This window comes from Halobacterium wangiae, from assembly GCF_021249345.1.
In the GTDB taxonomy this organism is placed as follows: Archaea; Halobacteriota; Halobacteria; order Halobacteriales; family Halobacteriaceae; genus Halobacterium; species Halobacterium wangiae.
In genome coordinates, this window is sequence record NZ_CP089588.1 from 331,141 (window position 1) to 382,965 (window position 51,825).

The following is a 51,825-nucleotide window of genomic DNA, read 5'->3' on the forward strand; positions in this document are numbered from 1 at the left end:
CGAAGTCATCGAGGTCGTCGGGAAGACCGGGATGCACGGCGAGGCGATGCAGGTGAAGTGCCGCATCCAGGAGGGCTCGAACCAGGGCCGCATCATCACGCGGAACGTCCTGGGTCCAGTCCGAGTGGGGGACGTCCTCCAGCTCAAGGAAACCGCCCGCGAGGCGGACTCCATCGGTGGTCAGTGATGGTTCAGACTCGAACGTGTGACTACTGTGGCGCGGATATCGAACCCGGCACGGGGACGATGTTCGTCCACAACGACGGGAGCACAGTGCACTTCTGTTCGTCGAAGTGCGAGAAGAACGCCGACCTCGGCCGCGAGCCACGCGACGTGGAGTGGACCGAGGAAGAACAGGAAGTCGAAGAATGAGCCACCACGACGAACGAACCTTCGTGATGGTCAAGCCCGACGGCGTCCAGCGCGGTCTCATCGGCGACGTCGTCTCCCGGCTCGAGGACAAGGGCCTGAAGATGGTGGGCGGGAAGTTCATGCAGATCGACGAGGACCTCGCTCACGAGCACTACGCCGAACACGAGGACAAGCCGTTCTTCGACGGACTCGTCGAGTTCATCACCTCCGGGCCCGTCTTCGCGATGGTCTGGGAGGGCGCGGACGCTACGCGGCAGGTCCGCCAGATGATGGGCGCGACGGACGCACAGGAGGCGGCGCCCGGCACCATCCGCGGCGACTACGGCAACGACCTCGGCCACAACCTCATCCACGGCAGCGACCACGAGGACGAGGGCGCCAACGAGCGCGAGATCGGGCTCTTCTTCGACGACGAGGAACTCGTCGACTGGGAACTCGGTACCGCCTCGTGGGTGTACGAGGACGCCGACGACCACTAGCGACGACGACCTTTTTCCACACGGTCCGAACGTCGGGTAGCCGTGCAGTTCCGCGTCGTCAAGCGTGACGTCGACGACGACTCGCCGGCCGAGGGTTTCTTCCGGCGGCGGAGCGAGCGCTCCGTATGGACTGTCTGGTCTGCAACAAGACGGGGCCGATATACCGGCTCGTCGACGGGGACGTGGTCGGCATCTGCGAGCAGTGCGTCGCCGAGCACGTCTCCCCCAACGTCGGAAGCGCGACGTGTCTCTACTGCGGGGAGGCTGGCGACTACGACCTCGTCGAGTTCGTCGGCGCGGTGACGGCGGCCGGTGAGGAGTCCCGGGAGGACTACGAGGTCGTCACGGAGAACGTCGTCTGTCGGGACCACCTCTCGGAGCTCCGCCGCGAGGACGCTTGAGGCGTCAGTCGTCGGCGGGCGCGGCGGCCGACGCGTCGATGTTCCCCGCGTCGAGGTCCGCTTCGACGTTCCGCGCGGCTTCGACGAGGTTCGCCATCTTCTCGTAGGCGACCTGCCGCGGGAGGAGTTTGACGCCGCAGTCGGGGCTGACGGTGAGCCGTTCCGGCGGCACGACCTCCAGGCCCTTCCGGATGTTCGCCTCGATCTGTTCGACGGACTCGACCTCCGCGACGTGGGCGTCGACGACGCCGAGCGCGAGGTCCTTCGTGAACGCGGGGTCCGTGAAGACGTCCAGCTGTTCGTAGTCGCCGTTCGCGAGTTCGAGGTCGAACTCGTCGACCGGGAACTCCAGGATCTCGGGGTAGATGCGGGAGTAGTCGCCGTAGCAGACGTGGAGTCCGATACGGACGTCCTCGGGGATGCCGGCGGCGATGCGTTCGAGGCACTCGCCGACGATGGCGTGGTCGTCGGGCGTGGTCGCGAGCGCGGGTTCGTCGATCTGGATGTAGCGGGCGCCCGCCTCGACGAGTTTCTCGATCTCCTCGTTGACGAGGTCCGCGAGGTCGTAGGCGAGGGCCTCGTCGTCGTCGTAGGCCTCGTTGAAACTCCAGTTGGCGAGCGTGTACGGACCTGTAATCGGGACCTTCACCGGGCGCTCGGCGACGCTGGCGGTGAACTCGTACTCGTCGACGAGCCACGACTCGTCGTACTCGACGTCGCTGACGACGCTGGGTTTGTCGAAGTAGTTGTGGCCCCACACCTTCACGGGGCCGTTGAACTCGTAGCCGTCGATGCGGTGGGCGAAGAACTCGACCATCTCGTTGCGCCGCATCTCGCCGTCCACGACGACGTCGAGGCCGGCGCGCTCGTGTTCCTCGGTGATGAGGCGGGCGGCGTCGTCAGTGGCTTCGGCCCACTCGTCGTCGCCGAAGTCGGCGTCCGGGTCCTCCCAGAGGTCCTTCACGCGGTCGAGCCACTTCGGCTTCGGGTAGGAGCCGACGACGGTCGTCAGCAGGAAGTGGTCGTTCTCGTGGTCCTCGGGGCGGAACTGGTCGCGGTTGCTCATGCTTCCACCTCCGGAGCGACGGCCGCGCCGAGTGCCGCGAGTTTCTCCTCGAAGCGGTTGACGGGCAGGTAGAACAGTTCGGTGTTCGAGGTGACGTAGACGTCCTCGAAGTCGCTCGGGACGGCGTCCTCGAACCAGTCGACGCGCTCCCGGACGGTCTCGGGAGACTCGACGAGCGTGTTCTGGCCGTCCACGACGCCGAGGGCGACCGAGTCCTTGGTGCCGTACTCGGCGACGTTGTAGACGTTGTCGTCGTGGTTCGAGACGAGGTCGTAGCCGACCGCGTCGACGTCGGCGTCGAGGAGGTGGGCGTGGACCTTCTCCTCGAGGGCGCCCCAGTAGGAGTGGGCGACGACGTCCGCGTCGGCGGCCCTGGCCACCTCGTCGATTGCCTCGCTCGCACGCTCGTCGGCGCCGTCGCCGGGCGGGTTCGTCACGAGCGACGGTTCGAGGACGAACACCGTCTCGACGGCGTCGGGGAACGCCGCCACTTCGCCGGCGAGGAACTCGGCGACGGCGGCGAGGAACTCCTCGTCGTCGCCGTAGTGCTCGTCGGTCGCGAGGTCGGCCAGCGAGTACGGACCGGGGACGACCGCCTGCAGGTCGTCGGTCAGGTCGGCCGCGGCCTCGAGGTCGGCAGCGACGTCCCCGGAGAAGTCGAGGTCGCCCTGCACGACTGGGTCGCGGTAGAAGTTGTTGTTGTCGTAGTAGCGGACGATGCCGCCGGTCTCCACGTTGTCGTGGACGGTGAGCGGGTGGGCGAGCATGTCGTCCCAGCGCGCCTGTCCCTCGACGACGCGGTCGAGGCCAGCGTCCTGCTGGACGTCGACGAGTTCTGCGCGGACGTCGTCGTACGTGGATTCGATCGCGGGGTCCTCGTCGCCGCTGACGAGGTCGTGTTTCTGGTGGCCCTTCAGGTCCGACAGCCGCTCCTTGGCGTCGTCGGGGAGGGGGTAGAGGCCGAGTGTCGTGGCGATTCGGGTCATCTACACGTCGCTACGCGATGCCCTCGTTTAATATTTTCCTTCGTAAAATATGCCCGGTAGTTATTTGTGCAGCTTGAGCACGGTCAGCGTCTCGAACGGGTAGGACTCCTCGCGTATCGCCGCCGCGGAGAACCCCACGTCGCCGGCGTACTCGACGACCTCCTCGACACCGGTCAGCGTGCTCACGAGCAGCAGGACCACACCCCCAGGAGCGAGCACGCGGCCCACCGCGTCGAGGAACGGCTCGACGACCGCCCGTCCGCTCTCACCGCCCGACAGCGCGACCTCCATCCAGTCGTCGCGCTCGGCGTCCTCGTCGCGGGGGAGGTACGGCGGGTTGAACAGCACCACGTCGAAGGCGTCGTCGCGGAACGCCGAGAGCAGGTCCGCGCGGACCACGGGGACGCCCCGGTCGAACGCCTGCCGGCAGGCGAACGGGTTCAGGTCCGACCCGACGACGCTGGCGCCCGCCTCGTCGGCGACCGTCGCCGCGACGTACCCCGAGCCCGTCCCGACCTCGAGCACGCGGGCCCGCGCGTCGACCTCGCCTACGGCCGCCTCCGCGAGCAGCAGCGAGTCCTCGGCGGGCTGGTACACCTCGGTCTCGGCGCCGCGGCGGTCGGCCAGGTCAGTCATCCTCGGGTTCCGGCGCGTCGACCGGCGACTGCGGGTTCGCGTCCGCCCGCGTGTCGCCCTCCGGTTGCTCCCGGACACGGAACCCGCCGGTCTCCTGACGGCCCGAGACCTCCCGCTGCGGGAACGGGATCTTCACGCCCTCCTCGTCGAAGGCGGACTTCACCGCGGTGATGACGGCGGTCTGGGCGCGCCAGCGGCGGCGCGCGCTCGGCTTGTCGATCCAGAACCGGAGGTCGAGCAGCACCGAGGAGGACTCGAACTCCGTGACGACGACCTGCGGGCGGGGGACGGTGAGGATGTCGTCGAGGTCGCTCATCGCCTCCTTGGCCACCTCCATCGCGTACTCGATGTCCGTGCTGTAGTCCACGCCGACCTCGACGTGGATGCGGAGGCGGCCCTTCCGCGAGCGGTTGACCACCTCGTTGGACCCGACGTAGTCGTTCGGGAGCATCACGTACTCGCCGTCGAACGTCTGCAGCCGGGTGTTGACGATGGTGATGTCGGTGACGATGCCGTCGTTGTCCCCGATCTTCACCCAGTCGCCGATCTCGAACGGCCGGGAGAACATCAACACGAAGCCCGCGATGACCGCGCCCAGCGTCTGCCGGGCGGCCATCCCGAGCACGATACCGGCGAACCCGGCCCCGATGAGCAGGCCACCGAGCTGGATGCCCCAGAACCCGAGGATCACCAGCAGCGCCAGCAGGTACACCGAGATCTGGAGGATGCGGTACGTGATCTCGGCCTGGTGGTCCGTGATGCCGTTGGTCCGCTTCATGAACCGCTCGACGGTGCGGTGGACGACGCCGGTGCCGACGTAGACGGCGACCAGGAAGGCGACGGTGACGATCGCGCGGACGAGCGTCTGGGCGTGTCCCTCGAGGACGGTCAACTGTTCGGTAGCGGCGGCTTCGAGTCCCCAGACGACCACCACGACGCCGGTGGCGGCCCCGAGGGCGGCCAGCGACGCGAAGAGGGCGAGGACGCGCGTCACCCGCGACTGTCGCCGGTCGACCTCGCGGTGGGCCAGCAGGACCACGACGAGCGGGACGGCGACCGCCACCGCCGACGCCACCAGCCGCTCGACGGCCGAGAGGTCGGTGAGGAACGCGTTCATCGCCGTCAGCCAGTTCACGTACTACCACCCCGTTCGACCCCGAGTGCGACGTTCGCGAGCGCCGCGAACGCCGACGGCGAGAGGTTCCCCGGTCGCTGGCGGAGGACGTCCTCGTCGACGGCTGCGACGACCGCATCCGGGTCCGAGAGCCCCGAGATGTGGCCCGTGTTCCGAATCGCGTTGCGCACCGTCTTCCGGCGCTGCGTGAACAGCGCCTTCACGAAGTCGAAGAAGAACGCCTCGTCTGTCACCTCGTACTCGGGGTCGCGGGGCGTCAGCCGCACCACCGCGCTCTGGACGCGGGGCTGGGGGTCGAACGCCTCCGGCGGCACCGTCTCGACGACCTCGACGTCCGCGTAGTGCTGGGCGGTCACCGAGAGACGGCCGTAGTCGCTCGTCCCGGACGCCGCGGCCATCCGGTCGGCGAACTCCCGCTGGTACATCAGGACCATCGGCTCCCCGAGGGGGAGCAGTCGGAACGTCGTCTCGCTGGAGACGCCGTACGGGAGATTCGAGATGCAGCAGGTGAACTCGGGGAGGTCGACGTCGAGGACGTCGCCCTCGACGACGGCGAGTCGGTCGGCGGCGATCTCGTCGGCGAACTCCTCGCGGATGAACGCGGCGTAGTTCTCGTCGCGCTCGACTGCGGTCACGCGGTCGGCGACGGCGAGCAGACGGTCGGTGAGCGCACCGGTGCCCGCACCGACCTCGAGGACGTGCGAGCGGTCGAAGGACTCCGCGTACGTCGGAATCCGGTCGAGGACCCGGTCGTCGACCAGGAAGTGCTGGTCGAACTCCGGGTCGGGACGACCGGCTCTGCGTATCAGCGCGTCCGGGTCCCGCGGGTCAGTCATTGCCGGGTGTAACCCCCGGTGGTTACTAAAGGCTCCCCTACGAGCGCGCGAAGTTGTGGTACTTCAGGTCGTCCTCGCGCATCTCGTCGAGGATCCGCTCGACGACGATCTCGCGGGGCTTGTGGAGGCCGTCGACGCGCTCCTCGAGGTCCGCGAAGCTCTCGAAGGGACCGTGGCGCTTGCGCTCGTCGAGGATGTTGTCACGGAGTTTGTCTCCGATACCGGGCAGCAGGTTGAGCTGGTGGAGGCGCAGGGAGATGGGCTGGGCCTCGTTGTAGAAGTCGACGAACCGCTGTTCGTCCTCGTCGACGACGTCCTCGACGACGTAGTCCAGCTCCGAGCGTGCACCGTCCGAGAGGTCCTCGTAGTCGACCTCTCGGCCGCGCTTGATGCCCGCCTCGAAGTCCGGGCGGATCTTCACGCGGTCGAGGATAGAGATGTCCGCGTCATCCGAGAGGTTCAACTCGTAGAGGGTGAACCGATCCACGGAGACCGCGTAGGCGAGGGCCCCGTCGCTGTAGTCGCGGCCGCCGTCGGACCGACCGTGCGCGAGGAAGTCGAGGACGACGGCGAGTTCCTCGTCGTCCGTCGAAGGCGTGTCACTCATACGAAGGGGTACGCCTAGCCGACACTTAAACGGTCGGCACCTCAGGCGTACTTCGCGACGACGTCGAGAATCTCGTCGAGTTCGTCGCCGTCGAGCGCGTAGCGCTCCTGGGCGAACACCGCGCGGAGTTCCGTGCGCGTCCGGGGGAGGAGGTCGACGATCTTGTACGCGACGGCCTCGTCGCCGATGCTCTCCAGTTCCAGCAGCTCGTCGACGAACTCCCGGGCCTCCTCGGGTTCGAGCACCGCGAACCGGTTGACGTGCTCGACGGCCCGCGCGAGTTCGAAGCGGAGCTCGCGATCCTCGTCGAGCGCGCGCTCGGCCTCGACCTCTGAGAGTAGCTCCTTCGCCTCGGAGATGGTGAGGAACTCCTCGTCGAGGGTCTCCTTGAAGATCGTCATGTCAGTCGTCCTGCGCGCGGAGGTGTGCCGCCTTGGCGATGACGGTCTTGTCCTTGCCGTTGTCGTTGATGTCGATCTCGAACGCGCGGCCCTGCTTGCCGACGACGGTGCCGGTGAGGCCGTCGAAGCGCGGGTGGAAGCGACCCTCGGAGACGCTGGGGTCGGTCTTCAGGTGGACCTTCTGGCCCTCGTCGAACTCGGCGATGGCGCGCTGGGGCGGGGAGGTCCCCCGGTCGCGGGGGCTGTTCGAGAGCTTCTCTCGGGTGCCGTTGAGGGGTCCGTTGGAACTCGGCATGGTCGTATGCACTGGTGTACTGGCGTCGCGGTTATAAAACGCACGTTACGAAGCGGGCGCGTGTCCCGCAACGAACAGACCTAACTCGCGGGCCCACCCACCTCAACCCATGAGCGACGACGAGTCCCACTTCGACACGCGAGCCATCCACGCCGGCCAGGAGCCAGACGAGGAGACGGGCGCGCTGATGACGCCCATCTTCGCGAACTCCACGTACGTCCAGGACGGGCCCGGCGACCACCGCGGCTACGAGTACAGTCGAACGGGCAACCCGACGCGCACCGACCTCGAGGAGAACCTGGCGAGCCTCGAGGGCGGCGAGTACGGGCGCTGTTTCTCCTCGGGGATGGGCGCCATCAACACCGTCCTGAACCTCCTCGAAGCGGGCGACCACGTGGTCGCGGGCGACGACGTCTACGGCGGCACCCACCGCATCTTCACGCAGGTGTACGAGGAGTACGACGTCTCCTTCGACTTCGTCGACACCACCGACCTCGACGCCGTCCGCGCGGCGATGGGCGACTCGACGGAGCTCGTCTGGGTGGAGACGCCGACGAACCCCCTGATGAACGTCAACGACATCAGCGCGCTGGCGGACATCGCCCACGAACACGACGCACTCTGCGCGGTCGACAACACGTTCGCGACGCCGTACCTCCAGCGCCCCCTCGAGTTCGGCGCCGACGTCGTCTGCCACAGCCTCACGAAGTACCTCGGCGGCCACTCGGACCTCGTCGCGGGCGCGCTCGTCACCGACGACGCCGACCTCGACGAGCGTCTCGGCTTCTACCAGAACTCCGTCGGCGCCACGCCGTCCCCGTTCGACTGCTTCCTCGTGCTCCGCGGGACGAAGAGCCTCGGCGTCCGGATGGACCGCCACTGCGAGAACGCAAGCGTTCTCGCCCACTGGCTCGACGCCCACGACCGCGTCGACGAGGTGTACTACCCGGGCCTGGAGAGCCACCCGCACCACGACCTCGCGGCCGAACAGATGGACGACTTCGGTGGGATGGTCTCGTTCGAACTCGACGCCACCCTCGAGGAGGCCAGCGAGTTCGTCGCCGCGACGGACGTGTTCACGCTCGCCGAGAGCCTCGGTGGTGTCGAGTCCCTCATCGAACAGCCCGCGGCGATGACCCACGCGGCCATCCCGAGGGAGGAACGTGAGGCCGCCGGCCTGACCGACCCGCTCATCCGCGCGAGCGTCGGCATCGAGCACGTCGACGACCTCAAGGCGGACCTGCAGCAGGCGATGGACGCGACGCTGTAAGGCAGTCAAACCGCCGTTTCACCCCGGAGAAAGAGTTTATCTCGCCGGCCCGTTCCCACGTCCATGAAACGCCGCGCCCTCCTCGGCACGCTCGCCGCGACGGCGTTCGCCGGCTGCACCGGCTACGCCACTGCGCCGGTCGGCGACGACAGCACGACGACAGAAGACCGAACCACGACCGGAGACCGAACTACGACAGAAGACCGAACGACCACCGACGGTGGCGAGACGTTCGCCTACCAGATAGACGGCGTGGAGACCGACGACCCGCCAGTCGAGGACGTCACCATCGACGTCACCGTCGAACGCAACTTCACGACTGCCCACCCGGCGGTTCTCCGCGTCGCGTTCACGAACGACGCCGGCGAGGAACGCGAGTTCGCGTTCGGGTCGCTCGTGCCGTGGGACGGCCTCTGGGGCCAGCACGAGGACGGGACGAGTTCGCTCCTCCTCGCGCCGGGGGACAGCGTGGTCCCGGACGAACCCGAAGAGAACTGCTGGCAGGCGACCGACGGCATCGCCCTCCCGGCGGTGATGCGCACGGAGACCCTCGAGCCCGGCGAGACAGTCGCCGCCGAGTTCAACGTGCTCGCCGCTCACGACAGCGACGCCTGCATCCAGATAGGGAACTACCGCTTCGAGGACGCGAGCTACCTGAACGAGGGGTGGGGGTTCGACGTACAAATCGGCGCCATCGTCGAGAAGGACGAGGGGTAACGCCACAACCGGGAGCCGCTAGCATCCGCGAGCGAGCGGTCCAACGGACCCGAGCGAAGCGGTTCACCGAGCGTGAACGGAGTGAACGCTCGGGCCGACGACTGAGGGACGCGAAGCAGACCGAAGGAGGAGTGCTTTTAGTGCAGGTTTTGCCGAGGGCGCGCTACGCGCGCCCGCAGAGCAAAACGTGCCTTAGATGCGACCGACTTCCTCGACCGCGACGGACTCGACGGTGTCAACGTTCGAGAACGCCTCTTCGACGGCTTCCGTCCCGCCCGCGTCGTCGGGGACGATGACGGTGGTGAGGAGTGCGGTGAGGCCGAAGGCGACCTCTTCCTCCTCGGTGCCGTTGATCTTCGCGCCCTCCGGGAGGGACTCCGAGAGGCTCTCCTGAAGCTCGTCGAGGTCGATCTCGGGGCTCTCCGGCATGACCTTGAGGATGGCGGCGACCTTCCCCATGGTTACGGCCCCCGGAACCCGCAGTCGGGGCACTCGTAGAGGTTGCTCTGCTTGCGGCACTTCGAGCAGCGGTAGATCTGGAACCCACAGTCCGGGCACTTGAACGCGGCGGCGGTGGTGCCGGAGATGTTGATGCCACAGGAGACGCACTTTCGCGCCCGCTTGGCTTCGCTTTCGCTCATACTCCGACTATGCGCCCGGACGCATTTTAACCATTGTCTTTCGGCGTCGTCGGAACGGACCGTGCGCGTCCGCCGTCGAAGGCCCGAGTGAGGGCTCAGCTCCCCGGAAGGATGTCGCCGAGGGCGGCACCGATGGCCATCGGGACGAACGCGACGGCCACCGTGCAGACCGCGACCCAGGGGTCGGCCCAGTCGACGCGACCCCACGCCGTGAGGAGGAGGGTCGCGGTGATCGAGGAGACGCCGAGGACGCCCACGAGGCGACGCGGGATGACGCCGAAGAACGGGTGAGAGATGCGGACGTCCTGGAAGCGAGCGACGTACAGCACGCCGTAGACGATGAAGACGGTGGCGGCGAGGCTCCCGACGAGGTTGAGGACGTGTTCGGCGACGAACTCGCCGGCCTCGTTGGTGCCGCCCTCGACGGCCATCGGGATGCCGAACAGCAGGCTGCCGAGGGCGGCCTCGGCGGTGTCGTGGCGGTCGAAGCCGTAGATGACCTGGCCGAACGTGCCGCCATCCCCCTGCATCTCGCCGGCGAGTTGCTTGACGGCGTCCAGGCGGGCCTGCGCGTCCGGTTCGTCGACGACGTCGTCGAGGTCCTCGAGTTCGTCGAAGAGGTCCGAGAGGTCGGGTGGTTCGTCGTCGGTGCGCGAGCGACTCATGGGCGGGCCGACGCCCCGGAGTGTCTTAAACGGTCAGCCCACACCGCGAGCGCTCCAGCGAGGTAGGTTTAAACGCGCGCGGCCGGAATCCCCGGGCATGACCGCACAGGGATGGTTCGCCGGCGTCGACCCCGACGACGCGGCGGCCGCCGGCGACGCCGTCCGGACGGGCCGCGCAAACGCCCCGGAGGACTGGCCGGCGCTGGCCGTCGAGGCCGGCGCGGCCGACGACGAGGACGAGTACTACGCGTTGCTCCACGAGGCGACGCTCGCGGGGACGCGGGCGGCCGTCCGGGAGCGCGAGAGCGCCGACGACCAGCAGTTGATTCACGCCGTGCGCGCGATGGGCGACCTCGCGGAGGCGGCCAACGAGCTCGCCGAACGCGGCACCGAGTGGGCCGGCAGCGTCCTCGACGACGTCGGCAGCGGCGTCGACGGCGCCCGCGAGGTGGCCAGCCGCGACCCCGCGACGCCGAGCGAGCGGCAGGCGATATCGCTCTGTCGGCGTGCCGCCGACCTCGGAGACGAGCGGGACGCCGTGCGCTCGTACGTCGAACAGCAGGCGCCCGCGGTGGCGCCGAACCTCTCGATGCTGGCGGGCCCCGTTCTGGCCGCGCGCCTGATCGCGCTCGCTGGCGGCCTCGGTGAACTCGCGAAGCAACCGAGTGGGACCCTCCAGGTGCTCGGGGCCGAGGACGCGCTGTTCGCGCACCTCCGCGGGCACGCGCCCTCCCCGAAGCACGGCGCCATCTACACCCACGAGTACGTCCGTGGCACCCACCCGAGCGAACGCGGGTCCGCCGCGCGCGCACTCGCGGGGAAGCTCACCATCGCGGCCCGGATCGACCACTACGCGGGGGACCGACGGCCCGACCTGCAGGCGGACCTCGACGAGCGGATCGAGCGCATCCGGGCGCGTGATTCCTCGTGACGCTGCCCGGGGGCGTGGAACGGCGGGAGTTCGAGGGGGAGGCAGAGGCTGCGCTGGCCACGCGAGGTGACCCGGTGTACGGCGAACCAGTCTCCGGGGGGTGGCGGCGCTGGGACCCGCACCGCTCGAAGCTCGGTGCGACCCTCGAGAAGGGCGTCGACACCGGCCTCTCGGCTGGCGACGCCATGCTCTACCTCGGCGCGGCGAACGGGACGACGGTGAGCCACGTCGCCGACTTCGCGGGGCCGACGTACGCCGTGGAGTTCGCGCCGCGACCGACCCGGGACCTCCTCGGCGTCGCCGAGGACCGGTCGAACCTCTTCGCGCTGCTGAAGGACGCGCGGAAGCCCGAGACGTACGCCCACGTCGTCGAGTCCGGCCTCGACGCCATCGTGCAGGACGTGGCGACCCGCGGCCAGGCCGACGTGGCGCTGTCGAACCGCCAGTTCCTCCGCGACGGCGGGCGGTTCGTCGGCGCGGTAAAGGCTCGCAGCGAGGACGTGACCCGGGAACCCGAGGCCGTCTTCGAGGACGTCCTCGACCGGCTCCGGGACGGCTACGAGGTGCTGGCGACCGAGCGGCTCGAACCGTACCACGACGACCACCTCGCAGTGGTGGCGACGCCGAAGTAGGGAGACAGAACTACCCTGAGCGCCCGCCGGTTCCAGAACTATTTACGCGCTCCGGGGAAAAGGACCGGCAGGATGGACGTGGGTTCGGCCGAGGAGTTCACCGAGATGGGGACGCTCGGCGTCGAGGAGGAGTTCTTCGTCGTCGACAGCGACGGCGTTCCGACGTCGGGAACCGACACGCTGGTGTACGAGTCCGACCCACCGGAACTGCTGGAGGGGCGCCTGGACCACGAACTGTTCAAGTTCGTCGTCGAGACGCAGACACCGAAGCTCGACGGAGTGGGTGGAGCGGCGGACGCGATCCGGGACGTGCGGGCGGCGCTGGTCGCCCACGCGGAGGACAACGACCTCCGCATCGCGGCCGCGGGCCTCCACCCGGCCGCACGGTGGCGGGAACAGGAACACGCCGAGAAACCCCGATATCGCTCCCAGCTCGACCGCATCCAGTACCCGCAACACCGGAACACGACCGCGGGCCTCCACGTCCACGTCGGCGTGGACGACGCGGACAAGGCGGTATGGGTGGCCAACCAGCTGCGCTGGCACATGCCCGTGATGCTCGCGCTGGGCGCGAACTCGCCGTTCTGGAACGGCTTCGACACGGGGCTGGCGTCGGCGCGCGCGAAGGTCTTCGAGGCGCTGCCGAACACCGGGATGCCGACGGCGTTCGACTCCTACGAGGAGTTCGACCGGTTCGAGCGGCTGATGGTCGAGAACGGCGCCATCGACGACCGGGGCGAACTCTGGTACGACGTCCGGCCCCACTCGGGACACGGCACCGTCGAGGTGCGCGCACCGGACGGGCAGGCCGACCCCGGGACGGTGCAGGCGTTCGTCGAGTACACGCACGCGCTGGTGGTTGACTACGCGGAGTGCTTCGAGGACAGCGCCGACCCGGGGCCACCGGACGCGTTCGGGGCCCGGGAGGGACCAGAGGCACTCCGTCGCGAGGTGCTCGACGAGAACAAGTGGCGTGCGACCCGCCACGGCCACGACGCGTCGTTCGTCCGCCGGGACGCCAGCGGCAACGTCGACCTCGGCGAGGTCGTCGAACGGGAGTGCGAACGCCTCGACGTGTCCGGCATCCGGACCGTCTACGAGCGGGAGTCCGGCGCGAGTCGTCAGCGACGCCTACTCGCAGAATTCGGGGAAGCGGCGCTCTACGAGTCGCTCGTCCTGTAACCGGACGATAGTTGTCCGACGGTGGATTTTTACCTACCCGTTGCTTGTGTCCCGACTGAGACAACGCATGTCCGAGGACGCAACCGAGAACACAGACGCGGAGGGCCGGTCCGCACGGGACCGGCTGGGAGCGGAGAAAGAGCGCGCAGTAGCGGGGTTCGACAAGGGAATCGTGGACATCCTGTCGTGGGTTCTGGACACCGAGACACGCGCCCGCATCTTCGTCTACCTCCGGCAACACCCCTGGAGCACCAGCGAGGAGGTCGCCGACGGCACGGGGCTCTACCCGTCGACCGTCCGCGAGGCGCTGGCGGAACTCGCGGGCGAGGACGTCGTGGACAGGCGCAAGCGCCAGAGCGAGGGCGCCGGCAACAACCCCTACGAGTACACCGCCATCCCGCCGAGCGACCTCGTCGGCGGCGTCGTCGGACGCGTCCAGGACGAACTGAACACCGTGTTCAACCTCGACGCCCACCTCGGGAACGGCGACGGCACGGAGACGGACGCCGAACCCGTCAACATCGAGGTCGAGGACGGCGAGGACAGCGCGTAAACCCAAACTGCTAAACGACGCCGGGACCTCCGCGAGCGTATGGACGTCGCTCTCGGCGGGACGTTCGACCCGGTCCACGACGGCCACCGGAAACTGTTCGAGCGGGCGTTCGAACTCGGTGACGTCACCGTCGGGTTGACAAGCGACGAGTTGTCGACACAGACGCGACACGTCCAGCGGCCGGTTCGCTCCTTCGAAGCGCGCAAGGCCGACCTGGAGGACGAACTCGCCGCCATCGCCGAGAAGTACGACCGCGAGTTCGAGGTCCGGAAACTCGAGGAACCGACGGGCATCGCTACGGAGGAGAAGTTCGACGTGCTCGTCGTCTCCCCGGAGACGAAGAACGTCGGCGAGAAGATCAACGAGATACGCCAGGAGCGTGGCTTCGACCCGCTCGAGATAGAGATCGTCGACCACGTCCGCGCCGAGGACGGCGACATCATCTCCTCGACCCGCATCGTCAACGGCGAGATCGACGAGCACGGCACCCTCACGCCCGAGCGCGAGGGCCGGTAGCTACCACGACGGCGGTTCGAAGCCCGCGTCTTCGAGGATATCCTTCCAGCGCTGCTGGATCACGAGCCGAGAGACGTCTGCAGCCTCGGCGACCGCGGTCTGGGAGCGCTGGTCCCCCGCGATGAGCGCGCCCGCGTACACGCTGGCTGCGACCGCCGCGGGTTTCGAGCGCTCCTCGGTGGGGACCGCCGAGAGGAACAGGTCCTTGGCGGTAGAGCGCGCCTCCGCGTCGATGTCGAGGGCGTCCGCGACTGCCTCGAGTTCGTCCAGCCACGCTTGCTGGTCCACCTCGTCTCCCGCGCGGTACATACCCGTCTCTTCGGCGTCACGAACGTAAACCTTCGCCGGCGCGGAGCGCAATTCTCATTTACGTGCCTCCGAAAGTCGGGAGTGCGCGCGGGTAGCCAAGCCAGGAAACGGCGCAGCGCTTAGGACGCTGTCTCGTAGGAGTCCGCCGGTTCAAATCCGGTCCCGCGCACTGAGCGAACGAAGTGAGGAAGGAGCAGGACCGATTTGAACCCTGGAAACCGAGCGGAGGGAGGTTTCCTCCGGTTCAAATCCGGTCCCGCGCACGTTCTGTCCGAACAAAGCGAACTGACGAGTAGAGAGAGAAACTACCGCGTCCGGTGTGCTCAGTCCGCGTTCTGGACGGTCCGGGCCTCGAGCGAGACGTCGCCGCCGGCCGTGACGTGCACCTCGAATCCCTGGTACGTGAACCGGACGGCGCCGGTACCGAGGCTGTTGACGCGCGGTCGCGAGTGGAACAACGAGTTGAGCGCGTCCGGGTCGACGACGTCGTAGAGGGGGTCGAGGTCTACCGGGTCGACTCGCAGTTCGTCGGCGACTGCGTGGACAATTTTCTGCGTGATCAGGTCGGGTTCCGCTGCGGGGAGGGGAGAGTCGGTGTGGGTCGTGGACTGTTCCATCGTACTACACTGAAAGTCAGTGCCGTAGGTATGGGTTTGGCCTCTGTACGAAGCCCCGCTGGGACGCGAGCACTATCAGTATAGCGTCGGCGTTCTGGGGTGTCGATAGAGCGCGCGAGCGGAGTCCCCGACGTCGCGGGCGACGCGGCCCGACTACACCGACTCGTCGTCGAGGAGTTGCTGGAAGATCTTCTGCTGGGCGGCCCGAAGGTGGGAGTTGAACGTCGGCTGGGAGATGCCCATCGTCTCCGCGATCTCGCTGGCCGTCCGGGTGCGGGGCTCCTCGAAGTAGCCGCTGAAGTAGGCGATCTGGAGGGCCTCGAGCTGGCGGTCGGTCAGCGTCTCGATCATGCGGCCGCGGAGCTCTAGTGGCGAGCGCTGGGGCTGCTCGTGGGTCCGCTGGGCGACCAGTTCCGAGCCCGGGTACTGCGTCTTGAGCATCTCGACGAACTCCCGGACGGCCCCGTCGGCTGCCATCTCGACGACGACGGTGCCCTTGCCGTCGACCATCTGGTACGTTTGCAGCCGACCGCCGTGGTCCAGTGCCGTCGCCGCGAGGCTCTCACTGGTCAGGTCGGCCTCGAAGAGACAGACCTGCTCGTCGTCCGCGACGTGATCGGAGACGAGCGTGACCTTCGACGCCGGAATCGTGGGTGTGAACTCGGTTGCTTGCTCCGGGGACACTCCACGGGTGGAGAAGAACGAGCGGACGCCGCCGTCGGGCCGGGAGACGACGTTCTCCAGGACGAACTCGGCGTCGAGCTTCTTGGCCAGTTGGACGAGGGTCATGTTCGAGTTGGTGACGTCGAAGGTGAGCCGGCGAACGCGGCTGCTGAGCAGCGCCTTCTTGCGCTCGACAGAGTTGATGGCGTACGCGATGGTGTCGGCCAGCTCCGCCAGGACGGCCTGCTCCAGTTCGTCGAAGACGTCGGGTTGGCCGGCGTACACGTTGAGGATGCCGTACAGCGTGTCCTCGTAGATCAGCGGGAGCGAGATCGACGCGTGGTAGCCGTAGTTGAGCGCGTCCTGCCGCCAGGACTCGTACGAGCGGTGCTCTAGGATGCTGTTGACGACCTGTGGTTCCCGGCTCAACACTGCCCGCCTGGCGGGCCCCGCTGCCTCCGCGTCCTCGCTGGTGCTGATACTGATGTCGTCGACGTAGCTCTGGCCGGACCCCGCGGAGGTGCGGGGGACGAGTTCCTCGGCCACCGTGTCGTGCTCGCCGATCCAGGCGAGTTCGTACGGCCCGGCGTCGGTCAGCTGTTCGCAGACGACCGTCTCGATCTCCGCGCGCGTCGACGCCTGGACGAGCGCCTGTGCGATGTTCCGGATGATGTCGTTGACGCGGTTCAGTCGTTCGAGCGTCTGGGTCTGCTCCTGGAGGGTCTGCTCGCGTTCCTGGAGCTGTCGTTCGCGGTCGACCCGGTCGAAGGCCGCCTCCAGGTTCCCCGCGACGGTCTCCGCGAACTCGAAGTTCGTCGTGCTGAACCCGGTCGGTTCGGTCGCGCCGACGACGAACACGCCGTGCCGCGTGAGTGGGAGAATCGCCAGTTCGGAGACGGCGGTGTCGGTTGGCTCGGCGTCCGGTGGGGTGAGGCGACGGGACTCGTTCCTGACGAACGACTGCCAGCCGGCGCCCTCGCCACGGGAGAGGATTCCGCTTTCCTCGAGCAGTTCCGCGGCAGCCTCTGTGGCTCGCGTCGGCTCGAGAACGCCGGACTCGCCTTCGTAGAGCGCGATGGCGGCGACGTGCAGCCCGAGGAACTCTTCGGCTGCGTCGATGACGTACTCGCTCACCTCGGTCGCGGTCTGGGCGTCCATCAGGTCCCGGGTCAGCGTGTTGAGCGCCTCCAGTTGCTCGCGACGACGGACCTGTTCGCGTTCCTGGTGGTTGCGCTCGATGGCGTGGTGGATGGTGCGGACCAGCAGGTCGCTCGCCACCTCGTCTTTCACGAGGTAGTCCTGTGCGCCGTGCTGGATCGCCTCGATTCCGACCTGGCCCGTGTTGAGGCCAGTGAGGACGACGACCGGGACGAACGTCGTCTCGTCGATGACGGCGGCGAGCGTGTCCAGGCCCGTGCTGTCCGGGAGGTCGAGGTCGAGGAGGACTACGTCGACGTCGAGGTCGGCGAGGCGGTCGAGGCCGGACGAGAGGCGTCGTTCGTGGTGGACTGTCGCGCCGCTGGCTACGGACTGGCCGGCGTCGACGCGCTGGAGCAGTTCCCCCGCGTCCCCGAGCATCTCCTCGATGAGTCGAGCGTCCCCCGGGTTGTCCTCGATGAGGAGGACGTCGAGTTCGTCCGTGCTCATCGTTGTTCGTCACCTGGCGGGAGTCGGACCACCGACAGCCAGAACGTCTTGAACGACTGCACCACCTCGATGAACTCCACTGGGTCGACCGGCTTCGTCAGGTACGCGTTCGCCTGCAGGTCGTAGGACTGCACTACGTCCTCCTCTGCCCCGGAACTCGTGAGCACGATGACGGGGATGCGCGCGAGTTCGGGGTCGGCGTTGATCTCTTCGAGCACCTCGTCGCCGTTCATCCGGGGGAGGTTGAGGTCGAGGAGGACGAGGTCGGGGCTCGGCGCGTCCTCGTAGTCGCCGCGCTGGTAGAGGTAGTCGAGCGCCTCGACGCCGTCGTTGACGACGTGGAGGCTGTTGTAAATCTGGCCGTTCTTGAACGCCTCCTGTGTGAGTCGCACGTCGCCGGGGTTGTCCTCGACGAGCAGGATGTCCACTTCACTCTTCGACGACTCGTCACTCATCGCGACCACCTGCGTGGGGTGGCGTCGCGGCTGCCGTCGTAGCGCCGGGACGTGAGGCGCCACCCTCCCTCACTCGCCACGGTCTGGGGTGTGCTCGCGACACGCGAGTCCGGTTCTCGCCGACGTCCGGTGACGCGGACGGGCAGTAGAACCCCCCGTTCCGCTCACCTGGTGGACTGTCGCCCGTGATTCGCGACGACCACCGGACGACGCACGGGTTCGCCTGGCTGAGCACACTCATCGCGACTCTCTACCCCGGCCAAGCCTGTAAACTCTTCACTCCGAACGGTCCCCGGGCAGCGTTCGCGCCCGGGGAGCGTCGGAACCGCGACCGGGACCGGGCGTCCGACAGGCCGTCGCACGTTCCGCCTCCCCAACTGGGGCAGTGGGACTAGCTGGTGAGCCTGGTCCACAGCGCCTTCAGTCCCGACCCAGTCGACAACCCCTCGAGTTTCCGGAGGGCATTCTCCTCGTCGTCGAGGTTCTCCTCGAGCGGGTCCGTCACCTCGTCGCCGAGTCCCGCCTTCTTCGCGGTCGTGAGCAGCCCCTCGTAGTTCGAGATCTCGATGCGTTCGGTCTTCATCCCGGCGGTGAGGTAGTGGACGTTCCGCAGGTCGTCGTCCACGACGCTCTCGTCGTACTGCGCCTTCTCCTCGAGGAGCGCGTCCACGACCAGGTTGTCCCGCCGGGACGGCTCTCTGCCGAGCGCCTGGAACGCCGACTCGACGCGTTCGACGTGCGCCTTCGTCTCGTCGCGGTGCGTGGCGAACCCCTCGCTGAGTTTGTCGTTCGTGGCCATGTAGGACAGTTCGCCGAGGGCCTCGACCAGCTTCACCTCCATGTCGTAGACGGCCTCGAGTTCGTAGACGAACTGGTCTCCCAGATTCGTGAGTCGTGGTGCGCTCATGGTCTCGGGTGAGACGTTCGCGAGCGCTGCCAAAACGCGTGTGGGCCAGGAACTGACGCGATGCAGTCCCCGACGCCCACCGGTTGGCCACGACTCACCCCAGTTGTGGAACGGACGACGAACGGCCCGCGACGCCGACCGAGCGGGGCCGGTCCCGCACACCGACGGCAGCCAGGCGTCGGACAACCGGGTCTGGTGCCGCTAACCTTTTTGCGGGCGCGGTGAGAGGCATACGCAAATGGCTCGGCCACCGGATCTCCTAGACGACATACTCGACGGTATCGACGCGCTGTTGGTGTTCTCGCCGAGCAGCTCGTTCTACGAGCGCGCGGTCGGCGTCGACGACACGAAGGTCGTCGTCGTGGACACCGAGAACGCGGTGGGTGCACCCCGGTTCGTCGAGCTGCCGGTGGAATTCGACGACATCCGCGAGCGCATCCGGTTCGGCGTCGAGGGCGCGCTCAGCGAGGGCGTGGTGGCCGACGGCGACGCGATCGGCTGTGCGGCGCCGCTGTTCGGCGACGCCATCGACATGGTGACGCGAACGACCGCCGACGAGGACGACCACTCCGGCATCTACAACCTGTTCGCGAACTCCCGGGGCGAGCCGAGCGTCATCCGCGACGTCTTCGAGGTGGCCATCGAGCTCGGGAAGAAGGGCCAGAAGGGCAAGCCGGTCGGCGCGCTGTTCGTCGTCGGGGACGCCGGGAAGGTGATGAACAAGTCCCGGCCGCTCTCGTACAACCCCTTCGAGAAGAGCCACGTCCACGTCGGCGACCCCATCGTCAACGTGATGCTCAAGGAGTTCTCCCGCCTCGACGGCGCGTTCGTCATCAGCGACTCCGGGAAGATCGTGAGCGCGTACCGCTACCTCGAACCGGGAGCCGAGGGGACTGACATCCCGAAGGGACTGGGTGCGCGGCACATGGCGGCGGGCGCCATCACGCGGGACACGAGCGCGGTCGCCATCGTGCTCTCGGAGTCCGACGGCCTGGTGCGGGCGTTCAAGAACGGGGAGCTCGTCCTCGAACTCGACCCAGAGGAGTACTGAGATGCCCGTAGAACTCAGCCGACTGCTCGAGGCGGACTTCCGCTACCTGCTGGCCGTCGTGGTGTTCTTCACGGGCATCGTGCTCGGCTACCTCGTCGGCCGCGTGAACGAGCGCATCCTCCGCGCGATGGACGTCGACGAGACCGTCGAGGCGACGAGCGTCGAGCGGATGGCCCGCGAACTGGGGACGACGACGGTGTCCCTGGTGGCTCGGTTGACCTCGTGGATTATCTACGGGGTCTCCGCGCTCATCGCACTGGAGGTCGCGCAGTTGACCGTTCGCGGGGCGGTGTGGTACCCCATCGTCACGTTCGTCCCGTCGCTGGTGCTCGCCGTCGTCGTCCTCCTGTTCGGCGTGCTGCTCAGCGACAAGGCGGAACTCCTCGTCAGCGAGCGCCTGCGGAGCGTGAAGGTCCCCGAGATCACGGTGCTCCCGAGGGCGGTCAAGTACAGCATCATGTACGTCGCGGTGCTGGTGGCGCTCTCCCAGGTCGGCGTCGAGGTGACGGCGCTCGTCGTCCTGCTGCTGGCGTACGTGGCGGCGCTCGTCCTCTACACGGCCGTGGCGACGCGCCACCTGCTCACGTCGGCGGCGGCTGGCCTCTACCTCCTGTTGAACCAGCCGTACGGCATCGGTGACCGGGTGGCCATCGGCGAACACGAGGGCATCGTCCAGGAGGTGGACGTCTTCGTCACCCGCGTCGAGGGCGAGGGCCGGGAGTACGTGATCCCGAACCACCTCGTCTTCCGGAACGGCGTCGTGCTGGTGCGGGGATGAGCGCGACCGAGTGGGCGTTCACGGTCGGGGGGTGGGTCGCGCTCGCCGGTGCGGGGTACGCGGCCGTCGCGACCCGCGGCGTGCGTTCGTGGGCGTCGTCGTCCACGGGCCGGTGGTCCACGCGACTGCTCGGCGTGCTCGCCGCGCTCCTCCTCACGGTCGGCGCGGGCGCGTTCTCCGTGTCGCCGCCGCTGGGCGTCTACATCTTCGCTCTCGTCGGAACGCTCGCGTTCGCGGCCGCAGTGGTCGCGGCTGCCGGTGCGGCGGACGTCGCGCTCGCGGCCGTCGCCGACCGTCCGTCGTTCGGGCGGCGAGTGCGCGCGTTCTGGTACGCGTCGGCGGTCCGGTTCCGCGCGACCCGGTACGCGCTCGTGCTCGCGTTCGTCGGGTTCGTCGTCTCCGCGGTGGCGGCCGGCGTGGCTGTCGACCCGCTGGTGAGCGCAGTCGGTGCGCTGGCGGTGGGCGGCGTGCTGGCCTGCGCCACCGGGTTCGCGGCGGTGGGCGTGTTCGTTCCGGGCCGCAGAAACAAGACGGTCGCCGACGACGTCGAGCGCGCGAGCTAGTCTCGAGTGAGTGGTTCGGCGGGGACGCCGGCGACGGTGGTCCCTTCCGGCACGTCGTCGGCGACTAGGGAGTTCGCGGCGACCTGCGCGTCGTCACCGATCTCGACGCCCGGCAGCACGACGACGCCCGCGCCGATCATCGCGCGGTCGCCGACGACGACCTCGCCGGTCCGGTACTCGTCCTGGAGAAACTCGTGGCACAGCAGCGTCGCGTCGTAGCCGACGACGGCGTCCTCGCCGACGGTGACGAGCTCCGGCCAGAACACGTCGGGGGTGGATTCGAGACCCCACGACGCGCCCGCGCCGACGGTGACGCCGAGTCGGCGGAGCAGCCAGTTCTTCGCGCGGAGACTCGGGGAGATTCTGGCGAGCACGATGACGACGTAGTTGAACGCGACGCGCAGCGGGTGCTTGGCGTCGGTCCAGTGGCGCAGGGAGTTCCCGGCGCCGGGTGTCGGGTGGCGGTCGAGACGGTCGTGGCGCGACGGCACACGCCGCAGTAGAACTGCCCGCGGCATCAACCCACCTGTTTCGACTATCGTCGAGACGAGATTTTATTATCGTCGAAATCCTCGCGTCGATCGACGAATGAGCTATCGACAGCTGCCGACCGAGGTGGAGTCGCCGCGCGGAAAACTCGTCTACCTGTCCCTCGCCGGGGAGGGCGCCACCGTCGAGGAGCTACACGCACGGCTCGACGTCCCGCGTATCACGCTGTACAGCATCCTGAGAACGCTCCAGAGCCGTGGGCTGGTCCACCGCGACGGCGACGGTTACGTCACTGCTCGACCGGTGTGAACGTCCCCGTCACGTCCCACGCGTGGACGCAGAACACGTCCCCTGCCTCGTCGTCTACCCGCCACTGGGCGTCGGCGTCGTCCCACCGCTCCGAGCGACCACAGCGCGTACAGGAGCGCTCGGTCGGCGCGCGAATCCGTGTCATTGCCTCCCACGAGAGGGGCCACCACGATAAGGGCTGCGGTCCGAACAGTTAGGGCACTGGCACGCGCGCGTCGACATGTGCAGTTCGGCATCATCTCGACGGCGAACATCGGCGACGTCGCTGTCGTCCCGGCCATCCGAGACTCCGACCACGAGGTGCGGGCGGTGGCCTCCAGGGACGCCGACCGCGCCGCCGCGTTCGCCGACCGCCACGACATCCCCGAGACGTACGACAGCTACGAGGCGCTCCTCGACGCGGACGTCGACGCAGTGTACAACCCTCTCCCGAACGCGCTGCACGCGGAGTGGACCTGCCGGGCGGCCGACGCCGGTCTCCACGTCCTCTGCGAGAAACCACTCGCGAGGGACGCCGACGAGGCCGTCGAGGTGGTCCAGCACTGCCGAAACGCCGACGTCACGCTGATGGAGGCGTTCATGTACCGGTACCACCCGCGCACCGAGCGCGCCCTCGACGTAGCGGCCGACCACCTCGGGGACCCGCGACACGTCCACGCCGCCTTCGACTTCCCGATGCCGGCCAGCAAGGCGGACGTGCGTCTGGCACCCGAACTCGCTGGCGGGTCGCTGATGGACGTCGGCTGTTACGCCGTCAGCGCCGCGCGCCAGTTCCTCGGCGAACCTGTCGCTGCGACCGCGAGCTCCCACGACGCCCGCGACTGCGGCGTCGACACGGAGTTCGCCGGGACGCTCCGGTTCGCGGACGGCGCCACGGCTACCGTCGAGGCGAGTTTCGAGACCCGGAACTACCAGTCCTACCGCGTGGAGGGGACCGACGGCTGGCTGGAGGCGACAGACGCGTTCAACCCGACCAGCGACGACGGGACCGTGCTCCGCTGGGGGACAGCCGACAGAACCGCCGAGGAGACGTTCGAGCCGACCGACCAGTACCGTCTGGAGGTCGAACACTTCGCCGACTGCGTCGCGTCCGGGGCGACGCCGCGGACGGACGGCGAGGAGGCCATCGCCAACATGCGCGCCGTCGACGCGCTGTACGAGGCCGCGGCGACCGGCGAGTCAGTCTCGCTCTGACCAGAAGGCGTCGAGCTGGTCGCCGAGGAACTCCGGAGTCATGCGCGTGAACTCCTCCCGCTCGCCGGGGCCGAGGTAGCCGTGGACGGAGTGGCGCGCACCCTCGACGTACCGCTGACCGACGAGCGCTCGTACGCCCACCTCATCGGGTCCGCGGATGACTCGTCCGATCGCCTGCCGTGCGCGCCGCACCGCGGGGACCGTGAGCGCGTACTCGAAGGCCTTGTCCTCGCCGAAGGCGTCGGCGTACGCCCGCCGGACTGCTCGCACGCGTGGCGACCCGACGTTCACGAGCGGTACGCCGACGACGGCGCACGCCGCGAGTTTCTCGCCGTCGTAGTCGACGCCCTCCGTGAGCGTCCCTCGCGTGCTGGTGACCAGCACCTTCCCGTCGCCGCGGAAGAACTTGGCTTTGAGGTCGTCTGTCGCCTCGTTCGAGGATGACTCGTCGACGAGCACGTCCTTCTCGACGGCGTCCGCGAGGTAGTCGCCCGCCCACGCCGCCTCCCGGTAGTTCGGCATGCAGACGAGGACGTTCCCCGGCGAGCGCGCGATGGTGCGGAGGACGTAGCGGTACTCCTCGCGGGTCCGGTTGTCGTTCTCGCTGGTCGGCTCGCCGCGGTTGCGGGCCGTGAACGGGGTCGCGTCCACGAGGAAACTCGCGCGGTTCTCGCGGGGGAACCGGAGGTCGTACCGGCGCTTGACGACGGGCCTCGCTTCCGCGGTGCCGGCGCCCGCTTCGAGGCGGTCGAGTCCAGTCACCTCCCGGAAGACGTCCAGCGGTTCGAGAGTCGCGCTCATCAGCACGCCGCCGCCGAGTTCCGCGAACGTCTCGCGGAGCGCGCGCGCCGGCATGCAGTTGAAGGTGACGAGCGCGGGCGTGTACGCCTCTGCCCACGCGGCACCCGCCCGCCCCGACTCCTTGGGGACGTGTTCCAGTTCGATCTCCCGGAAGTAGGTGGCGTGGTCGCGCTCCCACCACCGCTGGAGAGTGATGCCGACGGCGCCACAGACCGCCGAGCGGTCGCCGTCGTCCTCCAGGATCGCCTGGACCGCGGTCCCGACGTTCGCCAGCGACCGCCAGAGGTCGCCGGTGTACCCCTGCTTCTCCGCCCACCGCGTGAGGTCGTCGGGTTCGTCCGTCTCGGGGTCCCGGAGCGGGATCTCGTGGTCGTACTCCGGGAGGCCGCGAGCGCTGTGGGGGTCGTGGCCCTCCTCGGCGAGGTACTCGGCGACTCGGTCGTCGAGCCACTCCAGGACGTCCCCGAGGAACTCGACGGTCGCCTCCACGGCGTCCATCGAGAGGTCGTAGCTGCTGAGGTGGTCGGCGACCTGCTGGCGGTTACTCTCGCTCTGTCTGGCCTCCGTCAGCAGCGTCCGCACGTCGTTGCGGGCGCGAGCGAGCGTGTGCCGGCCCACTCTGTCGGAGAGCAGGTCGCGGACGCGTTCCTCCAGGCGGTGGGCCTCGTCGACCACGACGAACGTCTGCTCGTCGAGCAGGTGCTCGGTGAGCCCGCGCGTCTTCGGGTCGAAGAGGTGGTTGTAGTTCCCGACGACGACCTCCGCGTGGTCGAGGAGCACCTGCTGGACGCGGTGCGGGCAGGTGCCGTACTCAACGCTCTCGGGCAGGAGTTCGTCGACGGTGACGACGTTGTGCCGGCCCGCGTCGAAGCCCAGCGGCGACCCCTTGTTACGGCCGAACCAGTCGGCCTCGAACGGACAGAACAGCGGCGGGTCGCCCTCGGCGAGGTCCTCGGGGGCGGTCGGCTGGTGGGGGACGTACGGCGAGTCGACGCCCGCCGTCGCGAGCGGCGCCTGCGAGAGGTTGTGGTCGACGTCCGCGCGGGCCGAGCGCGCCAGTTCGCGACCCGTCGCGGGGTCCCACCACGGTTCGTCGAGCGCGTCCGCCGCCCGGAGTTCTACGAGTTCGCGGGCGTCCTGTCCGTCGAAGCTGTTGCCGTCGCCCTCTACGAGGCCGGCGGTCGACTCTCGGAGGTCCTCACAGCGGTCGTGGACGCTCGCGTCGCGCGGGAACGCGTCCTCGCGACCGTACGGACAGAGGTCGCGTTTCCCGACGAGTGCGACACCGTCCAGTGGGTCCTCCATCCCCGCGTTCATCGTGCGGAGGTCGGCGACGAACTGCTCCAGTTGCTGTTTGACCGGCGTGACGACCAGCACGCGGCTGTACTGGTCGCCGTTGCGGACGAGGTGGGCGGCCGCGGTGAGCGCGGCCATCGTCTTGCCGGTGCCACAGGGACCCTCCATCGCGAGGTAGCCGCCGCGCTCCCCCGCGTCGACGGCGGACTCGATGGCGTCGGCTTGCTGGTCGTACGGCGCGTCGAACCCGAAGAACTCGCGCCACGGCTCGTCGGCCATTCGCTAGTCGGTGAGGCGTCCCCCCGTAAGAACCTGCGGAATCGGGGTGGCCGAACAGTAGCCCGTTCGGCCGCGGAGTGGCGCTGGTAGCCCTGGCGGAGGTCGCCACTCACCTGTCTGCCGGCGGCCGCTGGACGTCGTCGGCGATGGGTTCCGCCAGGGAGAGCTCCATGACGATGGTCGCCATCCGCTCCTCGGCCACTTCGAAGCAGACGTTCTCGTATACGGAGATGGCGCGCTCGTTGCTCCGCTCGACGGAGAGCCGGAGGGCGTCGTGTCCGCGTGCCGCCGCGTACGCGATGAGCTGTTCGACCAGTTCGGTGCCGATGCCACGCCCCTGGTGGTCGTCGGCGACGAACACCACGAACTCCAGTTCGCCGTCCGCGACCGGCGTCACTCCGACGTGGCCCACCACTCGAGCACCGTCGCGGGCGACCAGGTTCCACCCCCTGTCGGTGAGCGTCTCCAGCCACTCGACCGTCTCCTCGCGCGTCTTCGGCGGGAGACTGCTCGTCCGGTTCTCGGGGGCGAGGCCCTCGTACATCGACACCAGGGCCTCGAAGTCGTCGTCCTCGAACGGCGTCACCAGGAGCGGGTCGCCCTCCCCGTCGAAGAATCGCGGACAGCGCGGCTGGCAATACGGCGTACCGGTGCAGCCGCTGTTGTCCCAGGCGGAACAGGCGGCGCTCGTCTCCGACGGCCGACCCATAACGTACTAGATATCAACACAGTGGTTCTTGGTACCACTGCTCATTCCCAGATACTGGGAATGAGCTCCACACCGGGCTACAGTTGCGGCAGGTCGAGCGGTACCGCGCCCTTCGTGTACCCCTCGACGGTGCCGTTCGGGCGGACGCGGAAGACGACCGCCGGCCGGTGGTGGACCTCCGGTTGCTCGCCGAGGATGCGGCGCCACTCGTCGTCCGGGAACGACGAGCAGTCCACGAAGAGGACGGCCCCGCCGCCGTGGGCGTCGAGCTGGCCGCTGGTCTTCGTCTTCGCCGTGTCCTTGACCGCCGCGACCGGCGTGTGTGCGGCCCGCTTGTTCGTCGGGACGGGTCGCGTCACCTCGACGAGGATGCCGTGCTCGCCCGGGCGGTCCGCGCGGTAGTCCAGGGAGTGCCCCGTCGTCACCTCGATCTCGGGGGTCACCTCGTAGCCCGCCTCGTGGAGCAGCCACGCGGCGTTGAACTCGCCCATCGCGCCGTTCGCGCGCGCCACGTCGAGGTACTCGGAGGTGCCGAGTTTCCCCGCCATCACGTGACGGTAGTCGTCGAAGATGCCCGTCGAGAGGAACGACTCGTAGAATGCCAGCGCCTCGTCGGCGGTTGCGTCCGGGAAGCCGGCGGCGTGGTCCCGGAAGAACGCTCGCGTCGTCTCCCGGCCGTCCTTCGAGGAGAACACCGGCAGGAAGAACCACGAGACGTAGGGGTACTCCGCGAGCCACGGCGCCTCCTCGTGGAGTTCCGCGATGAGTTCGCGCTCGGCCCACCGGGTCACCTCGTAGGGCGCCTCGCCGAACGACTGCTTGTCCGTGCGCCACAGCACCTGTGGCGTCTCGGTGTTGCCGACCCACCACGCGCCCTCGTCGTCCCAGGCGAACAGCGCGGTGTCGCCGTTGTCCATGTCGAATCTGCGTGCCTCGTACCCTGGCGGCGGCTGGAACCACGGCGACGACATCGTCGCGCCGAGGTTCTCGTCCAGATCCCGGTAGATCCGGGCGGTGACGCGGTCGCTGTTCCACGTCTCATGTGACCGCCGGAAGCGCAGGGGTTTGGCCACGAGCGGTCTACTCAGGGGGAACTGATACGTCTGTCGTCGCGCGCTTAGACCGGTTCGAGTTCGTCTGGCCGGTAGGGCAGCGCGTCCCAGCCGTACTCGTCGAACCGGACGACGTACCACGTGCCGGCGTCGGTCTCCCGGACGTCCGTCACGACGCCCGCGTCGCCGTAGTGCTCGTGGTAGTCGTAGCCGTACACCGCTAGCTTCGCCTTCTGTGGGTCCTGGCGCGCGACTCGGACTGGCGCCCCCCGCCGGAGTTGTTCGCTTCGTGGCATGTGTGAACGTACCACGTACACCGACTTCGTTCTTTCGCCGATTCGCAACGCCTAAACGCGCCTCTATCCGACCTACGAACGCGTGCGAGGGTAGCCAAGCTCGGCCAACGGCGACGGACTCAAGATCCGTTCTCGTAGGAGTTCGAGGGTTCGAATCCCTTCCCTCGCATCGCCGGCGCACTCACGTGTGCCGCGGGATGCGGGAAGTCCGCGAGGCGGACTTCCCTCGCAAAAACGCCTCCGTGCGAGCGTACTGTCCTACAGTCCCCACATCACTGCGACACCGACCGTCGTGACGACCGCGAGCAACAGCTGCAGCGGCGCGCCGACCTTCAGGAAGTCGCCGAACCGGTAGCCACCCGGCCCGTACACCATCAGGTTCGTCTGGTAGCCGATGGGCGTCATGAACGACGTCGCCGAGGCGAACATCACGACCAGCAGGAACGCGAACTGGTTGGCGCCGAGCTGGGCGGCCGCGTCGACGGCCACCGGGATCATCAGGACGATCGTCGCCACCGGCGTGATGACGTTCGCGAGGAACCCGGTCAGCACGGAGGTGAGCAACAGGACGCCGAGCAGCGGTAGCACCGCGTCGGCGGCGACGAGCCCCTCCGCGATGACCGCGGCGCCACCGGTCGCCTCCATCGCCAGCCCGAGCGGGATCACGCCCGCGAGCAGGAAGATGACGTTCCAGGACACCGCGTCGTACGCGTCGGCCGACCTGAGACAGCCCGTGACGACCATCGCGAACACGCCACCGAAGGCCGCGATGACGATCGGAGCGACGTCCAGGGCCGCGACGGCGACGACGCCGGCCATGATGGCGACGGCGACCGGCGTCTTCGGGGAGAGCGGCGCGACCTCCTCGACGTCCGCCTCGAGGAGTCGGTCGTAGGCGCGCTCGTCGGCGACGTAGAGGTCGCCGTTCTCGTTGAAGTACTCGATGGACTCCTGGGGCATCCGGGTCAACAGCAGGTCTCCCGCCTGCAGCGTCACGTCTCCGAGGTCCGTTCGCAGGAGGTCGCCGCCGCTGCGGATGGCGAGCACGGCCGCCCGCTGGAACTCCTCGATCCGTGTCTCTGCGACCGTCTCGCCGACGTACTTCGAGCTCTCACCGACGATAGCCTTCGTCAGCTCGAAGTCGGTCGGCGCGTCGTCGAAGGTCGCCTCCGTCACCTCCTCCCGGGTGAGCTGTCGGAGGTCGTTGGCCTCCTGGAACCGGTTGACCGCCTGCAGCGTCCCGTTGACGACGAGCACGTCGCCGACCTCGATCGGGATGTCCGAGTACGGCGCCGGGTACACCTCGCCGTTGCGGTGTAACTGGAGCACCACCACGTCCGCAGCGTCGCCGTTCTCGAACTCGTCGACGGTGCTCCCGACGACCGGGGAGTCTGCCCGTACCTCGACCTGTGCGAGGTGGTCCTCCAGGTCGAACTCCTCGACGAGGTCGGCGTCGACCGGGATCCGTCCGGGCGTGAGTCGCCGCCCGACGGTCATCAGGTACGCGAGCCCGATCACGAGGACGACCACGCCGAGCGGCGTGAACTCGAACATCCCGATGCCGGACCGCCCGTCGACGAGCACCCGGGCGAAGTCGCTCGCGAGGAGGTTCGTCGACGTGCCGATGAGCGTCAGCGTCCCGCCGAGGATCGCCGCGTAGGACAGCGGTAGCAGGAGTTTCGACGGCGAGAGCTTGCTCTGCTCGGCCAGGTCCGAGATCATCGGGATGAAGACGGCGACGACCGGCGTGTTGTTGATGAACCCGGCGATCGGGCCAGTCGTCCCGATGGTGGCAGCGAGCGCGCGCGTCTCGCTGCCGTTCGTCAGGTCCGCGAGGTAGACGCCGAGTCGCTGGACGAGACCGGTCTTCTGGATGCCGGCGCTCAGCATGTACATCCCGACAATCGTCACCGTCGCGGGGTTGGCGAACCCGGAGATCGCGTCCCGCGGCGAGATCCCGACGTCGATGCCGAACACCGGTTCCATCGACGCCAGCGCCACGATGACGCCCATCGCGGTGATGTCGTTGGGGATGAGTTCGGAGACGAAGAGGACGAGAGCGACACCGATGAGTGCGAAGACGACGAGCGCAGGCGTCGACAGACCGGCAACAGCCATACGACCGGGTCACGACTGGCACACATAACGGGTGCGGTTCCACGAAGTGTCGCCGTGGGGACGTTCCACCGGCGAACGAGTCGACATCCCACCGTCGGCGCTCCCGCTCCGCTCCCGCTCACTACTCGATACCGAACATTGAGATAGCTCGCGCCACTCCAGTGGGACGTGACTATTCGGGAGCACGCGTCCCAGCACGGCCACGCGCAGTCGCTGCCGCTGATATCGGAGTCCGCCACCGTCACGGAGGTGGAAGCGATGGACCAGCCCCGACAGACCGAAATCCGGGCGAAGCTCCGCGAACTCGCCGCCGAGTACGGGTTCGAGGACGCCGTCGCCGACCGCGGCCCACCCGACTGGGAAGCGGTGTTCGACGCGGCGACGTCGGCCGACAGACGACTCGCGCCGCAAATCGGTGCGCTGCGTGACCGGTTCGAGCGCGCACACCCGGCGCTGGTCCGCATCGCCTTCGAGACGGACGAACCGTTCGAGTTCGCCGCGGGCCAGTACCTCTCGATCCGGTACGGGAACCGGACGCGGGCGTACTCCATCGCGAGTTCGCCGAACCGCGAGGACACCGAACTCTGCGTCCGTCGCGTCCCCGACGGCCGCCTCTCGACGCGGCTCTGCGAGGAGCTGTCGGTCGGTGACGAGATAGCCGTCCGCGGCCCCCACGGCCACCTCCTCCTGGAGGACGTCTCCGAGCGCGACCTGGTGTTCCTGGCGACCGGCACCGGCGTCGCGCCGATGAAGAGCATGATCGACTACGTCTTCGAGGCGGGTCGCGACGAGCACCGGGGCGAACCCCGCAACGTCTGGCTGTTCCTCGGTGCGGCCTGGGCGGACGACCTCCCGTACCACGAGGCGTTCTCGGACCTCGCCGCCGACCACGAGAACTTCCACTACGTCCCCTGTCTCTCCCGGGAACCCTGGCTCACCGACTGGGACGGCGAGACGGAGTACATCCAGGACGCCCTGCTGAAGTACGTCGACGAGCGCGCGCTCGAGGACGCCGCGTTCGGCAGACACATGGCCAGGATGCTCGCCGAGCGCCCCACGACCACCGTCGACGCGCGCATCGACCCCGAGGCGGTCGAGGTGTACGCCTGCGGCATCAACGCGATGGTGTACAGCCTCGAGACCGCCGTGCGTCGCCTCGGTGTCCCCCAGCGCTACGTCCACTGCGAGGGGTACGGGTAGTGACAGCGCGCCAACCGACGGCTCTTTGAGCGCCAGGACCGACCTCCCGGTATGAGCGACGAGTACGCGAGCGTCGCAGAGCGTGCCGCCCGCGAGGGGAGCGAGGTGGCGCTGGCGGCGTTCCGCACCGACATCGACGTGGAGACGAAGTCGGGGAAGACGGACGTCGTGACCCAGGCCGACCGGAGCGCCCAGCGCCGCGTCATCGAGGTCATCCGCGAGACGCACCTCGAGGACGCCATCGTCGGCGAGGAGGACGACGAACTGAAGACCGTCCCCGAGTCGGGCGCTGCGTGGGTCATCGACCCCATCGACGGGACGAACAACTTCGTGCGGGACACCCAGGTGTGGGCGACGTCCGTCGCCGCCGTCGAGGACGGCGAGTGTCTCGCCGCGGCGAACGTCATGCCCGCGCTCGGCGACGTCTACGTCTCGGACGACGAGGCCGTCACGCTGAACGGCGAGTCCGTCACGGTCAGCGAGAAGACGGACCCGGAGACGTTCGTCGTCGCGCCGACCATCTGGTGGGACTTCGACCGGCGCGACGAGTACGCCAACGCCTGCCGCGCCATCGTCGAGCGCTTCGGCGACATGCGACGCTACGGGTGTGCGCAGGCCGTGCTCTCGATGGTCGCCAGCGGCCAGCTCGAGGCCACCGTCACGAACGTCGAGGTGAACGCCTGGGACAGCGTCGCGGGCGTCCACATGGTCCGGCAGGCCGGCGGCGTCGTCACGGACGTGCACGGCGACCGCTGGGTGCCCGGCTGCACCGGCCTCGTCGCGTCGAACGGCGAGGCCCACGACGCCGTGCTCGCCGCCGCTCGGGAGATACGGCCGGAAGGGTAACCGTATTGGGGGTTCGCCCCACGACTACGGGTATGGAACTCGACGACACGGACCGCGCGATCCTCCGCGCACTCCAGACGAACGCGCGGAAGCCGTTCAGCGAGATCGCCCGCGAGATAGAGATGTCCAGCGCGACCGTCCACGACCGCGTCAACCGCATGGAGGAGGCGGGCGTCATCCGCGGCTACCACGCCGACGTCGACCCGAAGGCCGCCGGCTTCGGTACCTCCGCCATCGTCGGCCTGCGCGTCGAACAGGGCCGCGAGGACGAAACGCTCGACCGACTCGCCGAGATCGACGGCGTCCAGGAGGTGAACCTCACCACCGGCGAGTGGGACATCATCCTCCGCGTCGTCGCCGAGAACACCGACAAACTCCGCGAACTCATGTTCGAGCGCATCGCCAACATGGACGGGTTCGCGCGCTCCCAGACGATGGTCGTCCTCGGCACCGAGTACGAGTCCAAGGAACTCCCCCTCTGAGCGCCCGTGGACGACCGGAACCGCAACCATAAAACCCTCACCGACCCGGACTGGGAACATGAGCTTCCCCGAAACCGGCCGCGAACGGACGTGGACTGCGGCCGTCGTCGCGGTTCTGGTCGCCCTCGTCGGCGGTTCGCTGCTGTTCCGTGACACCGTCTACGGCGGCTTCGTCTGGCAGTACTTCTGGGGCCCGGTGTACGCCGACGCGCAGGGCGCGCGGTGCGCCGTCTGGAACGGCGGCAACGTCGAGTTGCTGTTCAACAACGCCGCGTGTGCGTCCGCCGCCGAGCCGGTCGCCTACCCGGGCTACACCCTCGTCTCCGAGGCCGGCTACGCAATCACGCTACTGGCGTCGCTCATCGGCGTCTCCTTCCTCCTTGACCGACTGCGCGTCGCCGAGAGGACGACGTTCCTCTACGCGCTGTTCCCGTTCGTCCTGCTCGGCGGTGCGCTCCGCGTCGTCGAGGACGCGAACAACGCGGCCGAACTGTTCGGGAACACCGAGCCGTTCCTCGGCTACCCGCTGAACGCGCTCATCATCAGCCCGGTCATCTACTTCGTGATGTTCGCGATCACCCTCACGGTACTCGTCGCTGCCGTCTTCCTCGCACGCCGCACCGACATCACCGACGACTACCACCGACCGCTGGCTGCTACCGGGACCGTCCTCCTCGCGGCGACTATCCTCGGGCTGGGCTACCTCGCGGCGACCCGGGACTACGTCTCGTTCATCCCCGTGTTCACCGTGCTCACGCTGGGGCTGGCTACGGTCATCACGGGCGCCGTCTGGTGGTTCGTCCCCCGTTCGCTCCCGACCGTCTACAGCGGCACCGAGCGCGTCGGAGCCCTCATCCTCTGGGGGCACGCCGTCGACGGCGTCGCGAACGTCCTCGGCCTCGACTGGGGAGCCGAACTCGGCTACCCGAGAGGCGACCTCGGCTCCAAACACCCGCTCAACCAGTACATCGTCGACTTCACGCACGGCGTCCTCCCCGAGTCGGTCATCCACTACACCGGCGACACGTGGCCGTTCATCGTCGTGAAGGTCCTCGCCGTCCTCCTCGTGCTCTCGCTGTTCGACGAGGAACTCCGGGAGGAGGCACCGCGGTACTTCACGCTCATGCTCGTCGCCGTCCTCGCAGTCGGCCTCGGTCCCGGCACCCGCGACATGCTGCGTGCAACCTTCGGCATCTAGAGACGTCTCTTTTGCTGCACTCGCTCGGGCACTGAAGCGCCCTCGCTCGCCGGCGAAAGCTACGCTAGAAGCCGTCGGCACCCCCTACCGGAGGTTCGTTCGGCCGCTGCTCACTCACTTCGTTCGCAGCGCGAACCGCTCGCTCGTGGATGCTAGCCACTACCGGCTGCGTAGATTCAAATAGCAGGCCGGAACCAACCCCGCGCGTGACCACCTGACAGCCGGCCGGTGCGTACGGACCCGGAACGGCGGCACTACGCACCGGTGCAGCTACGCCGCCTGCTCGCCCTACCGGAGCCGCTTGCTGACGTACGGCCCGTCCTGGTAGTAGCCGAGCTTCTCCTTGTAGTACTGGCGTGCGCCGATGCCCGAGATGACCGAGAGCTTCTCGAAGCCGGCGTCGGCGGCCATTTCCTCGGCACGCTCCATCAGGCGGCGGCCGAAGCCCTGGTGCTGGTGCTGGCCGTCCGCGGTGTCGTCCCCCACGCCGACTTCGCCGCCGTAGACGTGGAGTTCACGGAGGAGCGCCGCGTTCTCCAGTTCACGGCGCACCGGATCGTTCGGGTAGCGGAGGCGCGCGAACCCGACGAGGAGGTCGCGGTCGAAGTCCTCGAAGCTGATGAAGTGCTCCGTGCCGCCCGCGGCGTCGTAGGTCAGTACGTCGAGTTCGACGTCCTGTGGCTCCTCGTCGTTCATCCCGGCTTCCCGGCAGCGGATGCACTCGCAGGTGTAGCCGTGTTCGTCCATCCGCTGGCGGGCGAGCTGTCGGAGGTTCGACTTCCAGACGCCGGCGTCGATGTGGTCCGCGGGGATGTCCCGCTGGACGCGCTGGAGGCGCGTGTAGCGCGGGATCATCTCCTTGATCTCGGCGACCAGCTCGGCGGCTTCCTCGTTCTGGAGCGGCTGGAACTCCTCGTTGCGCCACATGTCGTACGTGACGGTGTCGCGGACGACCAGCGTCGGGTAGATCTTGAGGTAGTCCGGCTTCCACTGCTCGTCCTCGAAGATCCGCCGGAAGTCCTCCAGACACATCTCCTCGGTCATCCCGGGCTGGCCGGGCATCATGTGGAAGCCGACCTTGAACGCCGCGTCGCGGAGCCGACGGTTGGCGTCGATGGAGGCCTGCACGCCGTGCCCGCGGTGCATCTCGCGGTTGATGCGCTCGTAGGTCGTCTGCACCCCGACCTCGACCTTCGTACCGCCGAGGTCCAGCATCCGGTCCACCTGTTCGGGGTCACACCAGTCGGGCTTCGTCTCGAACGTCGTCCCGATGTTCCGGATGTCGCCGTACTCGTTCTCCGCGATGACGTCCTCCAGGTAGCTGAACTCGTACTCTCCGGGGTCCTGGGCGAACGACTCGCCCTCGGCGGGCCGGGGGTCGGCGTCGAGGTCGTAGTCGTTCATCGCCTCGAGCGCGCGCTTCACGAACCACTCCTGGTAGTCGTGGCTGCGCGCGGTCATCGTCCCGCCCATCAGGATGAGTTCGACCTTGTCCACGGGGTGGCCGATCTCCCGGAGCTGGTGGAGGCGCAGCGTCACCTGTCCGTACGGGTCGTAGTCGTTCTGCACGCCGCGGGCCGCTGCGGGCTCGTGGCCGGTGTAGGACTGACTGGACGAGAACTCCGAAGCGGGGCCGCCCGGACAGTAGAGGCACTTCCCGTGCGGGCACATGTGCGGACTCGTCATGATGGCGACGGGGGTCACACCCGACGCCGTCCGCACCGGCTTGCGCTGGAGGACCTCCTCCAGTTCCTCGCGGCGGCCGTCGGGCGCGAAGTCCAGCAGCTCGGAGTGCTTGGGCACCTTCGCCGCGGAGTGCTCCGAGCAGACGTCCAGTTTCGCGCTCTCGACGTCGTCGCGGCCGACGTCGCCCTCGAGGATCCGCTGGACGAGCGCCTCGCAGGCTGCCGCGAACGCGCCGTCGGCGTCGCTACTCATTGCGCGAAGGAAGCAGTCGAGAGCGAAAAAGCGTGTCGTTGCGACCGCAGCTTACGCGAGCTGGTCCGCGATCCCGGAGACGACGGCGTCGACGACGGCCGCCTGTTCGCCCGAGAGGAACTCGATGCGGCCGTCGCGGGCGCCGCGGGTCAGGACGCCGGCTTCCGGGAGTTCCTCGGCGATGCGCCCGCCGACCGCGCGCACGTCCACCGAGTCGTCGCTGCGGACGCGGAGTTCGTCGCCGCTGACGCCGACGAGCACGTCCGCGCGGTCGTTCCGGCGGTGGAGCGCGTCGAGCAGCAGGTCGACCGGCGGGAAGTCGTACTGGTGGGTGTAGTCGTCGACGTCGAGCACTTCGAAGGTGACGCCGTTCTCGCCGCGCACCCGGAGGTGGGGCTCGGCGGTCGCGAGTTCGGTGTCGAGGCGCTCGCGGAACTGCGCGGAGACGTGCGTGATGAGCGAGTCGTCGGCCTCGCCCCACAGCAGGTCGCTGATGAGTTCGCGCTTGTCCTCGTAGGACTGGTAGAACGCCTCCAGTGCGATGGCGTCCCGGAGGTTCTCCAGGGTCTCGCGGCTGTAGTCAGTCGTGTCGGCGAGGTCGGCGTACGCGGCCGGCAGCTCCTCCCAGTAGGCGACCGCGGGGAGGTGGTAGAGGTCCTCGCGCACGTCGTCGTTGACGAACGCGGCGAGCTGCGCGCCGAGTGCGCCCGTGTTGACGGGGTCCTCGCCGGCGTCGGTGGGACTGACAAGGACGTCTGCGCCCGCGGCCTCGTCGGTGTAGCCGCCGTCGACGGCGACCGTGTCCACGTCGTACATGTCGAGCAGGTCGATGGCGTCCGTGGACTCGCTGGTGGAGCCGGCGCCGACGAGCACGAACAGTGGGTGCTTCTCGTCGTGGCGTTCGGCGGCTTCGAGCATGTCCGTCACGTCGCCCGTCGCGTCGTCGATGGTGTAGAACGCGTCGTCGAGCGGGCGGCGGTCGACGTAGTGGTACTCGGCGTCAGATCGTGCGTGCTTCTCGCGGATGAGCGGGAGGAGCGCGCGCTCGATGGCGGTGCCGGCGACGTACCCCTCGACGGTTGTGGTGTGGCGGACGATGACCGGGCGGGAGTCGACGACCGCGCGGCGGATGGCCGTCGCGGCGTCCACGAGGTCGTCGTGGATCGCCTCGACCGCCGGGTCGTCGGCGAGCAGTTCGGTGACGTTGGGGCTGGCCTCCTCGGTGAGTGCGTCCTCCATGCGGGTGGAGACGTCGTCGGCTGCCTGTCCGTCGAGGACGGTCAGGTCCTCGGTCTCGACCTGCAGTTCGCCGCGGCGGCGTTCGACGTCGCCGACGATGCGGACGACGTCGCCCGCGTCGGTCTCGGGGTACGCGCGAACGCCTGCCTCGACGAACGCCGCGCAGTCGACGGTGCCGGTCTCGTCGGCGAGTTCGAACACGGTCGGGCCGCTGGTCTGGCGCGCGCTCGTGATCTCGCCCTCGACGGCGACGCGCTCGTCGACGTGGTCGGCGAGGTCGGCGATGGAGACCCGCTGTGGGGCCTCTTCGGCGGACGTCTCGTCTGTGTCGTCGGCCTCCGCGTCGGCGGCCGGCGCTTCCTCGTCGGGTTCGCTCTCGGCAGGTTCGCTCTCGGCGGACTCCGCGTCGTCGTCCTCGCCGAACTCGAACTCGTTGGCGTCGTCGGCGACCGGCGTGCCGCCGTCGGCCGTCTCCGTCTCCGAGTCGGCGTCCGCCTGGGTCGCGTCGGCCGACTCGTCGGTCTCGGCCGGGTCGGCTGCTGCGTCGTCGCTGTCGTCTTCGTCAGGGAGTTCGGCGTTCGACTCGGCGCTCGGGTCGTCGACGAGGTGGCCCCGGAAGTCGCGCTCGGTCTGTCGGATGGACCAGCCGAGGTCGACGTTGCCGTTGTCGTGGACGCCCGTCACCTGGACGTAGACCTCGTCGCCGGCGTCCCAGTCGAGGGACTCGACGCGGCCGGGAACTTCGCTACGGTGGAGCAGCCCGGTGACGTTGTCGCCGATGTCGACGAAGACGCCGAACTCGGCGAACCCGTCGACACTCCCGCGGTAGAAGCGGCCGGACGTCAACTGGTTGGGGGACCGTCCTCGGAACTCGAACGCGACGTCTTCTTCGTGCGTGTCACAGATGCGGCCGTCGGTGGAGGCGCCGCAGACAATACATGAACCCATTTGCATGGAGAAAGCGCACGCTCCCGTAAACGATTATCGAAAGTCGGGCGCGCGCGTCACTCGAAGACTGGGCTGTCGTCTTCCAGCGATTCGACGTCCGCCACGACGTCGCGGACGTCCTCGGGGAACAGCGCGACCTGCACCTCGTTGCCGGACTTGTCCTCGAAGACGAGTTTGACGCGTTTGTCACCGAACTCGCGGGCCCGCGCGTCGTTGACGTCGAACAGTTTCACGTCCGCGCGCTTGTTCGACGGACCGACGTTCTTGATGGCGCCGTCCTTCAGTTCGATCATGAACTCCGAGAGGTTGACGTTGAGCACGCTCGGCAGTTCGTGGCCCACCGACTAAAGTGCGAGTGCGGGAGCGACGACCCCGACGAGTTCGGCGGTCGCGGCGAACCAGCCGAACCCGGACCCGAACGCGAGCACGCCGGGGACGACGGCGGCGGCGAAGGCCCGCGGGAGCGAGAGGTCGTGGACGACGCTCGTCCCGAGGACGAGCAGGCCGAACGCCCAGAGGCCACAGACGACCGTCACGAGGGGGACGGAGACGCCGACGAACGCGCAGGGGGCGGCGGCGTAGGCGAGCACCTGTACCGTCTCGCTGACGCCGCCGCGCTCGGGCGCGAACACGACGAGTGCGAGCGTCTCCAGTGCGGACAGCGCGTGGATTGCCGCGGGGGTGACGAGCAGTACCGCCAGCGACACCGTGAGCGCGGCCGCGAGCCACGGCGCCGTCGGGAACTCGAGGGCGGCCCCGGGCACGACCGCCATCCGAGTCGACTCCTCGACGAGGACGACGGCCATCCCGAAGACGAGCCCGGGCGCCTGGTCGCCCGGCGAGACCGCCTCCTCGAAGAACGTCCGCGGGTTCACGAGCACCTGCGTGAACGACTTGGCGAGCCCCACCGGCCCGCGCTCGCGGCCGCCCTCCGGTTCGACCCAGGTCGTCATCTCAGGCGCGTTCGACGACGTGGCAGTTCCGGCAGCGCGCCTCGTAGGACTCCTCTGCGCCCACCATGATCGTCGGGTCGTCGTAGTGGGCGGGTTCGCCCTCGATGAGCCGCTGGTTCCGGGTCGCCGGCTCCCCGCACTGGGTGCAGATGGCCTGGAACTTCTCGACGTACTCGGCGACCGCCATCAGCTGTGGGATGGGGTCGAAGGGTTCCCCGCGGAACGTCTGGTCGGTGCCCGAGACGACGACGCGGCGGCCGTCCGCGGCGAGTTCCTGGCAGACCGCGACGATGTCCCCGGGGAAGAAGTTCGCCTCGTCGACGGCTACGACCTGCTCGCCGTTCAGCTGGGCCGGAATCCCCTCGACGCCGTCGGCGGTCGTATCTACGACCGTCGCCTCCCACGTCCGGCCGGCGTGGGAGCCGAGCGTCGCCTCGCCGTACCGGTCGTCGATGGCGGGCGTGAACGCCGCGACCTCCTGGCCCGCGATCTCGGCGCGCCGGAGTCGCCGCAGTAACTCCTCGGTCTTCCCGGAGAACATCGACCCCGTGATGACCTCGACCCACCCGGAGTTCGTGATGGCGTGCATGCCCGAAGCCGGTGCGGGCCGACGGCAAAACGCTTGCTCTTCAGTCGCCGCCGACGTTCTGTTCGCTCTCGAAGGAGTGGGGGTCCGGCTCGATGTTGGCGTACTGTACGACGCGGTCGCCGAGCTGTGCCACGCGGTCTTCGAGTTTCTCGTCGGTGAACTCGCCGTTCGAGACGCGGGAGGAGGCGTTCGGCACCGCAGCCTGATAGGGGAGCACCCAGGCGTCGAGTGCGCGGAGCACGGACCGCAGGTGTTCGAGCGCAGTGATGGGGAAACTCCCGCCGGCCACCGCGAGCAGACCGACGGTCTTCCCCTCGAACTCGTCGAACCCGCAGTAGTCGAGGGCGGTCTTCAGCGGCGAGGAGTAGCTCCCGTGGTACATCGGCGTGGCGAGCACGACGGCGTCGGCAGCCCGCACCCGCCGCGTGAGTTCCGCGGCGTCGCCGGGTTCGTCGTGGTCGGGGTCGTACAGAGGGAGGTCGAGGTTCCTGAGGTCGACGAGGTCGGTCTCGGCGCCGCGGTCGGCGGCGGCGTCGAGCGCCCGCCGGAGCGCGATACGGGAGACGCTGGCGTCGCGGAGACTGCCACAGACGCCGACGACGGTGGTGTCTACCATACGCCGGGAATCGGGTGCCGCCCTCAAAAGGCTACCCGCATTTATGAGGACTCAGACGAACACACGGCTATGTACGACAACGTCCTCCTGACGACGGACGGGAGCGACGCGGCGACCGCCGCGGTTCCCAACGCGATCGACCTCGCCGAGAAGTACGACGCACTGCTCCACGTGCTGTACGTCGCGGACACGACGGAGTACAGCACGGTGACTTTCGAGGACGACGTGGTCGACCCGCTCGAACAGGAGGGCAAACGCATCGTCGACGGCATCGTCGAGCAGGCCGACGAACGCGACGTCGAGGCCGTCGGCGTCGTGATGCAGGGCGGCGTCTACGAGACGGTCCTGCAGTACGTCGACGAACAGGCCGTCGACGTCGTCGTGATGGGGACCCACGGTCGCCGCGGTCTCGGGCGGGCGCTCCTCGGCAGCGTCACCGAGCGCGTCGTCCGGACCGCAGACGTCCCCGTGCTGACGGTACGAGCAGTGGACGAGGAGTGACCGGACACTGCCAGAGACGCCACGCTTCGGCGTCCTAGATGCCCTGGACGGTCTCGATGACGCCGACCGACTCGAGGGTCATCCAGAGGAGGAACACCGCGTAGAGGACGAGCAGACCGTACGCCTCCGGGTCGCTGAGTTCGAGGCTGGTGCGTGTGAACACGATGAACACGAGCGTCGCGAACGCGAGGAACCCCATCGTGGGGATCGCCGCGAGGAAGTTGATGGTCGCGGTCCCCGCGAGGAGGACACCGACGGGGATGGCGACCAGGAGGTTGAACGTGTTGCTCCCGAGGACGTTCGTGAGGCTGGTGACGCTGTCGCCCTCCCGGGCGGCGCGGACGCTGACGAACGCGTCGGGGAGACTCGTCGCGGCGGCGAGGACGGTCAACCCCCAGAGGAAACTCGGCGTGTCGAAGATGCGCCCGAAGTCCAGCGCGGCCCTGACGAGTCCCTCGACGCCGAGCGCGATGACGAGGAGCGCGACCGCGAGCACCGCCCACTCCCTGGCGGGGCGGACGTCGACGACGTCGGGGGCGTCGTGTTCGCTGGCGTCCTGCTGGTGGAGGAAGACGTAGATGCCGTAGGTGGCCAGCGGGAGGACGGCCAGCGTCGGCGTCAGGATCGCGGCCTCGTTGGTCCCGCCCGGGACGTACGTCGCGCCGAGCGCGAACACGATGAACAACACGAGGACGCTGATGACGTAGAACTGGGCGTCCTTGTGCACGATGTCCCGGGTCGACTCGAGTTCCTCGCTGTAGATGGCCGACAGCGCCGGGATGACGAGCAGGTTGAAGATGGCGCTCCCGACAATGGCGCCGACGCCCAGCGAGAACTCGCCGTGGATCACGGTGCTGATCGCCACCGAGCTGAGCTCAGGGAAACTCGACCCGACCGCGACGACGATGGCGCCGTGGGCGGCGACCGGAAGGCCGTAGTGCCTGCTGAGTCGCTGGGCGGCCTGCTCGAAGTGACCGCTCCCCCGCCAGACGACGGCCGTCGCGACAACCGCCAGGAGGAGCGGGACGAGAAGTTCGGTCATTCACCGTGCGTTGTCGGTACACCGTGATATGCGTGTTCACCTCGAACGCGACCGGCCAGCCCAACACCCAACGTCGTGGCTGCGTCCACTCGGACCGTCTGCTGGGTCGCTCCCAGGGACGCCGGGGTCACGGAGACCGTTTCACGACCAGGACCGGAACGGAGACGGTCCGGAGGACGGCCGAGGCGACGCTCCCGAGGAGCTGGCGCCCCAGATTCGACCGTCCGTGCGACCCCATCACGACGAGGTCACGGAGACCGTTTCACGACCAGGACCGGAACGGAGACGGTCCGGAGGACGGCCGAGGCGACGCTCCCGAGGAGCTGGCGCCCCAGATTCGACCGTCCGTGCGACCCCATCACGACGAGGTCGACGTCGTTCGTCTCGACGTACTCGCGGACGCCGGCCGCGGCGCCCCGGTGGGACGTCGTCCGTTCGACGGCTTTCGTCACCGGCACGTCCGGGGCCGACTGCTCGATCTCGGCCGCGACCCCGTCGACGGCCTCCCGACCTCTCGCTTGCAGTCGCTCGACGAATTCCGGTTCGAGCCCCCCAGCGTTGAACAGGCCGCCCGCAGCCTGGAGGTCCACGACGTTCAGCACGTGGAGCTCCGAGCCGTACTGCCGTGCGATCGCGACGCCGTGTGGCGTCTCCCTGGCGGCGTTCTCGCTCCCGTCGGTCGGCAGAAGGACTCGCGAGTACGTCTCGTCGGTACCGGCGTCCGCCCCGGGCACGACGAACACGGGGATCTCGCTCCGGTGGAGGACCTGCTCGGTCACGCCGCCCAGGATCCGCCGACCTACCCCCGTCATCCCCTGCCGCCCGACGACGACGAGGTCGGCGTCCTGTTCTGCGGCGTACGTACCGATGCGGACTGCGGGCTTCCCCTCGGCCAGTTCCGTGGTGACCGGGTGGCCGACGTCCGCTGCCAGTTCCTCGACGTCAGCGAGGACTGCCTCCCCGCGCTCTCGCAGCCTCGTCTTCTCGCTGGCCGACCGCGTGAGGGCGAGCGCGTTCTGTTCGACGACGTGGAGCGCGTGGACGGTCGCGTCGAAGCGTCGGGCGAGTTCGAGGCCGCGCCTCGCCGCGTGCCTGGCTTCGTCGCTTCCGTCGACGGAGAGGAGGATGCGGTCGTACATCGGGTCACCGGGGAGTTCGTGCCCGACCCCCTTCACCGTTTGCCGCTGGAGGCCACAGGCGACCCGGTGTGAGCGCCCGACAGCGTCCTCACAGGCCGGTTACCACCTCACGCAGGCCGTCGGACCGTCATCACGGGCACGTGAGACGGTCAGTCGGCGGACTGCCCGGTCGACCGCGACTGCGTCACGCCCAGGGGGTCCCCCGACTCCGTCGCCGTCATCAATCGCAGGAACTGGCCTGCGTTCGTGAGGAGTTTGTTCTCCGCCTTCCGCAGGTGCTCCTCGTACGTCGAGCGAGCGACGGCGGTCTGTTCGGCCAGGTCGCGGAGCGACGTCCGCCGCGGCTGCTCGTAGTACCCGCTCTCGAGTGCGAGGCCGAGTGCCGCCAACTGTCGTTCGGTCACGTCCTCGAACAGCTGGTCGACCGGTGCGAGCATGCTGTGGGGGATCTGTTGTTCCGTGATCGCCGTCTTCGAGAGCAACTCGATGTCCCGGTCGTCTTCCAGGTTCCGGAGGAGCGCACGGACGTCCGCTTCGTCGAAGGCGATGACCGTGTAGTGTTCCCAGCCCTGGCGGTGGATGGTCGGAGGCTGGTAGAGGCAGTTGTACTCCTCGAAGCGCTCGATGATGGAGTCCTCGAGTGAGCAGAGACACGACTGCGTGACGACGTGGACGCCGGTGTCGTCGATAGACTCGTGGAGGACCGTCCCGATCCGGTCGATCTCGTCGAGCAACGCCTCGGTCGGCGACTCGGCGGACGTGATCTCGATCACCTGGCAGTCGCTCAGGTACCACTCGCGGATGGTGAGGTCCGGGTAGCGCTCCGATATCTCCCGGTAGGGACACTCGTGCCGGACGCGGAACGAGGTTTCGTAGAGGCTCATACGAGTACAGATGTACCGGCGAGGAGTAACTGTGCCGGTCATGTCCGGCAGTACCTATACGCGTGTAGTTCCGCTAGGAGTGACCAGTGATGTCGGAGATCGACCCAGAGACTCTCGCTGAACGAGTACAGACCGACGGCGACGACCTGCTCGTCCTGGACATCCGTCACGAGTCGGAGTACGACGACTGGCACGTCCCGGGCAGCGTCAACGTCGACGTGTACGACGAACTGGTCGACGACCCCGACGCGGCGACGGACGAACTCGTCGACCTCCCCGAGGACCGGGAGATCGTCACCGTCTGCACCGCCGGCGTCGTCTCCAAGACGGCGACGGACCTCCTCCAGGACCTCGGCTACGACGCCGAGACGCTCGTCGACGGACTGAACGGCTGGAGTCGCGTCCACCGTCACGCGGCGGTCCCGGCGAACCTCGACGGCTCACTCGTCCAGATCTCTCGGCCGGGAAAGGGCTGCCTCTCTCACCTCCTCGTTTCCGACGGAGACGCCGTCGTGTTCGACCCGTCGCACTACGTCGAAGAGTACGAGGCGATCGTCGACGACTACGACACGGAACTCGTCGGGGTCTTCGACACGCACGCACACGCCGACCACGTCTCTGGCGCTACCGACCTCGCCGAGCGTCACGACGTCCCGTACTACCTCCACCCGGCGGACGCGCTCGCTCTCGACGCGACTCCGGTCGAGGACGGACAGACCGTGTCGGTCGGCCATCTCGACGTCACGGTCGTTCACACGCCTGGACACAGCGAGGGAAGCGTCTCGATCGACGTCGACGGCGTGGCACTGCTCACGGGCGACACGCTCTTCCACGAGAGCGTGGGGCGCGTCGAACTCGGCGTCGAGGCAGGTATCGAGGACGCCGACGTCGAGGGGAACGCCGCCACGCTGTACGAGAGCCTCGAGCGGTTGCAAGACCGGTCGGACGACGCAGTTGTGCTACCCGCGCACGACCCCGGCTCACCCGAACCACCGGTGACCGCGACCCTCGGAACCGTCCGCGAACGGAACGCAGACCTCGGTCGCGACCGCGAGGAGTTCGTCCGGGAACTCGCGTCCGACGTCCCGGACCACCCGCCGAACTTCGAGCGCGTCAAGCGGACGAACGTCGGGGAGGAGTCGGTTCCCGTCGACGAACTGGCCGACCTCGAACTGGGGCCCAACAACTGTGCAGCGGAGTAACCCATGAGCACGCCAACCGAACTCGAACAGGGAATCCGCGAGCACCTCGGACAGTTCTCGCTGCACGTCCTCCTAGTGTTCGCGACTGGGCTGACTATCGGGTCCGAGCGAGCAGTCGTGCCCGTCCTGGGGCGCGACGTCCTCGGCGTCGAGTCGCTGCTGGTCATCGGCTCGTTCGTCGTCTCGTTCGGCATCGTGAAGTCGATCCTCAACCTCTACGCCGGGAAGTGGGGCGAGGAGTACGGCCGGAAGCCAGTGCTCGTCCTCGGGTGGCTGACGGCGCTCCCGCTCCCGGTCATCCTCATTTTCGCGCCCAGCTGGGGCTGGATCACGGTCGGGAACGTCCTGCTCGGTGTCAACCAGGCGCTCACCTGGAGCATGGCGATCAACGCCAAGATCGACCTCGCGAGCCCCGACCAGCGCGGGCTCGCGGTCGGCATCGACGAGGCGTTCGGCTACACAGGCGTCGCCGCGGGCGCCTGGGTCACGGGCCTCATCGCCGGCCAGTGGAGTCTCCGGCCGGAGCCGTTCTACTTCCTCGCCGTCGTCGTCGTGCTGGCGTTGCTCGTCTCGATATTCCTCATCGAGGAGACGGTCCAGTACGCGCGGGCCGAGGGGGACGACGACCACCACGACGCGAACCTCCCGTTCGACGAGGTGCTGAAGCGTGCGACCTACGGAGACAGGACGCTGTTCGCCGCGGCGCAGGCCGGCCACGTCGAGAACTTCGTGGACACACTGTTCTGGATCGCGGTGCCGCTGTACCTCACGAGCCATGGGCTCGGCATCGCCGCAGTCGCTGTCGTCATCGGCGTCCACAGTGCGATGTACTTCCTCCAGATAGCGACCGGCGGCCTCGCGGACCGCATCGGTCGCCGTCCACCCGTCGTCGCCGGGATGTTCCTCGCGGGCGCAGGCGTCCTCGGAATGGTGCTCGTCGACGGCTACCTCCAGTGGGCCGTCCTGGCCGCCGTCTCCGGGCTGGGGATGGCGTTGCTGTACCCGAACCTGATGACGGTTCCGAGCGACGCGGCACACCCGTCGTGGCGGTCGGCCGGCATGGGCGTCTACCGGATGTGGCGGGACGCCGGCTACGCCGTCGGCGCCGTCCTCATCGGGCTCTCGATGGAGTTCGTGAACGCCGAAGCGGCCTTCTACGTGACGGGGGGACTGATGTTCCTCTCCGGTGCGGTCGTCTACCTCTGGATGGAGGAGACCCATCCGGAGTTCGGGACCCACGAACCGCCGGCGCCGGCGGTGGACGTGACGGATGCGTCCCCGACGGACGACTGACCAGGGACCCGGGGCGAAGACGCGGCGCTGCCGGAATCGGTCACTGGCTCCGGTGAGCGAGTGGCGAGTCCACCAGTCCGGGTCGACATACAAGTAGTCGCTCCACGTCTCTCCATGTGGGATGTCAGCACGCACCTTCCGCCCGCTGGCCGACTTTGGGACGCGTTCGCTCGTCACGCACGCGATAATGGCCGCGACGTTCCTGGGTGCGGTCGGGTCGGCGTTCCTCGTGGAGGGACAACTCCGGACCGTCACGTTCGTCGCGCTCGTGAGCTTCACGGCCGGCGTCTGGGTCTGCCAGTCCGTCCACTCGCTCGGCAACTCGTTCACCGACGACGACTACCAGGGAGTCCTCAGGACGGTCCTCGACCATGGCGACTGACAGGGAGACAACGACAGGCGACGACCCGCTCCCGGTCGGCCGATTCGGGCGCATCCTCGTGTTGATAGCGTTCGTCAGCGGCGTCTTCGTGCTCTCGGCGATGGTCGCGCTCCCGAGCGAACTGGAGTCACTCGCCACCGTGTTCGTCGGCGCCGTCGCGATGGTCACCGTGATGGTCGCCTTCCTCGTCTCGGTGGCGGGCTATGTCGAGGAGTGAGTGTCTGTAGGTGTCCAGGGAGGGCGCTACTTTCGGAGTCGCGCCGTCGTCCCGTCGTCCGACTCGGCCACCGCGACCAGTCCGTCGGCCTCCAGGTCCGCGAGCAGTTCTCTGAGCCACTCCCGGCCGCCGTCGCCGTCGGGCGTGTAGTCGACGCGCACCCGGGGGCCGAGTTCGTCGAGTTCGAGGTCGCCGTGCTCGCGAAGCGCACCGACGACGCGACCGCGCTTCTGCCGACGGCTCCCCTCGAACGTCGACTGCTGGGGGACGTCGGGCGCCGAGAAGTCCCCCGAGGCGTACGCCAAACACCACTCGCGCCACGGACAGGCGGCGGCGTTGCACTTCGGGGTCTTCCCGCAGGCCACCCCGCCGAGTTCCATGATGGCGTTGTTCCAGACCCGGGACTCCCCCTCGGGCATGAGTTCGTTCGCGGCGTCCTCGAACACCGCGTCGTCGTCGGGGACGTCGAAGGCGCGGTAGAGCACGCGCTTGACGTTCGTGTCCACGACGGCGTCCCCGTTGTCGAACGCGAACGACGCGACGGCGTTGGCCGTGTACGGTCCGACGCCCATCAGTTCGGCGAGTTCGTCGGGGGTGTCCGGGAACTCGCCGCCGTAGTCGTCTTCGACCTGCTGGGCGGCCTCGTGCAGGTACGTCGCGCGGTTGTTGTAGCCGAGACTGTTCGCCGACCAGAACCCCACGACGTCGGCGCGGTCGGCGGCCGCCAGGTCGGCGGTGGTCGGCCACCGTTCGAGGAACGCCGCCCACGCCTCCTCGACGCGGGAGAGCTGGGTCTGCTGGCTCATCACCTCCGAGACCAGAATCTCGTAGGGGTCGGTCGTCTCCCGCCACGGGAACTCGCGGTGGTCGGTCTCGTACCACGAGACGAGCGCGTCGCGCACGGCGTCGACGTCCTCCGGGAGCGCCCACTCGCCCTCACCGTCGGTCATATGCCCCCGGTTTGGTGGGTGCCGCGCTTAGGGGTGGTGGTTCGAGGCGCCCTCGCGCCCCGGGAGAACGGCCACGGTAGTTAAGCACTGGCCGACAGAACGTCGACACGTATGCAGCGACGACCACTCGCCACACTGTGCGTCGCCGCCCTCCTCGTCACCGCCGGCTGTGCCGGGCTCACTGGGGACGACGGTGGCGCGAGCGACGCCGAACAGCTGAGGGACGACGCGACGGCCGCGATGGAGGACGTCGACACGTACCGCATGGAGATGGTGATGAACATCACGGCGAACGGCCGGACGGTATCGATGTCCCAGGACGGCGTCTTCGACCACGAGGCTCGGAAGGCCCGCCTGGACATGTCGGTCTACGGGACCGAGGCGGTCGCCTACATGGACGGCGACACGATGTACGTGAAGGCCAACGGTGGCTGGCAGACCCAGGACCTCTCCGAGCAGCGCCCCTGGGAGTCCGGCAACGGCATCACCCAGCAGCGGAACGTCCTCGAGTCCGGCGACGTCTCCGTCGAGGGGACGGAGACCGTCGACGGCGTCGAGACGACCGTCCTCGCCGTCGACCCCGACGAGGGCGAGCTGAAGGAGCTGCTCGCCCAGCAGCAGAGCCAGGGCTTCGAGGGCATCACCATCGAGGACGCGACGTACAGGCTCTACGTCGCCGACGACACCGACCTCCCGCGGAAGATGGAGATGACCATGAACATGTCCGCGGACGGGCAGTCCGCCGAGGCGGAGATGACCGCGTACTTCTCGGCGTACGGCGAGCCCGTGAACGTCACCGTCCCCGAGCAGGCGACCGCTGGCGCCGTCGTCTTCGCGTCACCGAGCGTCGCGGCGTGACGACACGGGAAGGCCTATCCCCTCGCCGCGGCATGCATCCAGTATGAGCCTGGACGACCTCGAGACCGACGTCGAACTGGCGTTCGACGACCTCGGCGACTACGAGTTCCTCGACCGCGAGAGCCGGCAGGAGCTGGCGATGCTGACCGCCGCCCTCGACGCCGACACGGACGAACTGCTCCGGCGGGCGGTCCACCTGCTGTTCCAGTCCACGACGGACACCGGCCGCCTCGACTTCCACCTGCGCTCGACGTACGACGTCACCTACGACGAGTACCTCTCCGGGATGACGTACGGCGAGATGACCGGCGCCGACCAGTTCGCGAGCGGCGACGACGACCGGCGCTACCAGTTCTGACGCTCCACCGGGCCGAAGCCGACCGGCTTAAATCCCCGCTACCCCCAGAACGACGCATGCGACAGCGAACGCGACGAGACGTGTTGCGCGCGACCGGCGCCGTCGGGCTGACGGCCGCCGTCGCTGGCTGCCTCGGGAGTGGGGACAGCGAGGACGTCGAGGCCCTCGACGCCCCCGACGGGACGGAGGTCGTGGAGGTCGGGCCCGACGGCAACAACAGCTACGCGCCGGACTCGCTGACCGTCGCGCCCGGGACGCCCGTCCGCTTCGTCTGGCTCTCCGGCGGCCACAACCTCGCGGTCACCGGCCAGCCCGCCGACGCCGAGTGGGCGGGACACGACCCGCTGGAGAGCCGCGGGTTCTCCCACGAGCACACGTTCCAGGTGCCGGGTCGCTACGAGTACGTCTGTACGCCCCACCAGGAGTTCGGGATGCGCGGCGTGGTCGTCGTCGAAGCGGAGGAATAGAGCGAGGCGGTCGCGGTCTCAGGTGACGTTCTCGGTGTTGACCTTCGAGGAGCCGGCGAGGCGGACCTCGCGGTCGGTGAGCGAGTCGAGGAACACGTCCATCGCGACGTCGATCTCGCGCTCGGTCACGTCCAGTGGCGGGAGCAGCCGCACGGTCTGGTAGCCACAGCCGAGCAGGAGCAGTCCGCGCTCCAGGCACGCCTTCACGACGGCGTCCCGGCGCTCCTTCGTGTCGAACTCGACGCCGAGCATGAGGCCGTTGCCCCGGACGTCGGTGACGAAGTCGGGTGCGTCGTCGGCGAGTACCTCCTTCACCTGGCGGCCACGCGCTCGGACGTTGTCGAGGACGCCGTCACTCGTGATGGCGTCAATGGTCGCGACGCCCTGTGCGGCCGCGACGATGTCGCCGGCGCCCCACGTCGAGGAGAGCCGTCCGGTCTCCGACGGGAAGAGGTCCTCGTTGGCGACCGTCGCGCCGACGCGGAGGCCCTTCCCGGACGTGATGACGTCCGGTTCGAGGGAGGTGTGGTCGACGCCCCACAGTTCGCCCGTGCGGCCGAGTCCGGCCTGGATCTCGTCGGCGACGACGGGGATGTCGTAGGTCTGCTGGATGTCGACGATGTCGTCGACGAACGACTCGTTGGGGACGCGGTAGCCACCCTCTCCCTGCTGGGGTTCCACGATGACGTAGGCGACCTCCTCGGGGTCGATGACGCCGCGCTGCGGGTGGAGTTTGTCCGCGATGACGTTGCCGCCCGGGCCGTTGGTCTTCCAGCCGCAGTCGCAGTCGCCCCGGCAGGAACAGTAGGGAGCGGAGACGACGCCACCGATCTCCGGGTAGCCCCTCCGGTGGACGGTCTTCGAGCGGTTCAGCGAGAGCGCGCCGAGCGTGCGCCCGTGGAACGCGCCGTCGAACGTGAACGCGCGGTGGCCGCCCTGCGCGTAGCAGATCTTGATGGCGTTCTCGACGGCCTCCGCGCCCGTGTTCGAGAGGAAGACGGTGTCGAGGTCGTACTGTTCGGTGATGTCGGTGAGGCGGTGGAGCAACTGCGTCGAGGTGTCGAACTCGGGGTCCTCGGGCGGCCAGCCGCCGCTCGCGTAGAAGTCCTGGCCCGCGATCTTCAGCGGGTCGACCAGGTCGAACTCCTCGAGGCGCTCCGTGATCTTCGGGTTGTTGTAGCCGAACGGCGCGGCCGCGACGTGGCTCGTGAAGTCCATCAGGACGTTGCCGTCCACGTCGGTGCAGAACGGGCCGTCGGCCTCCTCGGTGATGTCCCAGACGAACTCGTAGACGTACGTGCTCGGGGCGGCGTGTTCGTGGTGGTAGTTCACCCACCGCTCGGCCTTCTCTCCAGGCAGGCTTCGGACGCTTGGCTCTGCAGTGTCCCGGTCCATGGTATGCATTGTCGGCGCCCCTAGTAAAAGGCGTTCGTTCCGGTCGCGGCAACAGTTACGACGCGACGACGGCCGACGCGACACCGCCTGCAGCCAGCAGAGCGGTGCTGTAGGCGGCGACCCGCCACGCGAACCCGCGGTTCGAGCTGGTCGCCGTGAGCGCCACCTTGACGCCGATCGAACTCGCCGTCGCGAGCAACACCGCGACCGTGGCCGCCTGCGGGGAGATAGCACCCGTGCGGTAGAGCACGACGGCGGACGTCGTCGCGCCGGCACTCGACACGAGCCCGGAGACGAACGCGGTGACGTAGAGACCGGTCGACCCGAACTGGGTCTGGGCGAGGCCGCCCGCCACGACGACGACGAGGAACATCGCGCCGAAGCCGAGTGCGTTGCGCATCGAGAACGGGCTCTCGAGTTCCATCTCGACGCGCTCGGTCCAGTCCGCCGAGAGGGCCGCGACGGCGATGCTCCCCACCACGATGACCAGCAGGGGGATGGTCCCCTCCAGCAACACCCCGGCGGAGAGCGTGAACACGACCACGATGAGGAGGTTGCGCAGCGCCATCGCGGCGTTCGCCAGCAGGACGCCCGCGACTGCGTACGACGCCGCCTCGCGGTGCTGGCTCACGTGGTCGAGCATCGTCCCGACGACGGCCGTCGATGACGCGAGGCCACCGAAGAAGCCCGTGACGGCGATGCCCCGGCCGCCGTAGGTCTTCACGATGACGTAGTTGAGGATGCCGATGCCGGCGACGAAGACGACCATCAGCCAGACGACCCGGGGTTCGATCTCGACGGCGTAGGCACCCGACCCGAGTTCGACAGACCCCGGCGGGAGGACCGGGTAGATGACGAACGCGAGGATGGCGAACTCAGTCGTCGAGCGCAGTTCCTCCCGGGAGAGGTCCCACGCGAACCCGTGGAGTTCGCGCTTGAACACGAGCAGGATGCTGCTGGTGACGGCCACGACGGTCGCGGGCAACACCTCGCCGAGCGCGACCAGCACGCCGACGCCGTAGGCGAGGAGGATGCTCACCGCGGTCGTGAGGTGGAGCCCCTCCTCCTCGTCCTGCAGCCCCGACAGCATGAGGACGCCGGCGAGGACGATGACGAACAGCGCGCCCGCCCCCGAGAGGTACGGCGGACAGACCGCCACGTCGGCGGTGCAGCGCTCGGTGTCCACCATTGTGAAGATGGTGCCGAGGACGCTGACTAGCGCGAACGTCCGGATGCCCGCGGCCTTCTGGGACCACTCGCGTTCCAGGCCGAGG

The 51,825-nt window shown here is 68.4% G+C and carries 64 protein-coding genes and 2 tRNA genes (2 of these 66 cut by a window edge); 30 read left to right on the forward strand and 36 right to left on the reverse strand.

Annotated elements, in window-relative coordinates; genetic code table 11:
• From LT965_RS01720 to LT965_RS01735, 4 genes are all read left to right on the forward strand, one after another.
• A protein-coding gene (locus LT965_RS01720) for a 30S ribosomal protein S28e (RefSeq protein WP_232702287.1) crosses the window boundary here: on the forward strand, nucleotides 1–187 show its 3' portion. It extends 38 nt beyond the left edge of the window; only the last 187 of its 225 coding nucleotides appear in the window; its start codon lies beyond the left edge, outside the window; the stop codon is at nucleotides 185–187.
• A complete protein-coding gene (locus tag LT965_RS01725; RefSeq protein WP_232702288.1) occupies nucleotides 187–372 on the forward strand; it encodes a 50S ribosomal protein L24e in 186 nt (61 codons plus the stop codon). The genes LT965_RS01720 and LT965_RS01725 overlap by 1 nt, the downstream gene beginning before the upstream one ends.
• A complete protein-coding gene (gene ndk / locus LT965_RS01730) occupies nucleotides 369–851 on the forward strand; it encodes a nucleoside-diphosphate kinase (protein ID WP_232702289.1) in 483 nt (160 codons plus the stop codon). The genes LT965_RS01725 and ndk overlap by 4 nt, the downstream gene beginning before the upstream one ends.
• Nucleotides 852–976: 125 nt before the next feature.
• Nucleotides 977–1,252 carry a hypothetical protein gene (locus LT965_RS01735; RefSeq protein WP_232702290.1) on the forward strand — a complete coding sequence of 92 codons (276 nt, stop codon included), beginning with the start codon at nucleotides 977–979 and terminating at the stop codon, nucleotides 1,250–1,252.
• A 4-nt stretch (nucleotides 1,253–1,256) separates the two neighbouring features.
• Here the strand turns inward: LT965_RS01735 and LT965_RS01740 are convergent, their stop codons facing one another.
• From LT965_RS01740 to LT965_RS01775, 8 genes are read right to left on the reverse strand one after another with little or no spacing between them, the layout of a single operon-like run.
• Nucleotides 1,257–2,318, reverse strand: a complete 1,062-nt coding sequence (locus LT965_RS01740) for a methionine synthase (protein WP_232702291.1) — start codon at nucleotides 2,316–2,318, stop codon at nucleotides 1,257–1,259.
• Nucleotides 2,315–3,304: a 5-methyltetrahydropteroyltriglutamate--homocysteine methyltransferase gene (locus LT965_RS01745; RefSeq protein ID WP_232702292.1), complete on the reverse strand. Its 990-nt coding sequence runs from the start codon at nucleotides 3,302–3,304 to the stop codon at nucleotides 2,315–2,317. Before LT965_RS01745 ends, LT965_RS01740 begins: the two co-directional genes overlap by 4 nt.
• Before the next feature lie 60 nt (nucleotides 3,305–3,364).
• Entirely contained in the window at nucleotides 3,365–3,940 is a 576-nt protein-coding gene (locus LT965_RS01750; RefSeq protein ID WP_232702293.1) for a HemK2/MTQ2 family protein methyltransferase, read from the reverse strand.
• Nucleotides 3,933–5,075 (reverse strand): mechanosensitive ion channel family protein, encoded by a 1,143-nt coding sequence (locus LT965_RS01755; RefSeq protein WP_232702294.1) that lies wholly within the window; start codon nucleotides 5,073–5,075, stop codon nucleotides 3,933–3,935. The genes LT965_RS01750 and LT965_RS01755 overlap by 8 nt, the downstream gene beginning before the upstream one ends.
• A complete protein-coding gene (locus tag LT965_RS01760; protein WP_232702295.1) occupies nucleotides 5,072–5,911 on the reverse strand; it encodes a 16S ribosomal RNA methyltransferase A in 840 nt (279 codons plus the stop codon). The genes LT965_RS01755 and LT965_RS01760 overlap by 4 nt, the downstream gene beginning before the upstream one ends.
• Nucleotides 5,912–5,948: 37 nt before the next feature.
• A complete protein-coding gene (locus LT965_RS01765) occupies nucleotides 5,949–6,518 on the reverse strand; it encodes a DUF655 domain-containing protein (RefSeq protein ID WP_232702296.1) in 570 nt (189 codons plus the stop codon).
• Between the two features lie 41 nt (nucleotides 6,519–6,559).
• The gene (locus LT965_RS01770) at nucleotides 6,560–6,919 is read right to left on the reverse strand and encodes an RNA polymerase Rpb4 family protein (RefSeq protein ID WP_232702297.1); all 360 of its coding nucleotides are present in this window, start codon (nucleotides 6,917–6,919) and stop codon (nucleotides 6,560–6,562) included.
• A gap of 1 nt (nucleotide 6,920) precedes the next feature.
• Nucleotides 6,921–7,214, reverse strand: a complete 294-nt coding sequence (locus LT965_RS01775) for a 50S ribosomal protein L21e (RefSeq protein ID WP_232702298.1) — start codon at nucleotides 7,212–7,214, stop codon at nucleotides 6,921–6,923.
• Nucleotides 7,215–7,323: 109 nt separating this feature from the next.
• Here LT965_RS01775 and LT965_RS01780 point away from each other — a divergent pair, with 109 nt between their 5' ends.
• Together LT965_RS01780 and LT965_RS01785 are read left to right on the forward strand one after the other, a co-directional pair.
• Nucleotides 7,324–8,484: a cystathionine gamma-synthase gene (locus LT965_RS01780; RefSeq protein ID WP_232702299.1), complete on the forward strand. Its 1,161-nt coding sequence runs from the start codon at nucleotides 7,324–7,326 to the stop codon at nucleotides 8,482–8,484.
• 63 nt (nucleotides 8,485–8,547) lie between these two features.
• A complete protein-coding gene (locus LT965_RS01785) occupies nucleotides 8,548–9,201 on the forward strand; it encodes a hypothetical protein (RefSeq protein ID WP_232702300.1) in 654 nt (217 codons plus the stop codon).
• Nucleotides 9,202–9,393: 192 nt separating this feature from the next.
• Here LT965_RS01785 and LT965_RS01790 read toward each other — a convergent pair whose 3' ends face one another.
• From LT965_RS01790 to LT965_RS01800, 3 genes are all read right to left on the reverse strand, one after another.
• Nucleotides 9,394–9,660 (reverse strand): elongation factor 1-beta, encoded by a 267-nt coding sequence (locus LT965_RS01790; RefSeq protein ID WP_232702301.1) that lies wholly within the window; start codon nucleotides 9,658–9,660, stop codon nucleotides 9,394–9,396.
• A 2-nt stretch (nucleotides 9,661–9,662) separates the two neighbouring features.
• A complete protein-coding gene (locus tag LT965_RS01795; protein WP_009760974.1) occupies nucleotides 9,663–9,842 on the reverse strand; it encodes an HVO_2753 family zinc finger protein in 180 nt (59 codons plus the stop codon).
• A 95-nt stretch (nucleotides 9,843–9,937) separates the two neighbouring features.
• Nucleotides 9,938–10,507 (reverse strand): DUF2391 family protein, encoded by a 570-nt coding sequence (locus LT965_RS01800; protein ID WP_232702302.1) that lies wholly within the window; start codon nucleotides 10,505–10,507, stop codon nucleotides 9,938–9,940.
• A 97-nt stretch (nucleotides 10,508–10,604) separates the two neighbouring features.
• Here LT965_RS01800 and LT965_RS01805 point away from each other — a divergent pair, with 97 nt between their 5' ends.
• The 5 genes from LT965_RS01805 to LT965_RS01825 all read left to right on the forward strand — a co-directional run bounded on the left by LT965_RS01805 (nucleotide 10,605) and on the right by LT965_RS01825 (nucleotide 14,321).
• Nucleotides 10,605–11,438 carry an NOP5/NOP56 family protein gene (locus tag LT965_RS01805; protein ID WP_232702303.1) on the forward strand — a complete coding sequence of 278 codons (834 nt, stop codon included), beginning with the start codon at nucleotides 10,605–10,607 and terminating at the stop codon, nucleotides 11,436–11,438.
• On the forward strand, nucleotides 11,435–12,070 hold the full coding sequence (locus LT965_RS01810; protein WP_232702304.1) for a fibrillarin-like rRNA/tRNA 2'-O-methyltransferase: 636 nt from the start codon (nucleotides 11,435–11,437) through the stop codon (nucleotides 12,068–12,070). The genes LT965_RS01805 and LT965_RS01810 overlap by 4 nt, the downstream gene beginning before the upstream one ends.
• Before the next feature lie 72 nt (nucleotides 12,071–12,142).
• Nucleotides 12,143–13,252: a glutamate--cysteine ligase gene (locus LT965_RS01815; protein WP_232702305.1), complete on the forward strand. Its 1,110-nt coding sequence runs from the start codon at nucleotides 12,143–12,145 to the stop codon at nucleotides 13,250–13,252.
• Nucleotides 13,253–13,319: 67 nt separating this feature from the next.
• Entirely contained in the window at nucleotides 13,320–13,805 is a 486-nt protein-coding gene (locus tag LT965_RS01820; protein WP_232702306.1) for a winged helix-turn-helix domain-containing protein, read from the forward strand.
• A 39-nt stretch (nucleotides 13,806–13,844) separates the two neighbouring features.
• On the forward strand, nucleotides 13,845–14,321 hold the full coding sequence (locus tag LT965_RS01825) for a phosphopantetheine adenylyltransferase (RefSeq protein WP_232702307.1): 477 nt from the start codon (nucleotides 13,845–13,847) through the stop codon (nucleotides 14,319–14,321).
• Here the strand turns inward: LT965_RS01825 and LT965_RS01830 are convergent, their stop codons facing one another.
• Entirely contained in the window at nucleotides 14,322–14,630 is a 309-nt protein-coding gene (locus LT965_RS01830; RefSeq protein ID WP_232702308.1) for a transcription initiation factor IIB family protein, read from the reverse strand. It abuts the gene before it with no gap.
• An 85-nt stretch (nucleotides 14,631–14,715) separates the two neighbouring features.
• Here LT965_RS01830 and LT965_RS01835 point away from each other — a divergent pair.
• A tRNA-Leu gene (locus tag LT965_RS01835) sits at nucleotides 14,716–14,799 on the forward strand.
• A gap of 154 nt (nucleotides 14,800–14,953) precedes the next feature.
• Here the strand turns inward: LT965_RS01835 and ddfA are convergent.
• The 4 genes from ddfA to LT965_RS01855 form a co-directional block, all read right to left on the reverse strand.
• Nucleotides 14,954–15,247 carry a DdfA family disk-determining factor gene (gene ddfA, locus LT965_RS01840; protein WP_232702309.1) on the reverse strand — a complete coding sequence of 98 codons (294 nt, stop codon included), beginning with the start codon at nucleotides 15,245–15,247 and terminating at the stop codon, nucleotides 14,954–14,956.
• Nucleotides 15,248–15,400: 153 nt separating this feature from the next.
• Complete coding sequence (locus tag LT965_RS01845) at nucleotides 15,401–17,557, reverse strand: bacterio-opsin activator domain-containing protein (protein ID WP_232702310.1); 2,157 nt, start codon at nucleotides 17,555–17,557, stop codon at nucleotides 15,401–15,403.
• Nucleotides 17,554–18,012 carry a response regulator gene (locus tag LT965_RS01850; protein WP_232702311.1) on the reverse strand — a complete coding sequence of 153 codons (459 nt, stop codon included), beginning with the start codon at nucleotides 18,010–18,012 and terminating at the stop codon, nucleotides 17,554–17,556. The genes LT965_RS01845 and LT965_RS01850 overlap by 4 nt, the downstream gene beginning before the upstream one ends.
• 391 nt (nucleotides 18,013–18,403) lie before the next feature.
• Nucleotides 18,404–18,919 (reverse strand): YciE/YciF ferroxidase family protein, encoded by a 516-nt coding sequence (locus LT965_RS01855; protein ID WP_232702312.1) that lies wholly within the window; start codon nucleotides 18,917–18,919, stop codon nucleotides 18,404–18,406.
• Nucleotides 18,920–19,157: 238 nt separating this feature from the next.
• On the opposite strand from LT965_RS01855, the gene dacZ reads away from it, so the two are divergent.
• The 3 genes from dacZ to LT965_RS01870 are packed head-to-tail and all read left to right on the forward strand — an operon-like array spanning nucleotide 19,158 to nucleotide 21,311.
• On the forward strand, nucleotides 19,158–19,970 hold the full coding sequence (dacZ, locus tag LT965_RS01860; RefSeq protein ID WP_232702313.1) for a diadenylate cyclase DacZ: 813 nt from the start codon (nucleotides 19,158–19,160) through the stop codon (nucleotides 19,968–19,970).
• Nucleotide 19,971: 1 nt separating this feature from the next.
• Nucleotides 19,972–20,748, forward strand: coding sequence for a mechanosensitive ion channel domain-containing protein (locus LT965_RS01865; RefSeq protein WP_232702314.1), 777 nt, complete (start codon nucleotides 19,972–19,974; stop codon nucleotides 20,746–20,748).
• Nucleotides 20,745–21,311, forward strand: coding sequence for a hypothetical protein (locus tag LT965_RS01870; protein WP_232702315.1), 567 nt, complete (start codon nucleotides 20,745–20,747; stop codon nucleotides 21,309–21,311). The genes LT965_RS01865 and LT965_RS01870 overlap by 4 nt, the downstream gene beginning before the upstream one ends.
• Here LT965_RS01870 and LT965_RS01875 read toward each other — a convergent pair.
• Nucleotides 21,308–21,829 carry an acyltransferase gene (locus tag LT965_RS01875; RefSeq protein ID WP_232702316.1) on the reverse strand — a complete coding sequence of 174 codons (522 nt, stop codon included), beginning with the start codon at nucleotides 21,827–21,829 and terminating at the stop codon, nucleotides 21,308–21,310. The genes LT965_RS01870 and LT965_RS01875 overlap by 4 nt on opposite strands.
• A gap of 70 nt (nucleotides 21,830–21,899) precedes the next feature.
• On the opposite strand from LT965_RS01875, the gene LT965_RS01880 reads away from it, so the two are divergent.
• Entirely contained in the window at nucleotides 21,900–22,109 is a 210-nt protein-coding gene (locus tag LT965_RS01880) for a helix-turn-helix domain-containing protein (protein ID WP_232702317.1), read from the forward strand.
• Here LT965_RS01880 and LT965_RS01885 read toward each other — a convergent pair.
• Nucleotides 22,090–22,254 carry an HEWD family protein gene (locus LT965_RS01885; protein WP_232702318.1) on the reverse strand — a complete coding sequence of 55 codons (165 nt, stop codon included), beginning with the start codon at nucleotides 22,252–22,254 and terminating at the stop codon, nucleotides 22,090–22,092. The genes LT965_RS01880 and LT965_RS01885 overlap by 20 nt on opposite strands.
• A 77-nt stretch (nucleotides 22,255–22,331) precedes the next feature.
• Between LT965_RS01885 and LT965_RS01890 the strand changes: the two genes are divergently transcribed.
• Entirely contained in the window at nucleotides 22,332–23,303 is a 972-nt protein-coding gene (locus LT965_RS01890) for a Gfo/Idh/MocA family protein (protein ID WP_232702319.1), read from the forward strand.
• On the opposite strand, the gene LT965_RS01895 is transcribed toward LT965_RS01890, so the two are convergent.
• The 4 genes from LT965_RS01895 to LT965_RS01910 form a co-directional block, all read right to left on the reverse strand.
• Entirely contained in the window at nucleotides 23,289–25,679 is a 2,391-nt protein-coding gene (locus LT965_RS01895; protein WP_232702320.1) for an ATP-dependent DNA helicase, read from the reverse strand. The genes LT965_RS01890 and LT965_RS01895 overlap by 15 nt on opposite strands.
• A gap of 109 nt (nucleotides 25,680–25,788) precedes the next feature.
• The gene (locus LT965_RS01900; protein ID WP_232702321.1) at nucleotides 25,789–26,388 is read right to left on the reverse strand and encodes a GNAT family N-acetyltransferase; all 600 of its coding nucleotides are present in this window, start codon (nucleotides 26,386–26,388) and stop codon (nucleotides 25,789–25,791) included.
• 77 nt (nucleotides 26,389–26,465) lie between these two features.
• Nucleotides 26,466–27,461 (reverse strand): DUF5784 family protein, encoded by a 996-nt coding sequence (locus LT965_RS01905; protein WP_232702322.1) that lies wholly within the window; start codon nucleotides 27,459–27,461, stop codon nucleotides 26,466–26,468.
• Nucleotides 27,462–27,505: 44 nt separating this feature from the next.
• A complete protein-coding gene (locus tag LT965_RS01910; RefSeq protein WP_232702323.1) occupies nucleotides 27,506–27,736 on the reverse strand; it encodes a hypothetical protein in 231 nt (76 codons plus the stop codon).
• A gap of 84 nt (nucleotides 27,737–27,820) precedes the next feature.
• Between LT965_RS01910 and LT965_RS01915 the strand changes: the two genes are divergently transcribed.
• Nucleotides 27,821–27,905 (forward strand) — tRNA-Leu (locus tag LT965_RS01915).
• An 89-nt stretch (nucleotides 27,906–27,994) separates the two neighbouring features.
• On the opposite strand, the gene LT965_RS01920 is transcribed toward LT965_RS01915, so the two are convergent.
• Entirely contained in the window at nucleotides 27,995–29,854 is a 1,860-nt protein-coding gene (locus tag LT965_RS01920) for an SLC13 family permease (RefSeq protein ID WP_232702324.1), read from the reverse strand.
• A gap of 168 nt (nucleotides 29,855–30,022) precedes the next feature.
• Between LT965_RS01920 and LT965_RS01925 the strand changes: the two genes are divergently transcribed.
• From LT965_RS01925 to LT965_RS01940, 4 genes are read left to right on the forward strand one after another with little or no spacing between them, the layout of a single operon-like run.
• Nucleotides 30,023–31,054: an FAD-binding oxidoreductase gene (locus LT965_RS01925; protein WP_232702325.1), complete on the forward strand. Its 1,032-nt coding sequence runs from the start codon at nucleotides 30,023–30,025 to the stop codon at nucleotides 31,052–31,054.
• A gap of 51 nt (nucleotides 31,055–31,105) precedes the next feature.
• Complete coding sequence (locus LT965_RS01930) at nucleotides 31,106–31,900, forward strand: inositol monophosphatase family protein (protein WP_232702326.1); 795 nt, start codon at nucleotides 31,106–31,108, stop codon at nucleotides 31,898–31,900.
• 32 nt (nucleotides 31,901–31,932) lie between these two features.
• Nucleotides 31,933–32,382 carry an Lrp/AsnC family transcriptional regulator gene (locus LT965_RS01935; RefSeq protein WP_232702327.1) on the forward strand — a complete coding sequence of 150 codons (450 nt, stop codon included), beginning with the start codon at nucleotides 31,933–31,935 and terminating at the stop codon, nucleotides 32,380–32,382.
• A gap of 58 nt (nucleotides 32,383–32,440) precedes the next feature.
• Nucleotides 32,441–33,580: a DUF63 family protein gene (locus LT965_RS01940; protein WP_232702328.1), complete on the forward strand. Its 1,140-nt coding sequence runs from the start codon at nucleotides 32,441–32,443 to the stop codon at nucleotides 33,578–33,580.
• 288 nt (nucleotides 33,581–33,868) lie between these two features.
• Here LT965_RS01940 and LT965_RS01945 read toward each other — a convergent pair whose 3' ends face one another.
• From LT965_RS01945 to LT965_RS01970, 6 genes are read right to left on the reverse strand one after another with little or no spacing between them, the layout of a single operon-like run.
• Nucleotides 33,869–35,518, reverse strand: coding sequence for a tRNA uridine(34) 5-carboxymethylaminomethyl modification radical SAM/GNAT enzyme Elp3 (locus LT965_RS01945; protein ID WP_232702329.1), 1,650 nt, complete (start codon nucleotides 35,516–35,518; stop codon nucleotides 33,869–33,871).
• A gap of 51 nt (nucleotides 35,519–35,569) precedes the next feature.
• Nucleotides 35,570–37,705: a DHH family phosphoesterase gene (locus LT965_RS01950; protein WP_232702330.1), complete on the reverse strand. Its 2,136-nt coding sequence runs from the start codon at nucleotides 37,703–37,705 to the stop codon at nucleotides 35,570–35,572.
• A gap of 56 nt (nucleotides 37,706–37,761) precedes the next feature.
• A complete protein-coding gene (locus tag LT965_RS01955; protein ID WP_432419320.1) occupies nucleotides 37,762–37,998 on the reverse strand; it encodes a hypothetical protein in 237 nt (78 codons plus the stop codon).
• A gap of 51 nt (nucleotides 37,999–38,049) precedes the next feature.
• Entirely contained in the window at nucleotides 38,050–38,658 is a 609-nt protein-coding gene (locus LT965_RS01960; RefSeq protein ID WP_232702332.1) for a YIP1 family protein, read from the reverse strand.
• A gap of 1 nt (nucleotide 38,659) precedes the next feature.
• Nucleotides 38,660–39,247 (reverse strand): thymidine kinase, encoded by a 588-nt coding sequence (locus LT965_RS01965; RefSeq protein WP_232702333.1) that lies wholly within the window; start codon nucleotides 39,245–39,247, stop codon nucleotides 38,660–38,662.
• A 40-nt stretch (nucleotides 39,248–39,287) separates the two neighbouring features.
• On the reverse strand, nucleotides 39,288–39,863 hold the full coding sequence (locus LT965_RS01970; protein WP_232702334.1) for an NADPH-dependent FMN reductase: 576 nt from the start codon (nucleotides 39,861–39,863) through the stop codon (nucleotides 39,288–39,290).
• Between the two features lie 69 nt (nucleotides 39,864–39,932).
• Between LT965_RS01970 and LT965_RS01975 the strand changes: the two genes are divergently transcribed.
• Complete coding sequence (locus tag LT965_RS01975; protein WP_232702335.1) at nucleotides 39,933–40,364, forward strand: universal stress protein; 432 nt, start codon at nucleotides 39,933–39,935, stop codon at nucleotides 40,362–40,364.
• 34 nt (nucleotides 40,365–40,398) lie between these two features.
• Here the strand turns inward: LT965_RS01975 and LT965_RS01980 are convergent, their stop codons facing one another.
• The 4 genes from LT965_RS01980 to LT965_RS01990 form a co-directional block, all read right to left on the reverse strand.
• A complete protein-coding gene (locus LT965_RS01980) occupies nucleotides 40,399–41,406 on the reverse strand; it encodes a sodium:calcium antiporter (protein WP_232702336.1) in 1,008 nt (335 codons plus the stop codon).
• A gap of 127 nt (nucleotides 41,407–41,533) precedes the next feature.
• Nucleotides 41,534–41,644 carry a universal stress protein gene (locus LT965_RS16625; protein WP_432419302.1) on the reverse strand — a complete coding sequence of 37 codons (111 nt, stop codon included), beginning with the start codon at nucleotides 41,642–41,644 and terminating at the stop codon, nucleotides 41,534–41,536.
• A gap of 10 nt (nucleotides 41,645–41,654) precedes the next feature.
• Nucleotides 41,655–42,545: a universal stress protein gene (locus LT965_RS01985; RefSeq protein WP_232703606.1), complete on the reverse strand. Its 891-nt coding sequence runs from the start codon at nucleotides 42,543–42,545 to the stop codon at nucleotides 41,655–41,657.
• Nucleotides 42,546–42,694: 149 nt separating this feature from the next.
• Complete coding sequence (locus LT965_RS01990; protein ID WP_232702337.1) at nucleotides 42,695–43,429, reverse strand: helix-turn-helix domain-containing protein; 735 nt, start codon at nucleotides 43,427–43,429, stop codon at nucleotides 42,695–42,697.
• Between the two features lie 89 nt (nucleotides 43,430–43,518).
• Between LT965_RS01990 and LT965_RS01995 the strand changes: the two genes are divergently transcribed.
• From LT965_RS01995 to LT965_RS02010, 4 genes are all read left to right on the forward strand, one after another.
• Nucleotides 43,519–44,631: an MBL fold metallo-hydrolase gene (locus LT965_RS01995; RefSeq protein ID WP_232702338.1), complete on the forward strand. Its 1,113-nt coding sequence runs from the start codon at nucleotides 43,519–43,521 to the stop codon at nucleotides 44,629–44,631.
• Between the two features lie 3 nt (nucleotides 44,632–44,634).
• Nucleotides 44,635–45,924, forward strand: a complete 1,290-nt coding sequence (locus LT965_RS02000; protein ID WP_232702339.1) for an MFS transporter — start codon at nucleotides 44,635–44,637, stop codon at nucleotides 45,922–45,924.
• A 121-nt stretch (nucleotides 45,925–46,045) separates the two neighbouring features.
• Nucleotides 46,046–46,306: a hypothetical protein gene (locus LT965_RS02005; RefSeq protein WP_232702340.1), complete on the forward strand. Its 261-nt coding sequence runs from the start codon at nucleotides 46,046–46,048 to the stop codon at nucleotides 46,304–46,306.
• Complete coding sequence (locus LT965_RS02010; RefSeq protein ID WP_232702341.1) at nucleotides 46,296–46,523, forward strand: hypothetical protein; 228 nt, start codon at nucleotides 46,296–46,298, stop codon at nucleotides 46,521–46,523. Before LT965_RS02005 ends, LT965_RS02010 begins: the two co-directional genes overlap by 11 nt.
• A 26-nt stretch (nucleotides 46,524–46,549) precedes the next feature.
• Here LT965_RS02010 and LT965_RS02015 read toward each other — a convergent pair whose 3' ends face one another.
• The gene (locus tag LT965_RS02015) at nucleotides 46,550–47,473 is read right to left on the reverse strand and encodes an HhH-GPD family protein (protein ID WP_232702342.1); all 924 of its coding nucleotides are present in this window, start codon (nucleotides 47,471–47,473) and stop codon (nucleotides 46,550–46,552) included.
• Nucleotides 47,474–47,584: 111 nt separating this feature from the next.
• Between LT965_RS02015 and LT965_RS02020 the strand changes: the two genes are divergently transcribed.
• Genes LT965_RS02020 through LT965_RS02030 form a run of 3 tightly spaced genes read left to right on the forward strand, consistent with a single transcriptional unit; the run spans nucleotide 47,585 to nucleotide 49,156 of the window.
• Nucleotides 47,585–48,331, forward strand: coding sequence for a DUF6612 family protein (locus LT965_RS02020; protein ID WP_232702343.1), 747 nt, complete (start codon nucleotides 47,585–47,587; stop codon nucleotides 48,329–48,331).
• Nucleotides 48,332–48,374: 43 nt separating this feature from the next.
• Nucleotides 48,375–48,689 (forward strand): ribbon-helix-helix protein, encoded by a 315-nt coding sequence (locus LT965_RS02025; RefSeq protein ID WP_232702344.1) that lies wholly within the window; start codon nucleotides 48,375–48,377, stop codon nucleotides 48,687–48,689.
• Nucleotides 48,690–48,745: 56 nt separating this feature from the next.
• Nucleotides 48,746–49,156: a plastocyanin/azurin family copper-binding protein gene (locus LT965_RS02030; protein WP_232702345.1), complete on the forward strand. Its 411-nt coding sequence runs from the start codon at nucleotides 48,746–48,748 to the stop codon at nucleotides 49,154–49,156.
• Nucleotides 49,157–49,174: 18 nt separating this feature from the next.
• Here LT965_RS02030 and LT965_RS02035 read toward each other — a convergent pair whose 3' ends face one another.
• Together LT965_RS02035 and LT965_RS02040 are read right to left on the reverse strand one after the other, a co-directional pair.
• On the reverse strand, nucleotides 49,175–50,551 hold the full coding sequence (locus LT965_RS02035) for a class-III pyridoxal-phosphate-dependent aminotransferase (RefSeq protein WP_232702346.1): 1,377 nt from the start codon (nucleotides 50,549–50,551) through the stop codon (nucleotides 49,175–49,177).
• A 55-nt stretch (nucleotides 50,552–50,606) separates the two neighbouring features.
• On the reverse strand, nucleotides 50,607–51,825 hold the 3' portion of the coding sequence (locus tag LT965_RS02040) for an MgtC/SapB family protein (RefSeq protein WP_232702347.1). It continues 86 nt past the right edge of the window; only the last 1,219 of its 1,305 coding nucleotides appear in the window; its start codon lies beyond the right edge, outside the window — the gene reads right to left on this strand; it ends in the stop codon at nucleotides 50,607–50,609.

What these genes read in the sequence shown, in the direction of transcription:
- LT965_RS01725 (WP_232702288.1), top strand. Translation starts at nt 187, where the DNA reads ATGGTTCAGACTCGAACGTGTGACTACTGTGGCGCGGATATCGAACCC.
- ndk (WP_232702289.1), top strand. Translation starts at nt 369, where the DNA reads ATGAGCCACCACGACGAACGAACCTTCGTGATGGTCAAGCCCGACGGC.
- LT965_RS01735 (WP_232702290.1), top strand. Translation starts at nt 977, where the DNA reads ATGGACTGTCTGGTCTGCAACAAGACGGGGCCGATATACCGGCTCGTC.
- LT965_RS01740 (WP_232702291.1), bottom strand. Translation starts at nt 2,318, where the DNA reads ATGAGCAACCGCGACCAGTTCCGCCCCGAGGACCACGAGAACGACCAC.
- LT965_RS01745 (WP_232702292.1), bottom strand. Translation starts at nt 3,304, where the DNA reads ATGACCCGAATCGCCACGACACTCGGCCTCTACCCCCTCCCCGACGAC.
- LT965_RS01750 (WP_232702293.1), bottom strand. Translation starts at nt 3,940, where the DNA reads ATGACTGACCTGGCCGACCGCCGCGGCGCCGAGACCGAGGTGTACCAG.
- LT965_RS01760 (WP_232702295.1), bottom strand. Translation starts at nt 5,911, where the DNA reads ATGACTGACCCGCGGGACCCGGACGCGCTGATACGCAGAGCCGGTCGT.
- LT965_RS01765 (WP_232702296.1), bottom strand. Translation starts at nt 6,518, where the DNA reads ATGAGTGACACGCCTTCGACGGACGACGAGGAACTCGCCGTCGTCCTC.
- LT965_RS01770 (WP_232702297.1), bottom strand. Translation starts at nt 6,919, where the DNA reads ATGACGATCTTCAAGGAGACCCTCGACGAGGAGTTCCTCACCATCTCC.
- LT965_RS01775 (WP_232702298.1), bottom strand. Translation starts at nt 7,214, where the DNA reads ATGCCGAGTTCCAACGGACCCCTCAACGGCACCCGAGAGAAGCTCTCG.
- LT965_RS01780 (WP_232702299.1), top strand. Translation starts at nt 7,324, where the DNA reads ATGAGCGACGACGAGTCCCACTTCGACACGCGAGCCATCCACGCCGGC.
- LT965_RS01785 (WP_232702300.1), top strand. Translation starts at nt 8,548, where the DNA reads ATGAAACGCCGCGCCCTCCTCGGCACGCTCGCCGCGACGGCGTTCGCC.
- LT965_RS01790 (WP_232702301.1), bottom strand. Translation starts at nt 9,660, where the DNA reads ATGGGGAAGGTCGCCGCCATCCTCAAGGTCATGCCGGAGAGCCCCGAG.
- LT965_RS01795 (WP_009760974.1), bottom strand. Translation starts at nt 9,842, where the DNA reads ATGAGCGAAAGCGAAGCCAAGCGGGCGCGAAAGTGCGTCTCCTGTGGC.
- LT965_RS01800 (WP_232702302.1), bottom strand. Translation starts at nt 10,507, where the DNA reads ATGAGTCGCTCGCGCACCGACGACGAACCACCCGACCTCTCGGACCTC.
- LT965_RS01805 (WP_232702303.1), top strand. Translation starts at nt 10,605, where the DNA reads ATGACCGCACAGGGATGGTTCGCCGGCGTCGACCCCGACGACGCGGCG.
- LT965_RS01815 (WP_232702305.1), top strand. Translation starts at nt 12,143, where the DNA reads ATGGACGTGGGTTCGGCCGAGGAGTTCACCGAGATGGGGACGCTCGGC.
- LT965_RS01820 (WP_232702306.1), top strand. Translation starts at nt 13,320, where the DNA reads ATGTCCGAGGACGCAACCGAGAACACAGACGCGGAGGGCCGGTCCGCA.
- LT965_RS01825 (WP_232702307.1), top strand. Translation starts at nt 13,845, where the DNA reads ATGGACGTCGCTCTCGGCGGGACGTTCGACCCGGTCCACGACGGCCAC.
- LT965_RS01830 (WP_232702308.1), bottom strand. Translation starts at nt 14,630, where the DNA reads ATGTACCGCGCGGGAGACGAGGTGGACCAGCAAGCGTGGCTGGACGAA.
- ddfA (WP_232702309.1), bottom strand. Translation starts at nt 15,247, where the DNA reads ATGGAACAGTCCACGACCCACACCGACTCTCCCCTCCCCGCAGCGGAA.
- LT965_RS01845 (WP_232702310.1), bottom strand. Translation starts at nt 17,557, where the DNA reads ATGAGCACGGACGAACTCGACGTCCTCCTCATCGAGGACAACCCGGGG.
- LT965_RS01850 (WP_232702311.1), bottom strand. Translation starts at nt 18,012, where the DNA reads ATGAGTGACGAGTCGTCGAAGAGTGAAGTGGACATCCTGCTCGTCGAG.
- LT965_RS01855 (WP_232702312.1), bottom strand. Translation starts at nt 18,919, where the DNA reads ATGAGCGCACCACGACTCACGAATCTGGGAGACCAGTTCGTCTACGAA.
- dacZ (WP_232702313.1), top strand. Translation starts at nt 19,158, where the DNA reads ATGGCTCGGCCACCGGATCTCCTAGACGACATACTCGACGGTATCGAC.
- LT965_RS01865 (WP_232702314.1), top strand. Translation starts at nt 19,972, where the DNA reads ATGCCCGTAGAACTCAGCCGACTGCTCGAGGCGGACTTCCGCTACCTG.
- LT965_RS01870 (WP_232702315.1), top strand. Translation starts at nt 20,745, where the DNA reads ATGAGCGCGACCGAGTGGGCGTTCACGGTCGGGGGGTGGGTCGCGCTC.
- LT965_RS01875 (WP_232702316.1), bottom strand. Translation starts at nt 21,829, where the DNA reads ATGCCGCGGGCAGTTCTACTGCGGCGTGTGCCGTCGCGCCACGACCGT.
- LT965_RS01880 (WP_232702317.1), top strand. Translation starts at nt 21,900, where the DNA reads ATGAGCTATCGACAGCTGCCGACCGAGGTGGAGTCGCCGCGCGGAAAA.
- LT965_RS01885 (WP_232702318.1), bottom strand. Translation starts at nt 22,254, where the DNA reads ATGACACGGATTCGCGCGCCGACCGAGCGCTCCTGTACGCGCTGTGGT.
- LT965_RS01895 (WP_232702320.1), bottom strand. Translation starts at nt 25,679, where the DNA reads ATGGCCGACGAGCCGTGGCGCGAGTTCTTCGGGTTCGACGCGCCGTAC.
- LT965_RS01900 (WP_232702321.1), bottom strand. Translation starts at nt 26,388, where the DNA reads ATGGGTCGGCCGTCGGAGACGAGCGCCGCCTGTTCCGCCTGGGACAAC.
- LT965_RS01910 (WP_232702323.1), bottom strand. Translation starts at nt 27,736, where the DNA reads ATGCCACGAAGCGAACAACTCCGGCGGGGGGCGCCAGTCCGAGTCGCG.
- LT965_RS01920 (WP_232702324.1), bottom strand. Translation starts at nt 29,854, where the DNA reads ATGGCTGTTGCCGGTCTGTCGACGCCTGCGCTCGTCGTCTTCGCACTC.
- LT965_RS01930 (WP_232702326.1), top strand. Translation starts at nt 31,106, where the DNA reads ATGAGCGACGAGTACGCGAGCGTCGCAGAGCGTGCCGCCCGCGAGGGG.
- LT965_RS01935 (WP_232702327.1), top strand. Translation starts at nt 31,933, where the DNA reads ATGGAACTCGACGACACGGACCGCGCGATCCTCCGCGCACTCCAGACG.
- LT965_RS01940 (WP_232702328.1), top strand. Translation starts at nt 32,441, where the DNA reads ATGAGCTTCCCCGAAACCGGCCGCGAACGGACGTGGACTGCGGCCGTC.
- LT965_RS01945 (WP_232702329.1), bottom strand. Translation starts at nt 35,518, where the DNA reads ATGAGTAGCGACGCCGACGGCGCGTTCGCGGCAGCCTGCGAGGCGCTC.
- LT965_RS01950 (WP_232702330.1), bottom strand. Translation starts at nt 37,705, where the DNA reads ATGGGTTCATGTATTGTCTGCGGCGCCTCCACCGACGGCCGCATCTGT.
- LT965_RS01955 (WP_432419320.1), bottom strand. Translation starts at nt 37,998, where the DNA reads ATGATCGAACTGAAGGACGGCGCCATCAAGAACGTCGGTCCGTCGAAC.
- LT965_RS01960 (WP_232702332.1), bottom strand. Translation starts at nt 38,658, where the DNA reads ATGACGACCTGGGTCGAACCGGAGGGCGGCCGCGAGCGCGGGCCGGTG.
- LT965_RS01965 (WP_232702333.1), bottom strand. Translation starts at nt 39,247, where the DNA reads ATGCACGCCATCACGAACTCCGGGTGGGTCGAGGTCATCACGGGGTCG.
- LT965_RS01970 (WP_232702334.1), bottom strand. Translation starts at nt 39,863, where the DNA reads ATGGTAGACACCACCGTCGTCGGCGTCTGTGGCAGTCTCCGCGACGCC.
- LT965_RS01975 (WP_232702335.1), top strand. Translation starts at nt 39,933, where the DNA reads ATGTACGACAACGTCCTCCTGACGACGGACGGGAGCGACGCGGCGACC.
- LT965_RS01980 (WP_232702336.1), bottom strand. Translation starts at nt 41,406, where the DNA reads ATGACCGAACTTCTCGTCCCGCTCCTCCTGGCGGTTGTCGCGACGGCC.
- LT965_RS16625 (WP_432419302.1), bottom strand. Translation starts at nt 41,644, where the DNA reads ATGGGGTCGCACGGACGGTCGAATCTGGGGCGCCAGCTCCTCGGGAGC.
- LT965_RS01985 (WP_232703606.1), bottom strand. Translation starts at nt 42,545, where the DNA reads ATGTACGACCGCATCCTCCTCTCCGTCGACGGAAGCGACGAAGCCAGG.
- LT965_RS01990 (WP_232702337.1), bottom strand. Translation starts at nt 43,429, where the DNA reads ATGAGCCTCTACGAAACCTCGTTCCGCGTCCGGCACGAGTGTCCCTAC.
- LT965_RS01995 (WP_232702338.1), top strand. Translation starts at nt 43,519, where the DNA reads ATGTCGGAGATCGACCCAGAGACTCTCGCTGAACGAGTACAGACCGAC.
- LT965_RS02000 (WP_232702339.1), top strand. Translation starts at nt 44,635, where the DNA reads ATGAGCACGCCAACCGAACTCGAACAGGGAATCCGCGAGCACCTCGGA.
- LT965_RS02005 (WP_232702340.1), top strand. Translation starts at nt 46,046, where the DNA reads ATGTCAGCACGCACCTTCCGCCCGCTGGCCGACTTTGGGACGCGTTCG.
- LT965_RS02010 (WP_232702341.1), top strand. Translation starts at nt 46,296, where the DNA reads ATGGCGACTGACAGGGAGACAACGACAGGCGACGACCCGCTCCCGGTC.
- LT965_RS02015 (WP_232702342.1), bottom strand. Translation starts at nt 47,473, where the DNA reads ATGACCGACGGTGAGGGCGAGTGGGCGCTCCCGGAGGACGTCGACGCC.
- LT965_RS02020 (WP_232702343.1), top strand. Translation starts at nt 47,585, where the DNA reads ATGCAGCGACGACCACTCGCCACACTGTGCGTCGCCGCCCTCCTCGTC.
- LT965_RS02025 (WP_232702344.1), top strand. Translation starts at nt 48,375, where the DNA reads ATGAGCCTGGACGACCTCGAGACCGACGTCGAACTGGCGTTCGACGAC.
- LT965_RS02030 (WP_232702345.1), top strand. Translation starts at nt 48,746, where the DNA reads ATGCGACAGCGAACGCGACGAGACGTGTTGCGCGCGACCGGCGCCGTC.
- LT965_RS02035 (WP_232702346.1), bottom strand. Translation starts at nt 50,551, where the DNA reads ATGGACCGGGACACTGCAGAGCCAAGCGTCCGAAGCCTGCCTGGAGAG.